This window comes from Acinetobacter sp. UBA6571 (genome assembly GCF_002434085.1).
Classification (GTDB): domain Bacteria; phylum Pseudomonadota; class Gammaproteobacteria; order Pseudomonadales; family Moraxellaceae; genus Acinetobacter; species Acinetobacter radioresistens.
The window spans coordinates 173,015-229,481 of sequence record NZ_DJJJ01000035.1 but is presented as its reverse complement, the minus strand read 5'-3'; the positions used below and the strand labels follow the sequence as shown (position 1 = coordinate 229,481).

The window sequence follows — 56,467 nt, the reverse complement described above, 5'->3', positions numbered from 1 at the left end:
AAAGGCAGTAGAGATAATCAACCGCCCCACAAAAATCTTGAGGGGCGGATATTAACCTAATTAGCCTACTGAAATCAACAGGTCTTGATCAGATTAACCTTGACGCTGCTTATGACGAGGTTCAGCGCTGCAAATCACGCGGATAACCCCATTACGACGGATAACTTTACAGCTACCACAAATTTTCTTTACAGAAGCTTGTACTTTCATGATGAAACCTCTAAGTGCGCTTATCCTTTAGGATGAGCAGTCGTTTTTCTCATTAAACTCTGGTTGTCATACTGATGCGAAGTCAGATGAGCCTGAAGCTGGGCCATAAAGTCCATGACAACCACTACCACGATGAGCAGGGAGGTTCCGCCTAAATAAAACGGAATACCAAATGAACTTTGCAATACCATCGGCATCAAGCAGATCACTGTAATATACATCGCACCGATGAAGGTCAGACGATTGAGAATATGATCTAAATAACGAGCAGTTTGCTCACCTGGGCGAATACCAGGCACGTAAGCTCCGCTGCGTTTTAAGTTTTCTGATACTTCTTTTGGACTAAAAACAAGTGCCGTATAAAAATAGCAGAAAAAGATAATTAACGCACCAAAGAGCACCAAATACAAAGGCTGTCCAGGCGATAATACAAGAGCCAAGTCTTGAAGACCACGTTTGATCATCCCTGCATTTGGATCAGCACTCCCTACCCACTGGCCCAAGCTTGCTGGAAACAGCAGCAAAGAGCTGGCAAAAATTGCCGGAATAACGCCTGCCATATTAATTTTTAATGGCAAGTGGGTTTGCTGAGCAGTAAATACACGACGGCCCTGCTGTTTTTGTGCATAGTTTACTGATATGCGGCGTTGGGCCTTTTCGATAAATACAATTGCCGCCAGCACCCCAAGTGATAACAAGCCAAAAATGACCAAGCCAATCAGGCTGGTCTGGCCGCTATCTACAGATGAAAGCGATTGCATAATCAGATTAGGTAAACCTGCTACAATACCTGCAAAAATAATCATGGAAATACCATTACCAACACCACGTTCGGTAATCTGTTCTCCAAGCCACATCAAAAACATGGTCCCTGCAACCAGAGAGGTTACAGCCGGTACATAAAAAGCCAAACCTGAAGTTAGGGTAATCCCCTGACCAATCAAGCCGGCACACATGCCGGTTGCTTGCACTAAAGCCAGCAACAGCGTACCTTGCCGTGTGTACTGATTAATCTTACGCTTACCTTGCTCGCCTTCTTTTTTCAAGGCTTCAAGACTTGGAATCACGGTTGACATCAACTGCACAATAATCGAGGCAGAAATGTAGGGCATGATTCCAAGCGCAAGGATAGACATTCGCTCTAATGCCCCACCTGAAAACATATTAAACAAACCAAGGATCGTACCTTGGTTTGCATTGAATAGGTTTTCGAGCGCAGCATTATTAATGCCTGGTACTGGAATATGCGCTCCTAGCCGAAAGACCAACAATGCGCCGATCAGAAACATCATTCGACGAATAATTTCACGGTATTTCACATGAAAAGGTTGACCTTTCATCATGTTAACATGACTTGAAGAACCAGGAGACATAGACACTAGCGATTACTCCTCGACTTTGCCACCAGCAGCTTCGATAGCTGCTTTAGCGCCGGCAGTCAATGCAACACCTTGTACAGTGAAAGCACGAGTAATTTCACCAGAAAGTACGACACGAGCACGCAACATATCTTTACGTACTACATTCGCTGCTTTTAAAGTTTCAAGTGAAACAATATCACCTTCAACTTTAGCAAGTTCAGACAAACGTACTTCAGCAGTTTTTAAAGCGATTTGGCTAGTGAAGCCGAATTTAGGCAAACGACGGTAAAGTGCAGTTTGACCACCTTCGAAACCTGGACGTACACCACCGCTCTTACGTGATTTTTGACCCTTGACACCACGGCCACCGGTCTTACCAACGCCAGAACCGATACCACGGCCCAGACGACGGTTTTCACGTTTAGCACCTTCCGCAGGTGCAAGTTCATTTAAACGCAGAGTCATGGCTTATTCCTCTACACTAACCATATAGTAGACTTGGTTGATCATACCACGGTTAGAAGGCGTATCTTGCACTTCTACAGTATGACCAATACGACGCAGACCTAAACCTTTCAGGCTCAGCTTGTGATTTTTCAAGCGGTGCGATGAAGATTTAGTCTGGGTAACTTTAATCGTTTTCATGACTGATTACCCTTGAATTTGTTCTACTGATAGACCACGTTTCGCAGCAACTTTCTCAGGAGTAGTCATGTCACGCAAACCGTTAAAGGTTGCATTTACGACGTTTGCAGCGTTAGTAGAACCATAGCATTTCGTCAATACATTACGCACGCCTGCTGCTTCAAGAACAGCACGCATAGAACCACCAGCAATTACGCCAGTACCTTCTGATGCAGGTTGCATAAATACACGGCTTGCGCCATGACGAGCACGAACTGGGTGTTGCAGAGTACCATCGTTAAGTTCGATAGTGATCATGTTGCGACGAGCAGCTTCAAGTGCTTTAGAGATAGCAGCTGGAACTTCACGTGCTTTACCACGACCAAAACCTACACGACCATTACCATCACCCACAACAGTTAATGCTGTGAAAGAGAAGATACGACCACCCTTAACAACCTTGGCTACACGATCAACGGCAACCAGCTTTTCAACGAGACCTTCGTTTTGTTCAACTTTCGCCATGATTAGAACTCCAAGCCGCCTTCACGGGCAGCATCAGCCAAGGCTTTGATACGACCATGATATTTAAAACCAGAACGGTCAAATGCAACTTTAGTAACGCCAGCTGCTTTAGCTCGTTCCGCGATTAAAGCACCCACTTTAGTAGCTGCTTCAACATTACCGGTAGTACCACTACGCAGAGAGGCATCTAAAGTAGAAGCTTGCGCTAAAACTTTGCCACCATCTGCTGAGATAACTTGAGCATAGATGTGACGCGGAGTGCGGTTTACACACAAACGAGTCGCACCCAATGCACGAATGTGCAAGCGTGTGCTTTTCGCACGACGCAAACGGGATTGTTTCTTTTCGTTCATCAGAACCTCGCGCCTTATTTCTTCTTAGCTTCTTTACGAAGTACAACTTCATCCGAATAACGAACACCTTTACCTTTATACGGCTCAGGTTGACGATATGAACGGATGTCAGCAGCTACCTGACCTAACAACTGTTTATTCGCAGATTTAAGTACGATTTCAGTTGCAGTAGGAGTTTCTGCAGTTACGCCTTCAGGAAGGGAATAATCGATTGGGTGAGAATAACCAAGGTTCAGGTTGACAACGTCACCTTTAACCGCAGCTTTATAACCAACACCGATCAGTTGCAACTTGCGTTCGAAGCCTTCGTTAACACCTTTTACAAGGTTATTTAACACAGCGCGAGCAGTACCAGCTTGCATCCAAGCGTCTTTCGACTCTTTAACTGGAGCAATATGAAGCTGACCTTCTTCCTGTTTTAGCTCGACCAGCGCATGCAGGTTGAAAGACAAGTTACCTTTTGTGCCTTTCACTTCGACCTGCCGGCCGTTCTGAGTAACTGTAACACCGTTAGGTACAGTTACTGGGGCTTTAGCCACACGAGACATGAGGAATCACCTATTAAGAAACAAAAGCAATAACTTCACCACCGATACCTGCAGCACGTGCAGCGCGATCAGTCATGAGGCCTTTGCTTGTAGAAACAATTGCAATACCCAAACCTTGCTTAACGCTTGGAAGTTTATCTTTACCGCGATACTGGCGAAGACCTGGACGGCTTACGCGTTTCACAGTTTCGATAACTGGCTTGCCTTCAAAATACTTTAAAGTGATAGTCAAAGTAGGTTTGCCTTCAACATCAGCAACTTCTACATTTGAAATATAACCTTCTTGTTGAAGTACGTTAGCAATCGCAACTTTCAACTTAGAATTCGGCATAGAAACAGTTTGTTTCTTCGCCATTTGTGCGTTACGAACACGTGTTAGCATGTCGGCAACGGTATCTTGCATACTCATTATAGTCGCTCCTTACCAGCTTGCCTTAACAACGCCTGGTACATCACCTTGCATTACTGTATCACGTAGTTTATTACGGCCCAGGCCAAACTTACGGAAGTAACCATGAGGACGACCAGTTAAACCACAACGGTTACGAAGACGGATTGGAGATGCATTACGCGGCAATGCTTGTAATTTCATCATCGCTTCAAAACGCTCTTCGTCGCTTGCATTTACGTTTGCAATTACGGCTTTCAACTCAGCACGTTTTGCAGCGTATTTAGCAACGGTTTTCTCGCGCTTTAATTCGCGATTAATCATACTTTTCTTAGCCATATCGACCTCTTATTTGAACGGGAAGCCGAATGCACGCATAAGCGCACGGCCTTCGTCATCGGTGCGAGCAGTCGTAGTGATGGTAATGTCCATACCACGAATACGATCAATCTTGTCAAAATCGATTTCAGGGAAAACGATTTGTTCTTTCAAGCCCATAGAATAGTTACCACGACCATCGAAAGATTTCGCTGAGAAACCACGGAAGTCACGGATACGAGGGATTGCGATCGAGATCAGACGGTCCAAGAATTCGTACATTTGGTCGCCACGTAAAGTTACTTTACAACCGATTGGCCAACCATCACGGATTTTGAAACCAGCGATTGATTTACGTGCAAGTGTTACCACTGGTTTTTGACCAGCAATTGCTTGCATATCAGATACAGCGCCATCTAATAATTTCTTATCAGTTGCAGCTGCACCTACACCCATGTTCAGGGTAATTTTAGTAATGCGAGGAGTTTCCATCACATTAGCAAGACCAAGTTCTTCTTTCAACTTAGTCTTGATTTCTTCATTGTAACGCGCTTTAAGTCTGGCCATTGCCCATTCAACCTATTACTTCGCTACCGCCACTGATTCACCGTTAGATTTATAAACGCGAGTTTTCACACCGTTTTCATCTACGCGGTAACCAACACGGTCAGCCTTTTGGGTTGTAGCATTAAAAACTGCCACGTTTGAGATATGAAGCGAAGCTTCCTGAGTAACAATACCGCCTTCAGCGCCAGTTACACGGTTTGGCTTCTGATGCTTCTTCACCAAGTTAAGGCCTTCAACCTTAACACGGTCACCAGAAACAGACAGAACAGTACCCTGTTTGCCTTTTTCTTTACCTGCGATCACGATTACCTGATCGCCTTTTTTAATCTTAGCCATGATTGCCTCTTATAGAACTTCAGGAGCCAGTGAAATAATTTTCATGAACTGTTCAGTACGAAGTTCACGAGTCACTGGTCCGAAAATACGAGTGGCAATCGGAGCTTTATTGTTGTTTAACAATACAGCAGCATTGTCATCAAAACGGATCAAAGAACCATCCGGACGACGGATACCGAACTTAGTACGTACCACAACTGCATTCATTACGTCGCCTTTTTTAACACGGCCACGTGGAATTGCTTCTTTTACAGTAACTTTAATAATGTCGCCAACAGAAGCATAACGACGATGTGAGCCACCAAGTACTTTAATACATTGTACGCGGCGTGCACCACTGTTGTCTGCTACGTCGAGCATCGTTTCGGTTTGAATCATTGCCCTACTCCAAAACCGAGCATCACCGGTCACAATTTCGAAAGGCTCAAAGAGTACTTGAAATTGTCCGATGATGCAACAAGAACGTCTAATTACTCAGCAGCTGCTTCAACAACTTCAACCAATGTCCATGACTTGGTTTTAGAAATTGGGCGGCTTTCTTTAATGGTCACAAGGTCGCCAAGTTTAGCAACGTTGTTCTCATCATGAGCGTGTAATTTAGTTGAACGGCGAATAAGTTTGCCATACAACGGGTGTTGAACGCGGCGTTCAATAAGCACAACAATAGACTTGTCCATTTTGTCACTTACGACTTTGCCGGTTAACGTGCGGACTGTATTTTCACTCATTGTCCGTTCCCCTGTTTTTCGGTAAGGAGTGTCTTGATGCGAGCAATCGCCTTGCGAGCAAGTTGCACTTCGTGCGATTTACCCAACTGACCAGTTGCTTTCGCCATACGAAGACGGAATTGGTTAAGCTGCTGCTCATCAAGCAAAGCTTTCAATTCTTCTACCGATTTTTCACGTAGATCTTTAGTTTTCATTACATTACCGTCCGAGTCACGATAGTGGTTTTAAACGGAAGCTTAGCAGCAGCAAGCGTAAATGCTTCACGTGCCAGTTCTTCGTTCACACCTTCCATTTCGTACAGGATCTTACCTGGTTTGATTTCGCAAACCCAATATTCCACGTTACCTTTACCGTTACCCATACGAACTTCTAATGGCTTTTCAGTAATTGGTTTGTCCGGGAATACACGGATAAAGATTTTACCACCACGTTTAACACGACGGCTAATGGTACGACGCGCAGCTTCGATTTGACGCGCAGTCATACGACCACGGCCAGTAGCTTTGAGTGCGATAGAACCAAATGATACTGTACTTCCACGATGTGCTAGACCAGTGTTACGGCCTTTTTGCACTTTACGGAATTTGGTACGTTTAGGTTGCAACATGGATTATTCTCCCTTGTCTGCAGCACGGTCCGAACGACGACCACGACGCTCTTGACCTTCACCACGCCCACGACCGCGTTTAGCTGGACGCTCTTCAGCTGGAGCAGGGTTCATGACTTGTTTCATGCCACCCAAGATCTCACCACGGAAGATCCAAACTTTAACACCGATTGTACCGTAAGTTGTTTCAGCACGCATGGTAGCGTAGTCGATGTCAGCACGAAGTGTATGTAAAGGTACACGACCTTCACGATACCACTCAGTACGAGCGATCTCTGCACCACCTAAACGGCCAGAAACTTCAACTTTGATACCTTTAGCACCAGCACGCATCGTATTTTGTACCGCACGCTTCATAGCACGACGGAACATAACGCGTTTTTCCAGTTGAGAAGCAATCGCTTCAGCAACTAAACGAGCATCCAAGTCTGGACGATCAATTTCATTGATGCTTACTTGCGCTGGAACACCCATGATGTTGGTAAGTTCGCGCTGTAATTTCTCAATATCTTCGCCTTTTTTACCGATTACGATACCTGGACGAGCAGTGCTAATAGTTACTTTAGCAGCGCCTGTAGGACGTTCGATAAGAATATTGCTGATCATCGCGCTTTTAAGTTTTTTAGTTAAAAACTCACGTACTTGAAGATCTTTAAGCAAATATTCAGCGTATTGTTTCGGATTCGCATACCAGTTAGCGTTATGACGTTTCACAACACCTAGGCGGATACCGATTGGATGAACCTTCTGACCCATATCAAACCCCTACCTTAACGGTGATGTGACAAGTACGCTTAGTAATACGATCTGCACGGCCTTTAGCACGTGGCATAATGCGTTTCAGGCTCATGCCCTCATCCACATAAATCGTAGAAACTTTAAGGTCGTCTACATCTAAACTGTTATTGTGTTCAGCGTTTGCAATTGCAGATTCCAAAGCTTTTTTCACCAGTACCGCAGCTTTTTTATTGCTGAAGTTCAAGATATTAAGCGCGTGAGCAACAGATTTGCCACGAATAAGGTCCGCAACCAAACGAGCTTTTTGTGCCGAGATAGCGGCACCGCGTAATTTAGCAGTAACTTCCATCATAGCACCTTAACGTTTAGACTTCTTGTCAACACCGTGACCACGATAGGTACGAGTTGGCGCGAATTCACCGAGTTTATGACCAACCATATGTTCAGTAATAATTACTGGAACATGGTTACGACCATTATGAACAGAAATTGTTAGACCAACAAAGTCTGGGAGGATCATCGAACGACGCGACCAAGTTTTGATCGGCTTACGGTTATTAGCCGCAACAGCCGCTTCAACCTTAGCGAACAAGTGCGCATCGACGAATGGGCCTTTTTTCAGAGAACGAGGCATTAGTCAGATTCCTTTACTTGTTACTTAACGCGACGGTCGCGAATAATCATCTTAGTCGTACGCTTGTTGGTACGTGTCTTGTACCCTTTAGCTTTTTGACCCCATGGGCTTACAGGTTGAATACCTTTGTTACGCCCTTCACCACCACCATGCGGGTGATCAACTGGGTTCATCGCCATACCACGTACGGTAGGACGAACACCACGCCAGCGTGCAGCACCAGCTTTACCCAGTGAGCGAAGGTTGCTTTCTTGGTTAGAAACTTCACCAATTACAGCACGGCATTCAACGTGAATTTTACGCATTTCGCCTGAACGCAGACGAACAATTGCGTAAGAACCGTCACGACCCAACAACTGAACAGAAGTACCAGCAGAACGTGCTAACTGCGCGCCTTTACCAATTTTCAGTTCGATGTTATGTAGTGTAGAACCAAGTGGCATATTGCGAAGTGGCAAGCAGTTACCGGTACGAATTGGAGCATCGTTACCAGACTGTACTTTATCGCCAGCACGCAGACCTTTAGGCGCGATGATATAACGACGTTCACCGTCAGCATACTTCAGCAATGCGATGTGTGCGGTACGGTTCGGATCGTATTCAATACGCTCTACAGTCGCAGGAATACCATCTTTGTTACGTTTGAAGTCTACGATACGATAGTGCTGTTTATGACCACCACCAACGTGACGAGTTGTAATGTGACCGTTGTTGTTACGACCACCAGTACGTTTTTTAGCTTCAACCAACGGAGCATAAGGAGCGCCTTTATGAAGATGGTCGTGAACGACTTTCTCTACAAAGCGACGTCCTGGAGACGTTGGCTTACATTTTTGAATAGGCATAATTTTCGTCCTTATTCCGCTGCGCTTTCAGCGGTATCGCCCAAGTCAGCCATTTCAACATCTTGGCCAGCTTTCAGGGTGACGTATGCTTTTTTAACATCAGAACGACGTCCCAATGTTTTACCAAAGCGTTTAGACTTACCTTTAGTAATAGTCGTGTTTACTTTAACCACTTCTACACCAAAGAGTTGTTCAACTGCTTTTTTGATTTCAAGCTTGTTTGCATCAATCGCAACCTTGAATACTTGAACACCAGCAGTTTCACCTAAAACTTGTGCTTTTTCTGAGAAGACTGGTCCTTTCAGAATCTGATAGATACGTTCGTTGTTCATCCGAGTTCTACCTCAATTTTCTTAGCAGCAGCTACAGACATTACAACTTTATCGAACGCGATCAGGCTTACAGGATCGATTGCAGTTGCATCTACCACATCAACGTGTGGAAGGTTGCGTGCTGCAAGATATAAGTTCTCATCTACCGCATCAGTAACGATCAATGCGCGAGGTGCGTTCAAGTCGTTCAGTTTTGCAAGCAATTCTTTAGTTTTAGGAGCAGAAACCTGAAGCTCTTCAACCAAAACCAAGCGATCTTGGCGAACAAGTTCCGCCTGGATACATTGCATTGCACCGCGGTACATTTTGCGGTTAACTTTTTGAGACCAGTCTTGTGGACGAGCAGCAAAAGTTTTACCGCCGCCAACCCAGATTGGGCTACGAATAGAACCAGCACGAGCGCGGCCAGTACCTTTTTGACGGAATGGTTTTTTACCACCGCCAGATACGTCAGCACGTGACTTTTGAGCTTTTGAGCCTTGACGACCACCAGCTAAGTAAGCTGTAACAACTTGGTGTACAAGTGCTTCGTTAAACTCACGTCCGAAGGCAACTTCAGACAACTCAACAGCAGAGCCGGAAACAGTATTTAAATTCACGTTATTTCCCCTCAGGCCTTGATGGTAGGACGAACGATCACGTCGCCACCAGTTGCACCAGGAATAGCACCCTTAACAACTAAAACAGAACGTTCAGCGTCAATAGATACAATTTCAAGACCTTGTACTGTTACGCGTTCATCACCTAGGTGACCGGCCATTTTTTTGCCTTTGAACACGCGACCAGGAGTCTGGTTTTGACCTGTAGAACCTAAAACACGGTGAGAAACAGAGTTACCGTGAGTAGCATCTTGCGTACGGAAGTTCCAACGCTTCACACCACCTTGGAAACCTTTACCTTTTGATTGACCAGTTACGTCAACGATCTGACCTACTGCGAACAAATCAACACCGATAGAAGCACCAACTTCACGACCTTCAAGCTCTGCTTCAGTAACACGAAACTCTTTAACCAGACGACCAGCTGCCACGCCTGCTTTCGCAAAGTGACCTTTTTGACCGTTAGTAACGCGAGATTCGCGACGTTCACCAGTAGTTACTTGAATTGCTTGATAACCATCAGTTTCAAGCGTTTTGATTTGCGTGATGCGGTTTGGATCAACTTCGATCACTGTAACTGGCACAGAGACGCCGGCTTCTGTGAAGATACGGGTCATACCGCACTTGCGACCGACTAAACCAATAGCCATGTGTGTAAACCTCTAAAAAAGCGGCTTAATTAACTTAGGAGCTAATTAACCGAAAGCCTTAACCCAATGCGATCTGAACGTCAACACCAGCCGCAAGATCCAATTTCATCAGCGCATCAACAGTTTTGTCTGTTGGCTGAACGATATCGATCAGACGTTTATAGGTGCGGATTTCGTACTGATCACGCGCATCTTTGTTTACATGCGGTGAAGTAAGAACGTTGAAGCGTTCGATGCGAGTAGGCATCGGAATTGGACCACACACTTGTGCGCCAGTACGCTTAGCGGTTTCTACGATCTCTTGAGCAGATTGATCAATCAGACGATGATCAAAAGACTTAAGACGGATACGGATTCTCTGGTTAGACATACCAGTAAACTCCAAGCCAAAATATATAAAGAATCACCCTTGACGCACCTCACCTATTGGTAAGTGTCAAAGGCAGTGAAAATCACTAAGGTCATGATCGATGCCACGACTGTCACGATCCTAACGACTTTATTCGCCGTTAGTGCCCCAAATTTAGGGGTTGCTCATTATAACGATTGTTTAACTCTTACGCAATTCTCTTTTTCAATTTTCCTGATTTTATCTGGGTGATTTGATATTTAAGGAGCACTGGCATGTTAACTACGCAATACGTATTGAATCGCTTCATTCAAAATAGAGTTCCCCACGACAAACTGTTCGGAAACCGATTTTTTTAAGTGTATGGTGGACTGTATGTAATCACCGTTGAATATGGATAACTCCTCATCATCATCCAGAAAAAGCCTCAAGGTATTTGGAGTGATTTCTGGATGGAACTGGAAACCAAGTACATTTTTTCCGACCTGGTACATCTGGTTGGCACACGCAGGATTTTCTGCTAACTGGATAGCCCCGTGAGGAATTTCAAATGTTTCCCGATGCCATTGCATTACTTCGAACTGGGCAGGTAGAGCAAAACAGTCTTTGGGAACAGTTCGGCTACGATAAACTGTAGTCCAGCCAAGTTCCTGATGATGATTAGGCTTAACTTTTGCACCCAGCGCATTGGCAATCAACTGTCCGCCCAGACACAGACCAATTGCCGGTTTTCCAGCTGAAATATAACGGCGAATCCACTGCTTTTCTACTTTTAACCATGGATAGAGTGCTTCATCATTTACACTCATTTTTCCACCCATGACAATTAGCAAGTCGACATCATCAATATCAGGCAGAGCCTCAAGATCTACGGGAAGGTTAAAAGGCAAGGCAAAAAATTCTGTTGCACTAATCTGGGCTTGATGCTGACGTAAAAAATCGTAACAACTTCCAAAACCCTCACCGGCAATATGTTGAAAATAATGGACCTTTAAATTTTTTTTCATAGTATTGACCAATCATTAATGTATTAGCCAAATATTTGCAAAAATGACGCCAATTTTGGATAAGTGGAAAATTGATTACGCATTTTCACAAATTCATTTGCAAAATCTGGAAAAATCACTTTATCTGTCATTTTAATCCACATTAGCGTTACCAGTTTATTATGTCTAAAATTCAGAATAAACAGACGTGCCTAGTTCACGCACCACGTAAAGCTCCTCAATATATTGAAACAGTGCAGCCTCCCCTCTTTCGTGCATCCACTATCATTTTTAAAAACACCGATGCCCTGTTTAACCGGCACTGGACTGATGCATATGATTATAGTTATGGCACACACGGTACACCGACAACTTTTACCCTGGCAGATAATATTGCCCAGATTGAGGGTGGGCAGCACAGTCTGCTTACCCCTAGTGGGCTATCAGCAATTAATCTGGTCAATTCCTGTTTCTTAAGTCACGGGGATGAGGTGTGGGTTCCAGACAATATTTATGGTCCAAACATGGAGCATTTGCGCAATCTGCATCAACGTTATGGTATTGAGGTTAAAATTTATAATGCGCTGGAGTATGAAAGTTTTCAGCCTACTTCAAAGGCCAAACTTTTATGGCTGGAAGCAGCAGGATCAGTCAGTCTGGAGTTTCCAGATTTAAAAAGACTGGTTAGAAAAGCCCGGCAGTCAGGAATACTTACTGCACTAGATAATACCTGGGGAGCCGGTCTTGCTTTTAATGCTTTTGATTTCTCTGATGAGCATTTGAGTGTAGATCTGACAGTCCATGCCCTGACCAAATACCCAAGTGGCGGTGCTGACATTCTAATGGGAAGTGTAGTTACACATGACCGGAAACTATATCAACAACTGTTTCGCATGCATGCCATTCAGGGAATCTCGATTTCTGGAGATGATGCAGCCCAGATACAACGCAGTCTGGCTCATATGCAACTTCGCTATCGGCAGCAGTCTGCCAATACCATTGTGCTCTTGAACTGGTTGAAGCAGCAGCCTGAGTTTGTACAGGTATTACATCCCGCAGATGAAAATTCACCCGGTCATCAATATTGGAAAGAAACCTGTATAGATAAACAAAGTGCCGGACTAGTCAGCGTTATTTTTAAACCTGAATATGATCTTGAGTCAGTACGAAAATTTTGTGACCAGCTCAGACTCTTTAAGCTAGGCTTTAGCTGGGGTGGACCGGTCAGTTTAGTTATGCTGTATCAGCTCAAAGAGATGCGGACGCTTGAATATACCCACCTAAAAGAGGGTGTTTTAGTCCGTTTTTGTATTGGTCTTGAAGCTGTAGATGACCTGATAACTGATATTCAACAAGCTTTACAGATTTTAAGATAATTTTAATTAAGGAGAGCTTACTCTCCTCTTTTTTTATTCATGTCATAAAAATTATATTCTTAATGGGCTGATTAAATTTAATTAACAGTAGATTGTTCAATATAACTACAATTTTTCGCTTTTATTTATGATTATTTCATATTTAATTATAACCACTTATCTTAAACCATAAAAAAAATATGGTTTTTGTATGAGCAATCTATTGCATAACAATTTTTAAAAATGTATTTTAAATATATCTTTTTAGATACCTTGAGATTCTCAACATGAATTCACAACAAATCGAACTGGTCCAATCTACTGTTCCTGTACTGCGTGAAAATGGTGTGGCATTAACCAGCTATTTCTACAAACGCATGCTAAACAACCATCCAGAATTAAAAAATGTCTTCAATCTGGACCATCAAAGTACAGGACGCCAGCCACGCGCACTGGCTGCTGCGGTACTAGCTTATGCAGAGCACATTGAGAATCCTGCTGTTTTAGCTAAGGCCATTGAACGCATCACTACCAAACATGTCAGCCTCGACATTCAACCTGATCAATATGCAATCGTGGGTGATAATTTATTGCATTCGATTAGTGAAGTACTGGATGTACCATTCGAATCGGAATTGATCGAAGCATGGAAACAGGCTTATTTACAATTGGCAGATATTTTAATTGGGGTGGAAAAACAGAAATACAGCAACTTGGCAGAGCATCAAGGTGGTTGGGCTGGCTGGCGTTCTTTCAAGATTACACAGGTTGAAGATGTAGAAGGTGGTAAACGCTTTACCATAGAGGCAGCAGATGGTCAGCCAATTTCTCCGGCTGATGCGGGCGCGTTTATTTCAGTCCGTGTCCATGTTCCTGGTCAGGAACTGTTACAACCACTCCAGTTCAGTTTTCAGGAAGCTCAAGAAAATAGTTATACATTTGTGGTCAAGCCTGAGCCAACCCCGACGGAATACTCTGTAGAAGACATTCTGCTTAACCACTATAAAGCAGGCGACCAAGTGGATGTGACTGCACCGGTAAGTTTTTGATGTTATGAATATAAAGATTTATATAATGTACTGAAAGTTTCTTTCGGGAAGCTTTCAGGCTAAGATAGTGTCCTATTTCCCTGTTTCCAAAGCTGGCTGGTCATGCAATTAAATAAATTCACTGATTATGCTTTGCGTAGCTTGATGTATATTTCACGTCCAAGAAATACGCCATATACCATTGCAGAAATTGCAGTAGATCTACAGATTTCTCATAATCACCTGGTCAAGATTGTACATTTTATGGGTAAACAGGGCTGGCTGATTACATTACGTGGCAAAGGGGGCGGTATTCAGCTGAATCCGCAGGCACTTGATTCACGTGTAGGTGATATTGTTCGGATACTGCAAGGTGACCAGCCAATTGTAGAATGCAATTCACCGCCTTGTGTGCTTCGTTCAGATTGTGGCCTTAAAGGTATTTTAGATACAGCAGTTGAACAGTTCTATCAGAGTCTGAACCAATATACATTGGGCCAGGTTCTAAATATTCAGCCTGTTCAACCACATCTCTCTACTCATTCAGCAATTACTTTACTCAATCTTTCCTGAATTTTTGCTAATCTGTATAACTTGATAGTACAAGATTCGCGAGAATCCTTTACTTCCTTTATACTAGGCGCTGTAATCTCAGTAACGCAAGTGAAGTGCTATGCATCGCAGCAGTGGTAAATCTAAAAACAGTAAAACGGCGCAGGCGCCTAAGCAGAAAATCAGCTATGAAAAAGCGCTGGACCCTGCTATTACCGAATACTCTGTACGAGCACTAAACTGGTTACGTAAAGCCGAGTTCCTGATGAGTGCACCCAAGCTTTCGCTTTGTGTTGAAGATACCGGTTACGAAATTGCATTTGCAGGTCGTTCAAATGCTGGAAAATCCAGTGCCATTAATGCATTAACCAACCAAAAACAACTAGCACGTGCCTCTAAAAAGCCTGGCCGTACCCAGATGATCAACTTTTTTAGTCTGGGTAACCCTAACCAGCGTCTGGTAGATTTACCTGGTTATGGTTATGCGGCCGTTCCAGAGACCATGAAAATTGTCTGGCAAAAAGAACTGGAAAATTATCTGATTCACCGTGAAAGCCTGCAAGGTTTAGTACTGCTCATGGATATCCGTCATCCGTTACAGCATTTCGATACCATGATGCTGGAATGGGCACATTCCCGGAAACTGTTTGTACATATCCTGTTGACGAAAGCAGACAAGTTAAACCGCGGTCCGGCTAATAAAACTTTGCTTGAGGTCAAGCAGGAATTGAAGAAGATGAAGCTCAATTTCTCGATCCAGCTATTTTCTTCATTGAACAAACAAGGGTTAGAAGAGCTGGCCAGTGTTATGGCGGGTCGTCTGAACTTTACGCTAGAACAGTCCACACAGTTTGATCTGGACAGTATTCCAGAAGCAGTTGAAGAAGATGAAGCGGATACTGTAGAAGAACTAGAAGACTTTTTACCAGAACAGCACGCTGAACAAAAACCAGAATAACCCGGTAAAGATACAGAAATTATCCTACCGGAATATATTCTTTCTCCGGTAGGAATACTTTGCAGTCCATGTTAAGGAAATACAGAACACAGTTCTTTTAAACTTCGGACTGGAGATCTTTAGCCGGCTGGCTATAACGGTCTACCACTACACTAATCATCATATCACCCTGCACATTCACTACAGTACGCACTGTATCAAGTAAACGGTCAATCGGCAGTAAAATAGCAATTGCTTCGGCAGGCAAACCTACTGACTGTAATACCATAATCATGGTAACCATTCCTGCACTTGGAATTCCCGGGGCCCCTAATGAAGCAATCATGGCGGTCAGGCAGACAATCACCTGTTGTCCCAAGCTTAAGTCCAGCCCGATCAGATTCGCAATAAACAAAGCCGCCGCAGCTTCATAAAGAGCCGTCCCATCCATATTAAGCTGTGTGCCCAAAGGAATTACAAAACCGGCAATATGAGGTCGTACTCCCAGATTCTCCTGTGCAGCCTTCAGGCTCAAAGGCATGACTGCTGAACTCGAACTGGTTGCAAAAGCTGTTACCAAGGGAATACGTGCACCACGGAAAAAGCGTATCGGTGACATCCGGCCAAAAATCCAGAGCAGTAGCGGCAAGACTACCAGTCCATGAAAAATTGTTGTGCCGGTTACTACTGCAGCAAATTCAGCCAGTCGACTCAAAATAGAAATATCTTCAGTCGCGACCAGTTTTGCCAGGAGTGCCAAAATACCCAAGGGAGCCAGTTTCATGACCCAGCCGACCAACATCATCATCAGATCAAAAAACTGCTGACTCAGTCCGCGAATCGAATTAAACCTCTCCCCGCCTTTCACCAGTGCAACCCCAAGAAACAATGCAAACACTACTACAGCCAGCACATTACCATCGCTAAAAGCTTTAAACGGGTTAATAAGAGTATTTTGAATAAAATTGGTAAAAAAAGCAGACGGCGTCATTGTATCTGGGGTCTGATGTGACTGCATGGCTTCCTGGAATAAATTAATATTCATCCCTTTACCCACTTCAAACAGATGGGCACAACCAATACCTAAAATTAGTGCCAGGGTTGTAGTGGTCACACAGCAAATTAAAGTGGTTTTCCAGACCCGGCCCAATTGCCCACCAGACTGTAGGTTAGAAACACCAACCACAATCGAGCTGAAAATGAGTGGAATGAGCAACATCTTGAGCAAACCAATAAATATACTGCTGGCAATGCCGAGCAGATAAATACTGCTGTCAAAAAAACTGAGGTCAGGGTTATATTTTAAGAAAAAACCGAAAGCCAGCCCGATAATGGCAGCAAATAGAATCTGTGTATTTAGGCTCATTAGAGTAAGTAGTAATCAAATAGTCCCTTTCAGGCACTATGCCATGAGCTCCCACAAGAATCGAGGCTATTTATAGGGACTTTTATTAATATTTAAAAGCCACTCCCTCAGGAGGGCTTTTAGAATGTACTTTTTAGCAGATATTACTGGGTTTCAATTTCACGTAAACGCATCAGGCCTTCTTGTACAGTACTGCACACTAGCTGGCCATTTTGCCACATGCGGCCAAAGTTTAAACCGCGTGAGCTGGCACTGACTGTTGCCTCCATGTCATATAACATCCATTCATCCGCGCGCAAAGGGCGATGGAAATAAATTGCATGATCCAGACTGGCACATTGCAGACTTGGTGAAAGATAGCTTAAGCCATGTGGACGTAGCGCTGTGGTCATCAAGGTGAAATCAGAATAGAACGCTACAATGGCCTGATGCAGGGAAATTTCATCGACTCCGGTTGCAATCTGGTCATGGGTCCGTAAATAGTGGGCATAATAAGGCGCTTCAGGTTGGGGCTGAAATGGGTTATCTACATTTACCGGACGGATTTCAATATGACGGTCCCGCATAAAGCTGGCACGTACATTTTCAGGGATAAAGCTGATTAAACCTTCTTTTAACTCCTGCTCGGCTTTTAGTGTTTCAGGTGCAGGATAACTTGGTTCCTGATGCTGGTAGTTCAAACCTTCTTCCGGTTCTGCAAAAGACACCATCGCAGAAAAAATGGTACGTCCATGCTGAATGGCTCGCACCTGACGGCTGATAAAGCTTTTTCCGTCACGCAGACGTTCAACCTCATAAATGATAGGCGCATTAACATCGCCACCAAACAGGAAATAGGCATGCATCGAGTGTGCGGGACGGTCCGCAGTATAAGATGCTGCACGTAAGGCCTGTCCAAGTACTTGGCCTCCAAACACCCGTTTACCGACCAGGTTGCGGCTTATTCCCCGATAGATATTATCTTCTAGCTTTTCCAGGGTTAAAAGCTCAACAAGTTCTTGAGTTAAAGTATTCATAAGATACCTTTAATGAATGGAAGACCGAAACAGCCCCATGAAATGATGAACGAAAACAAGATAGATAAACTATTTTGCCATATTTTCTGAGTAAAACGCTAAACTTTCCTGAGAGCTGCTGCCATATTTACTTTTGGGTTATAATCCCTAAAAATACGATTTTTAACGATAAAAGCTAGCCATTCTCTTCTGTTTTAGCAGAAAATGGCAGACCCGTTTTTCTGTTCGATTTAATACAAAATCAGTCGATGACCGGATACCGGTTTCAGTCGTCTAGCTAGGAGTTTTTATGTCCAAGAGTGGATTTGGTCAGTTGTATCGGCGGCTTTCAAGCAAGCTGCTTGACCTTGTCGTAACCCCCCATGTTATTGGCGAAGTTCCAGGCAAGTCACCGGCTGAAGAGCAGGAATTGGCTGAAGTTAATAAAAAAATTACCTGTTATGTCCTGCAAAACTATTCTCGCAGTAACGCCTTAATTGTAGATGCAGAAACCCGACGTTTACAGCTTGCTCCGGCATTGGACCCGCTGGTCATTGCCGAGCATAAAGAAAAAGCTTCGGTTCTTTTTCTGCAACATCATGATGAAAAAAATCTTTTAAATCCGCCAGCTCATAATTTTCCACCCCGTTTACTTCGTCTGATTGAGCTTCTCGACCAGTATCCACAGTACGATATTGAACTGGTGCCAGTTACTGTGCTTTGGGGCCGCTCGCCAGATAAAGAAGATTCCTGGTTTAAACTTTTATTTACAGATACCTGGGCGACGCCGGGTAAAGTCAAACAGCTGGTTAATATTGGTTTACATGGCCGTGAAACGTATCTGGAATTTCATGAAGGCCAGTCTTTACGTACACTGGTTGAATACGCCAAAGAAAATTATCCGAACCTCTCAGCAGCGACTTATATTATTAGTACCTTAAATGACTATCTGGATTGCCAGCGCGAAGTCGTACTCGGACCAGATTTATCTGACCGTCGCAATGTGATGCAGTCTTTGATCAAATCGCGTGATGTTCAAGAAGCCATTCGCCGTGAAAGCATCCGTGGCAAAATTAGCATGCTGGAAGCTGAACGCCGTGCAATTGGTTACTTGAATGAGATCGTATCGGATTATTCAGCTTCAGCAGTACGGTTTGCCGATATGGCACTGACCCGCCTCTGGACGCAGCTTTATGATGGTGTAGAAGTACATAACTTTAATACTGTTCGTGAACTGGCAAAAGACTATGAAATTATCTATACACCATGTCACCGTAGTCATATCGACTACCTGCTGCTTTCTTATGTGATTTATAAGCGTGGTTTGATGGTTCCGTATATTGCGGCAGGCGACAACCTGAATATGCCATTCGTGGGCCAGCTGTTACGTGGTGGGGGCGCATTTTTTATTCGTCGCTCTTTTCGTGGCAACGCACTGTATACTTCGGTATTTAAAGAATATCTATATAGCATTCTCTCACGTAATACACCGCTTGAGTACTTTATTGAAGGTGGCCGTTCACGTACCGGCCGTCTGCTGCCACCCAAAACCGGCATGCTGGCGATGACTGTGCATAGCCATCTACGTGGACGTGCTAAACCTATTGCCTTTGTACCCACCTACATTGGCTATGAACGTCTCATGGAAGGCGCAACGTATGTAGGTGAAATGCAGGGCAAACCAAAAGAAGCTGAATCTATTTTTGGAATCTTGCAGACCCTGCGTAAAATCGAACGGATTTTTGGTAAGGTCCACGTAAATTTCGGTGAACCTGTGTTTCTAGATGACTTGCTGAAACAGCACGGCGCCGAAAATATAGTCATCGAGAAAAATGATGATCCGGTTCCTGCAGCAGTTTCAGAAGCAATTAATAGCTCGGCTGTTGCTATTTTAGAAAATATCAACCGTGCGGTGGTAATTAATCCAGTATCGTTATTATCACTCATCTTACTGGCCACTCCGAAACATACACTTGATGAAGAAGTATGTATTAAACAGCTTGATGCTTACCGACGTCTGGCCTCTGCACTGCCTTATGATGAACGTACTCAGGTTACGCCTTTATCTGGTAAAGAAATAATTGCCTATGGCTTGAAACTAAAACTGATCAAACGGGTTCAGCATGTACTGGGGGATATTATTGCAATTGAAGATAATCAGGCAGTCTTACTGACCTATTTCCGCAATAATATTTTGCATTCGTTTGTTTTGCCTTCTCTGGTTGCATCACTGGTTGAGCACAATGGTAAAATCAGCCGCGGCGATCTGATCAGTGTTATCCGTACTTTATATCCATTCCTGAAGGCCGAGTTATTCCTGAAATGGAATACTGATGAATTGAAAGAGCAGATTTGCCAAAATGCAGATGCCCTGATTCAAGGTGGCCTGATGAGCCAGGATGAAGAAGGCAATCTGCTCAGTTCTGCCCCAAATACTGAAGAACATAATCAGCTGGTTGTATTAGCCGCCCCAGTAAAACAGAGCCTAGAGCGTTATTACATGACCTTGGCCCTAATTACGCAACGGGGTTCTGGCACCATTTCTGCAAAACAGGTTGAAGATTTAAGCCATCTGCTGGGTCAGCGCCTGTCTGTACTTTATGAATTTAACTCACCAGAATTCTTTGATAAGGCCCTGTTCCAGAGCTTTATTAAAGTCTTAACCCAGCAAGAATATATCCGTACCAATGAGAATGGCCTAATTGAATTCGATGCCGGTTTTAGCAATATGGCCGAAGGTGCCAAACTGGTACTGGATGAAGTGACCTTGCAAATGTTGCATCACATTACTGACTTTAGTGATGAAGAACTGCAAGAAGCTTTAAATGCAGTGGCTGCACAGCAAGCTAAACGCCGCTTGATGCGCAAGAGAAAGTAATTTAAAAAAAGCCGCTGACAGCGGCTTTTTTTAAACTGGTTAAGCTGATTGACTTAACAGGTCAGCATAGACCTGAAAACAGTCAGGATAATTAAGCTGGAAACCACTGTCCAGCATACGGCTGGCATATACCTGTTTACCACTGGCTTGCTGCGTCTCAAGGGCCAGTATGGGCAATCCTAGCTGCTGCTGAAACCACTGAATAATACCAGGCAAAGGCAAAGGCCGGTTATCCGTTACGATATAACTCGATTGCGGAGTTTCAATACAGATTAGAAGTGCCAGAAAACCTACCAGGTCATCAATATGAATGCGGTTGCTATAATGCAGGTCTGGATAAGTCTTTCGGCTCTGGGCCAACTTTTGCATTCGTGCAACCGATGTACCATAGATTCCGGTCGGCCTCACAACTACCACTTGTTCAGGGCAGGCTGCCTGCCATTTCAGCTCCATTAATTGTAATAGAAAGCCCTGTTCATCACATGGATAAACTGTAGTTTCATCATTAATTTCCTGTCCTGCCTGTTCACCATAGACCCGGGTAGATGACACTACTACAATACGTTTTACCGGATGGCCATTTAAAGCAGCTGCTAACGATTCAATTGGAGATACATAGGTCTGTTGATATGCCTCAGCTGTACTTTGGTCTGGACTTAGTAAAATATACACCCAATCAACAGGGGGAATCTGGCTGAAGTCAGCCTGCTGTACATCCTGAATCAGATGAGTGGCATAAGGATCAAATTTCGGACTTCGGCTGATTGTGGTAATTTGGTGGCCTTGCTCAAATAACTGTTTTGCAAGTCTTTGAGATGTTTTACCATAACCAATAAATAGAATATGCATGGTATGACCTAAGTTAGGGGGACATGGCTACAGTCCATCAATTACAGGGTGTCGGTACAGCGTCAGCTGCATTACTCGAGAAACTGAATATTTTTACTACTGATGATCTGCTATTTCATCTTCCGCGTGATTATGAAGATCGTAGCACTATTATTCCCATGAACCAACTTGTCGTGGGCCGTAGCTATTTGCTTGAAGGAACGGTAAGTTCTATCGATTTTCCGCCCGGCAAACGCAAATCTATGGCGGTATTGCTCGAAGATGATTTTGGTAAGGTTACATTGCGCTTTTATCATATCTACAAGGCCCTGATTGATAAAATGCGTAGTGGCAACCGGCTGCGGGTATTCGGTGAAGTCAGAGTAGGCGCACGCGGACTGGAACTTTACCATCCGGAAATTCAGCAAATCAGTGCACAAACTGCTCTGCCTAAAACCCGCTTAACTGCCATTTATCCTTCTACCGAGGGCCTAACTCAAGCCAAGCTACGTGAATACGTACGCCAAGCTCTCGAGCAGCACAGCGAAAATCTTCCTGAACTTTTACCAGAAAAATTCACCAACGGTTACGCCTTAAAAGAAGCGCTTGAATACATTCATGAGCCACCCATTGATGCCAATATGCAACAGTTAATGCAAGGTTCACATCCCGCACAGCAAAGACTTATTTTTGAAGAACTGGTCGCTCATCAGATCAGCCTGTTAACTCGGCGCGCTTATATCCGTGAAATTGAAGCACCCGCTTTTGAACCCAGCACAATACTGGCTAAAAAATTATTGGCTAATCTGCCTTTTAATATGACGGGCGCTCAAAGAAGAGTATCTAAAGAGATCATGATTGATCTCAAGCAGCATCAACCCATGTTACGGCTGGTCCAAGGTGATGTAGGTGCAGGTAAAACGCTAGTTGCAGCAGTGGCCGCCTGTCATGCCCTAGAAGCCGGCTGGCAGGTCGCACTCATGGCACCTACAGAAATTTTGGCTGAACAGCATTATTTAAATTTCAAACGCTGGTTCGAACCACTGGGCATTCAGGTGGCTTGGCTATCAGGCAAACAAAAAGGTAAAGCCCGGACACAGGCAGAAGCAATTATACGGGGTGGACTAGCTCAATTGGTTGTAGGCACTCATGCCCTGTTTCAGGAAAATGTCGAGTTTGCCCGTTTAGGTCTAGTTATTATCGATGAGCAACACCGCTTTGGTGTCGATCAGCGGTTGGCTTTACGTAACAAAGGGGCTGAACAGATGACTCCACACCAGCTGGTGATGACAGCTACACCAATTCCACGTACTCTAGCCATGAGTGCCTACGGTGACCTCGACACTTCGGTGATTGATGAGCTTCCTCCCGGACGTACACCGATTCAGACTGTGACTATACCACTTGACCGCCGTGAAGAAGTTTTGCAGCGAATTGCTACCAACTGTCAGGAGGGCAAACAGGCTTATTGGGTCTGCACCTTGGTAGAACAGTCCGAAACACTGGATGCCCAGGCTGCTGAAGCGACTTATGCAGAAATTAAGGAACGCTTTCCTAGCCTGAATATTGGACTGGTACACGGCAAAATGAAAGCTGATGAAAAGCAGTCAGTCATGCAAAAATTTAAAAACAATGAACTACAACTTCTGATTGCGACTACAGTAATTGAAGTCGGGGTCGATGTACCTAATGCCTCAATTATGGTGATAGAAAATGCCGAGCGCCTTGGGCTGTCACAACTGCATCAGTTACGAGGCCGAGTTGGGCGGGGAGCAAAAGCCAGCTTTTGTGCCCTACTTTATAAAACTCCTCTTTCACAAAATGGACAGGAGCGGCTTTCTATTTTAAGGGAAAGTAATGATGGCTTTGTGATTGCCGAAAAAGATCTAGAACTGCGGGGTCCGGGGGAACTACTTGGAACCAAGCAGACGGGCGATATGGGCTTTCGCGTGGCTAAACTGGAGCGGGACGATCATTTGTTGACTGAGGCACACTATGTAGCCGAACAAGTCCTCAAGGATTATCCTGTAAATGCAGAAGCTTTACTTAAGCGCTGGTTACCTGAGGCACCACGTTATGCCTATGTTTAACCCATCCTCTTTACTCAGACCTATCTCACGGCTGCTACCCTGCCCGCTTTGTAGCAGCAGTTTACAAATGCAGCATGGAGTTTGTCATGATTGCTGGGAACAGCTGCCTTGGTATCGGCAGACTGTAGAACGACAAGAATTAAACATTCATGTTGCCTGTGGCTATCAGTATCCAATAGATCGCATCATCCAGCAGTTTAAATATGAGCAGCAGTTAAACTATCAGCAGTTACTGACTGCATCGATACAAACCCTCAGGTTACCTAAAGTTCAGGCCATTGTGCCTATGCCCATATCAACCGAACGTTTAATTGAACGCGGCTATAATCAGTCACTGGTCATTGCAAAAATTCTAGCCCGTGAGCTGAATGTTCCGGTCTGGCAACCTGTAATTCGGCTGGCTCAGCATTCGCAAAAAGGCTTATCGCGACTCGAACGTCTGAACCAGATTGAAATGCAGTTTCAGCCGATCCTCACCGAATGCCGGCGTTACCGCCGGGTATTAATGCTAGACGATGTAGTGACTACAGGCAGCTCACTTTCGGCCTTGGCTCAAGCCCTGACTCGGCTGGGCTGCCAGCATATTTTTGCTGCGTGTATTGCAGTCGCAGAAACAGCCTAGGTTTTTTTCAGCAATTGCTGCTCGCACCAGGGTATAACAATCTCACGAGTCAGCGGAGCAAGCAAAGTGGTCTGATCATCCAGTCTGACCCACTTCATTTCAGCAATTTCTGCGGCAATCCGGGGTGACTGGCCTATAGCAACCAGATATAGGTAACTGATCAGCTCATGATCAGGCTCATTAGCTGCCTGTGTTTCGAAACGGCCAATGAACTGCTCTACTTGTGCCTCGCAACCAATTTCTTCCTGAATCTCGCGGATAATTGTCTGCTCTGGTGGCTCATCTATTTCCAGCTTGCCACCAACTTGCATAAAATATTGAGTATTTTGCTTACGTACTACTAGTAATTCATGCTCTTTATTTAGAATTACGGCAGCTGCCACAGTAATTTTTTTCATCAATTTGCCTTATGGATTTACGCCAGAAGTTCCCCACTTCGGTGCAGGCGGCTGATACTGGTCAAACTGCTGCAAGATTTGTTCGATATTGTCCGAGGCAATTAATTTTTCAACAAACCGGCTATGGGTAAAACCTTTATCGACTGTAAACTGAATCATTTTAAGCAGATCATTATAAAAGCCATCCATGTTTAAAAAAGCACAAGGCTTCTGGTGAATCCCTAATTGAGCCCATGTCCATTGTTCAAATATTTCTTCCAAGGTTCCAGCGCCACCCGGCAGTGCAATAAAACCGTCTGAAAGTTCTGACATTTTAGTTTTTCGCTCATGCATATTCTGAACGACATGCAATTCAGTCAGGTCTGGATGTGCCAATTCACGGTCAACTAAAGCATGGGGAATCACGCCAATCACTGCTCCCCCTGCCTGTAGGGCGCTATCTGCAATAACACCCATTAAGCCGGAACGTCCCCCACCATAAACCAAAGTCTGCCCACGCTGGGCAATTGCCTGTCCGACTGCTTGGGCCGTTTCTAAAAAAACAGGCTCAGTTCCAATGGCAGAACCACAAAAAACACCAATAGCTTTCATAATATGTTGACCATGTTGTAAATTTTTCATACTTTTCAAGTAAGCTTAAAGCAGAATTGCAAAGGAGACTAAAAAAATCTCTGTTGGGGTGTGTTTTTCCGGCAATCCTTGTCTAAAATACTCACCCATCTTGAACGCCAATACTGCGCAAGGGAGCCAAAGATATGCTTGAAGCCTTTTACGCCACAGAGCGCGGTAGTTTGGAAGATGCCACTATTAATGGTGGCTTTGATTTACATCCAGAACTTGTATGGATTGACCTGATTGCGCCCTCACAGGAGGAACAGCAATGGGTCGTAGATGCCTATAACCAAAATTTACCGACTTTAAAGTCTCTAGAAGACATTTCTTCATCAGCACGATTCTACCGCGATGACGATGGAATTTTGCATATCAGTACCTACTTTTTAACGAAAAATAAAAATTACCAAGTCGATAATGAGACTGAAGATGGAATGAGCCGACTGGCTACCGTACAGACTGTGGCTTTTATTTTACATAAAAATCATCTATTCACATTACGTGGCGAAAAACTGGTGGCATTTCGGGCATTCCGGGCACGTGCGCGCCGTAATGATTATGAAATGGATTATAAAGATCCGACTTGGATTTTATTAGGGTTATTAGAAGCCAAACTGGATGAACTTGCGGATATATTAGAAGATATCCATAGGGATCTGGAAAAATACTCTACTGAGGTCTTAAATAATCATCATCGCGAGCAGATTCTGGATCTGGACGACATGATTACGCGGCTAGCCCAGCAAGAAGATACTCTGGGTAAAGCCCAGCTCTGCCTGATTGACCTGCGTCGAGTACTAACTTTTTTATCGCGTCCGCGTGCTCTGAGCAGTCATATTTATGATGCAGATATTCGTGAATTAAGTGAAGATGTACGTTCTTTGGTTGAGCATGATGCCTTCCTCTTTCAAAAGGTTCGCTTCCTGCTGGATACAACTTCAGGATTTATTAATACTGAACAGAGCGATACGATCCGTCGCTTTTCGATTTTACCTAGTATGCTGGCGCCACCGATGCTGATTGCCAGTGTTTATGGTATGAATACTGATGTGCTTCCATTTGCTAAAGGCACCACCAGTTTCATGGTAGTCATCAGTATATTGATTGCCTTTTTTGTAGGTCCTTTAATTTACTTCCGCTGGAAAAAATGGATATAAAAAAAGCACATTATGGTGCTTTTTTAATTTCAGTTTAGCTAAGCAGTTGCAAGTCATTTTCCAGATGGCAGGCCTGAATGATTTTCATCATCTTGTCTGGCACACTCTTAAATTCCAAACCCTGAGCCTGTGGAGTTTGCCTTAACCAGCGGATCAGCACCGCTAAGGCCAGCGTACTCCCATGCTCTAGTCCAGCCAAGTTAACTGTAAGTGGGTAATGCTGCTGAGACTGAATAAGCTTGAGGCCCTGCTGATAATATTGTTCCGCATTAGCGTAATCAATTTTCCCAGTGACCTTAAGCTCCTGCCCAATTAATTCAACCACTCTGCACCTGCCCTAACTAAATCTTATTTTTTTGCCTGACTGACTGCAGCATCTGCATCCGGCTGGAAGTTTGCAATTGCTTTATCTAGATTACCACCATTACGTTTTACCGTAGCTGCAAACTGATTACGGAACTGCAAGCCCAAGTCGATACCAGAGACATTGATATTACGGATTTTCCATTGCGTACCTTTATCTACCAGCTGGAAAGAGACCGGAATTTTCTCGCCCTTATTGTTAAAGTCGACAGTAACTACAGGATTTTTGCTGTTAGTGGCTTTATAAGGGCGAATGCTGTAAGACTGGTTACTATATTTTGCAAAAGCACTGCCATAATTTTCAATCAGAGTTTCACGGAAATTTTTCTCAAATTGAGCACGCTGGGCAGCTGAACTGTATTGATTGGTTGCGTAAGTACCCATCACAATACGTGTAAATGCTTGGGAATCAATGTAAGGGTCCAGATTTTCACGTACAATGGTTTTGACTGCAGCCGGATTAGTTTGCAGCTTGTTATGATCAGCTTTTAAACGGCCAATCAACCCATCTGCTACACGTTTAATGAAAGCCGGAGGAGCTTCAGAAGGTGCAGCAAATGCTGTACCTGCCAATAAGCTGGTTAATATACTTACTGTCAGGGTTTGTTTAAATAAAGTTTTCACTCAATCACTCCTCTACATTACTCGACAAATGAAGTCTGAGCATTATTTGCTTCAGCCGTTTCAGTTGCCGAACTTTCTGATGATTTACCCGCACCACCTGTAATAAATTTACTGATTAAATCTTCCAGATCCATAGTGCCCTGCGTATTGGCAATTGTTTCACCACGTTTGACATAGTTCAGTCCACCGCCTGGAACAATTTTCAGATATTTCTCGCCTAACAATCCATTGGTAGCCACCATAATATAAGCATCTTCATCAATACTGGTGATGGATTTCATGTTACTGATCAGTTGCTGTTCCATAGCTTTTTGTTGTGCCGGTGCCGCAGCAGCATATTCACTACTGTAGCGTAATTCCTCTATGGCATTTTGCTGTACAGTTTTTAACTGCTCAGGATTAAAACCTGTAAGTTTACCATCAAGCTCAAAATCCACCTTGGCCAGACGCGACACTGGATCTAGGGTAATATCGGTTACACGTCCAATTGTGACGCCACTCATGGTAACCTTAGCTCTGGGTTTCAGTCCGTTTACGTTGTCGAACTGAGCACTCATTTCATAGCTGTCACGTAAGCTGGTACCCGCCAGACCACTGACTTTCATGGCAAGAAAAAATAGAGCGATGCCGAAAAGAATAACGAAAATACCTACGGCCAGCTCACTAATACGTGATCTCATCAAACCCCTCCGAACATGACCGCAGTCAACACAAAATCAAAACCTAAAACACATAATGAAGAAAAAACTACTGTGCGGGTGGTTGAAGTAGCGATGCCTTCTGAAGTCGGTTCACAGGCATAGCCCTGATAAACTGCAATCCAGGTACAGATTAATGCAAATACAATACTTTTGATGATGCCATTCACTACATCATGCCCGAACTGTACACTGCTTTGCATTCCACTCCAGAAAGAGCCTTCATCTACACCCAGAAAATCTACGCCGACCAGTTTGCCGCCCAGTATGCCTATTGCACCAAAAATTACGGTAAGCATGGGAAGACTTACTATACCTGCCCATAAACGTGGCGAAACGATCCGTTTAAGCGGGTCTACCCCAATCATTTCCATACTGGAAAGCTGTTCAGTGGCTTTCATGAGACCAATTTCTGCTGTCAGTGCAGAACCAGCCCGGCCAGCGAATAGTAGTGCCGCGACCACTGGAGCCAGTTCGCGCAGTAAGGTTAAGGCAACCATGGTACCCAGCATGGCTTCACTACCCACATTCACCAGAATTGAATAGCCCTGCAGCCCTAATACCAATCCAATAAAGAGTCCAGAGACCGTAATAATCAATAGCGACATCACCCCAACCCGGTACATCTGGTAAATAAATAGTTTTACCCCAAGCCAGGTCGGCAATGAAAATATAATCTGCAGCAACATCAAGGTTGCTACACCAATACCACGCACCCGTTCAATAACAAGTCGGCCTAACCAGGCAATGGCATTCATGAACCAACCTCATTTTTCAGATAAGCCTGATTGCTAAATTGGTAATCCACAGGCCCCTCCACAGCACCAGTTAAAAACTGGCGAACAAAGGGTGAAGCATCAGCCTGTAACTGTTCAGGTGTACCCTCACCCTGAATCTTGCCCTCTGCAATTACATAGATATAATCAGCAATTGAAAGAGTCTCAGCAACGTCATGTGAAACCACAATTGTCGTCAGATCTAGTGCTTCACGTAAAGAACGGATCAGGCGGGTAAGTACCCCCATGACAATCGGGTCCTGTCCTGCAAAGGGCTCATCATACATAATCAGTTCAGGATCAAGAGCAATCGCACGCGCCAGTGCAACACGACGGTTCATGCCACCTGAGAGTTCGGAAGGCATCATTTGTTCGGCACCACGCAAACCGACTGACTCGAGTTTAAGTGCAACAAGTTCAGTAATCAGGTGCTCGGGCAACTGCGTGTGAGCACGCAATGGAAATGCGACATTTTCATATACAGTCATATCTGTAAACAATGCACCGCTTTGAAACAGCATCCCCATACGAGCACGCGCTTTAAACAGCTCTGAACGCGACATTTTGGCAATGTTATGGCCATCAAGCAATATCTCGCCCTGATCAGGTGTAAGTTGACCACCAATCAGGCGTAGTAAGGTAGTTTTACCCGTACCGGAAGGGCCCATGATTGCAGTAATCTGACCACGACGGATGCTTAAACTAACATTGTCATAAATGATACGTTCCCCACGTTTAAAACTCAGGTTCCTGATTTCAATCAGGGGCCGAGTATCAAGAGAACTTGGGTAATTCATAACTGAGAATTTCCTGCCTTTTTCAGCTCGCCTACTATAGCATCGAACCATTAAAACTTGGTTGTATTTTAACAATTTGTCCTATGAGAGTGCCAAAGGATTAAGAAAAAATGCTAAGATCATTCTATTTGATTCAAATAATGAGATTTGAAAAGACTTAAACTTGAAAGCTATAACTTGATATTCAAGAAGTTTAAAGTGACATATACAAAATAAATCGTTTGATACTGCTTCTTTTTTATTGGTTCTTTATTTTTATAAAAATAAGATGTTGTCCCATTAAACTTAATTAAATTAAAAGTATAAAAAAGCCAGTTCAGGAACTGGCTTTTTTATTTTATTACAGCTTAGTCTTGAAATTTACGGCGACGTTCACTGCCAAAGTCGCGACGTGGACGGTCTTCACCACCAAAGCTACGCTCGCCACGCGGTTTGTCATCAAAACTGCGGCGTGGACGGTCTCCACCGGCTGGACGCTCACTACGGTCGCCCGCAGCACGGAATCCACCAGTGCGTGGTTTATAATCTACGCGGTTTCCACGGTTGTCATCATTTGAGTCAAAACGTGGTTTGTCATTAAAACCGCCTTCACGACGTGGACGATCGCCACCAAAATTACGCTCGCCACGTGGCTTGTCATCAAAGCTGCGACGTGGACGGTCTTCACCACCAAAACTGCGTGATTGCGGACGATCACCAAAGCTACGTTGTGGACGGTCTGAATTAAATTCACGACGTGGGCGTTCAGCACCACCAAAGCTACGCTCACCACGTGGCTTGTCATCAAAGCTGCGCTGTGGACGGTCGCCAAAATCACGGCGGGCTGGACGGTCACCAAAATCACGCTTAGGACGATCATCACCAAATGGACGTTCGCCACGCGGTTTATCATCAAAACTGCGACGAGGACGATCGTCACGACCGCCTTCACGACGTTTGAAGTTTGATTCACCTTCAAAGCGGCGACCACCACCAAAACCGCCACGACCACCATCACGGCCGCCCGGGCGTTTACCGCCACCACCTTCACGACGCGGACGAGCCGGTGGTGGGGATGGCTCTAGGCCTTCAATTTCTGAAACATTCAGACGAGTTTCCAGGTAATCTTCCAAAGCACGGATCTTGCCACGTTCACGGTAAGTTGCCAGTGTAATGGCTTTACCGGTACGGCCAGCACGACCAGTACGACCAATACGGTGTACATAATCTTCATGCTTCATCGGTAAACCGAAATTGATTACGTGCGAAATGGTTGGTACATCCAGACCACGCGCAGCTACATCAGTTGCCACTAGAATTTTAGCTCGGCCTTCACGAATACTGCGCAGACGACGGTTACGTACGGTTTGTGGCATCGCACCATGTAATGCAACAACAGAGTGACCCGCTTCAGCCAGTTCTTCAGCCAGCATGTCGGTATCTTCTTGAGTGCTTGCAAACACAACAGCCTGATCCAGAGTTTCGTCTTCTAACCAGTGAGTCAGCAGTTTTTTCTTGTGCTCAAAACCATCAGTCCAGTGTAATGTCTGGGTGATGTCAGTATTGGTTGAATGACCTGTTTCAATAGCAATACGCATTGGATCTTTCATCATGCATTCAGCAAGACGAATAATACGATCAGCAAAAGTTGCAGAGAACATTAAAGTCTGCTTGCGGTTTAGAGCAAGTTCGCTGATCGCTTCCAGGTCTTCAGAGAAGCCCAAGTCAAGCATACGGTCAGCTTCATCTACAATTAACGCATCAACTTTATCCAGTTTAATCTGGCGACGGTTTACCAAGTCAAGCAGACGGCCTGGAGTGGCCACTACAACCTGCGCACCTTTTAACTGCTGGATTTGTTTACCAAAAGGCATACCGCCCATGATCGCAGCAATACGTACACCTTTCATGTGACGTACCAGCGCGATTGCATCTTGACAAACCTGCTGGGCTAATTCACGAGTAGGCGAAATCACCAGAATATTTGGTTGAGTCACTGCACGCATACGTTCTTTAAACGGCAGGAAAGTATCTTGATCAGCAAGAGCATTTAATGTTGGCAGTAAGAATGCCGCAGTTTTACCAGAGCCAGTTTGGCTTGAAACAAGAAGGTCTTTACCTTCTAAGGCAGCAGGAATCGCCTGTTCTTGTACAGCAGTTGGCGCTGTAAAGCCCAAGTCTGTCAGTGCTTGGGTAAGAGATTCATGTAAAGAAAATTCAGCAAAAGTTTTGCTCATAGAGAGTGTTCACCCTGTTTTGGGTGCTCCATTTAATAAATACAAATATGGACATCGGCACAAAGCGGCACAGCGACTAGAAGCTGAAAAAATATAGAATTCAGCAGCGATCCGAATAACGACGATGTGGATTAAACGCACGCATGATTACGGCCGCAACCTGAAAGAATCGCTTAAGCGATTGGGGCGCGAGGAATAGTCCTCTCTATGGACAGTACGCGCATACACAATGATTAGAAGAGAATGTTCAGGTAATGAACGGAAATTTAAGTGCGTGACAGCATGATACCAGAAACATTTTAAAAAGTAATCATTTTTTTCGATTAAATCTAAAACAAAGAGCGATTTTAGCAGTAATTGACTCATTTTTAAGTAAATTTTGATTATTTTTTATACAATTAATTTTTAAAAACCTTAATTCAGCATTTGTGGAAACTTGTATAGAGAAACAAACCTTAATATATACATCGTACCAGTAAGTAAAAAGCCCTCAATTGAGGGCTTTTTAAACGTTATTGCAGAGTTTATTTAGCTGCATCGCCCCAAGCAGGAACTACAGTTTGCATCAACGGTTTTAACATTTTCATTGAAGATGCCAAGACCTGTCCATTTGACATGGATTCAGAACCACCACGCGCATCCACTACAGTACCACCCGCCTCTTTAACCAAGAGCTCACCTGCTGCAATATCCCAAGGCTTCAGGCCAACTTCAAAAAAGCCATCAAAGCGGCCAGCAGCCACATAAGCCAAGTCCAGCGCAGCAGAACCGCCACGGCGAATTTGTGCACCAGCTTTAGTCACAGCCAGCAAAGAAGCAAAATGCTGCTCGGCATAAGATACTACTTCACCAGCACGCTGAGTACGGTAAGGATGACCTACTGCCAGGAAGGTATTGTCCAGGCTGTCCTTAACATTTACACGAATGCGGCGCTGGTTCATCATTGCTCCGCGGCCACGGCTGGCAGAGAATAACTCATCTTTTACCGGATCGTAGATTACGCCATGCTGGGTAATCCCTTTATGCTGAACAGCAAGAGAAATACAGAAATGCGGAAAACCATGAATAAAGTTTAAAGTTCCATCCAGTGGATCAATCACCCAGCACCAGTCGGCATCGTGACCTTTTCCTTCCTGAAGACCGAACTCTTCACCCAAGAAACTGTGATTTTTGTAGCTTTTACGAAGTGTATCGATAGTTAACTGTTCCAGATAACGGTCTACACGCGTTACTGGACCATCAATTCCTTTTTCTTCCACTTGTAGATCGAGCTTATGACGATTTTGATGCGCTTTTAAAAGCTCTTGACCAACTGTTTGAGCCGCACGCGCAGCCATCACCACCATAGGTTCCATTGAACACCCACTACAGAATAGAAAAATTTTGACAAAGAATAGTGCATAAAAGCGCATTCATTTTATCAAATGAATGCGCTTTTAGGGAGAAAATGTTGTTAAATTTTAGAGCCTGTTTTAAGGATGTAAAGTCAGCTTAGCCCAGCACTGTGCAATTGAGCGCTGAATACCGAGTGCATCGAGGCCGCTTTCCTCTAACATTTGCGCATGAGAAGCCTGTGGCATAAAGCTGTCTGCCAGCCCTAGATTTAACACTGGCTTCACAAGAAGGGCCTTGGCCAGGAACTCATTAACAGCACTACCTGCGCCGCCCATCACTGCATGTTCTTCTACAGTTACAAATAATGTGGTCTGTCCGGCCAGCTGTTGAATAATTTCTTCATCTAGCGGTTTCACGAAACGCATATTGACTACACGAACACCAAGTTTGTGCGCAGCGGCCAGTTCCTGTCCTGCTTCGAATGCAGCCTGTACCCGGCTTCCAAACGCCAGAATACTGATCTGCTGCTCATAATGCGGATTAAACTCAGCCAGTAATTCAGCACGGCCAAGCTCCAGCAAACTCATTTCCTGCTGAACATTTACCCCTAAGCCTGAACCCCGTGGATAACGTACCGCAGCAGGTCCTGGATAGACATAGGCTGTATGTAGCATCTGACGACATTCATTCTCGTCTTTAGGCGCCATAATGATCATATTTGGAATAGTCCGCATATAAGCATAGTCATAAGCCCCTGCATGGGTTGGGCCATCTTCACCTACCAGACCGGCTCGGTCAATTCCAAAAGTAACATCCAGATTCTGTAATGCGACATCATGAATCAGCTGATCATAACCGCGTTGCAGAAAAGTAGAATAAATGGCCACGACAGGCTTGAGGCCTTCACAAGCCATACCGGCAGCCAGCGTGACGGCATGCTGCTCTGCAATTGCCACATCAAAGAAGCGTTCCGGATAGTCCCGAGCAAAATCAACCATACCCGAACCTTCACACATGGCAGGCGTGATTGCCATGAGACGCTTATCCTGCGCTGCCTGGTCGTATAACCACTGCCCAAAAATCTCCGAATATTTAGGTGGAGCCTTTTTAGTCGCCAAGGTTGGTTGGGCAGGCAACTTGCTAATAGCATGATAAGTAATCGGATCAGCTTCGGCAGGTGTAAACCCTTTTCCTTTCTTGGTATATATGTGAACCAGACGTGGGCCTTTGCGTTTTTTCAGGGCATTAAACACCTGAACCAGCTGGTCGATATTATGACCATCAAAAGGACCAAAATAGTTAAATCCGATAGCTTTGAACAGGTTATCAGCCGCACTGGTCGCTGATTGATGCAGACGTGAATTATAAATCCACTGTGGGTGCGGCTGTACATAAGCCTCACCATTTTCATCAACATTGACAAATTGTCCCTTTTCCCAGATTGCAGCCAGATGTTTTGCAAAACCGCCGGTACTTTGCGAGATTGACATGTCGTTGTCATTGAGCACTACGATCAGATCAGCATCATGAGCCACTGCGTCATTCATGGCTTCAAAAGCCATGCCCGCAGTCATGGCACCGTCGCCCACCACACATACCACTTCACACGGATTGTTTTGATAACGACGTGCAAGTGCCATACCCAGGCCGGCAGAAATTGCTGTGGATGAATGTCCCACACCAAAAGTATCGAATTCAGATTCATCTCGTGCAGGAAAGGCTGCCAGACCATCTTTGGCACGAATTGTAGTAATTTGTTCGCGCCGGCCAGTCAGTACTTTATGCGGATAGGCCTGATGACCTACATCCCAGATCAAGCGGTCATCTGGTGTATTAAAGCAGTAATGCAGGGCGACGGTCAGTTCAATTACACCCAGGTTTGCACCAAAGTGCCCGCCACTTTGTCCGGCCGCATATAAAATATATTGACGCAATTCATCTACAACCTGAGCCAGTTGTTCTTGGCGAAGCTCACGTAATTGTTGTGGATGATCAATACCCTCTAACAAGGAGATTACGGGGCGTTGAGTGGGAATTTCGGTATACAGCATATGTGGCAAAGCCTTCTAAAGCCGGGCAAATCTAAGCTAGGTAAACGGGTTAAATCGATAAATTATCGAAAGAAATCACCTTCCATCAGCCACATTTCTAGCGACGTAATTTCGAGCATTATCTCATAGGGCGTTGTTTAGTGCACAGGATTATCCTGAATAATCTTACTATTTATCAACTATTATTGTGTGCTTTCTACAAAAAAGAAAATCTTATCAATAATTTCAGTATCGCAATTCTACCAATAGCCGAGCATTAGGCTATACTTTAGCGATTTTCTATGACAAAGACGAGCTGAGCTGTGCCGATTGAATTTGTTGCCACATCCAAATTACCCACCAAGTTTGGTGAGTTCAAGATCAGTGTATTTCAGGATCCGGAGACCGGTGAGGAACATGTGGCACTTTCCAAAGGGCTGGAAACTCCGCCAAATGGCCCGGTGCTGGTCCGTATTCACTCTGAATGTCTTACTGGAGATGCCTTTGCATCACTTAAATGCGATTGCGGTCCACAATTACAGGCGACCCAGCAGTTAATCAATGAAGCAGGTCAAGGTGTGATCCTGTATTTGCGTCAGGAAGGACGCGGGATTGGCCTGACTAACAAGATCCGTGCCTATGCCCTGCAGGATCAGGGTCATGATACTGTCGATGCCAATTTAATGCTAAATCTGCCCGCAGATGCGCGTCATTATGATATGTGTCCAATTATGCTTAATCATCTTGGAGTTAAACAGGTACGTCTGATCACCAATAATCCATTAAAGATTAAAGCGCTGCAGGATCAGGGTATAAACGTGGTAGACCGTATTCCATTAACTGTGGGCTTAAATCCATTTAATGAAGAATATTTAAAAACTAAACATAAGCGCATGTCACATCTTTATAAAAAAGATGACTTCTGATTCACTTTCTTTAAACCAGATAAAATAAAAACTTAAGGGATTTTTTCAATATTATTAGAAAAAATCCCTTACTTTTTCTATGTCTTTATGCTTTGATGTGATTAACCTTTTTTATTTCTCCCTCGAGGGTCATCATGCAGAATCCAACTTCAGCTGATATTCAACGTGTTCGTGAATTTCTTCTTGATCTGCAGGCACGTATCTGTGCCGGGTTAGAGCAGCGGGAACAGGCCGGCGGCGGAACGGCGCAATTTGTAATTGATGACTGGGAGCGCCCTGAAGGTGGTGGTGGGCGCTCGCGCGTATTGCAAAATGGCGAAGTGATTGAAAAAGGTGGAGTGATGTTCTCTCACATCAATATCTCCAGACTTCCAGCATCAGCTACCGAACGTCATCCTCAAATTGCAGGTGCCAAAGCACAGGCTCTAGGCGTATCACTGGTCATTCATCCTAAAAATCCGAATGTCCCAACCTCACATGCAAATGTCCGTCTGTTTATTGCTGAACCAGAAGGCCAAGATCCGGTTTGGTGGTTTGGTGGGGGATTTGACCTTACTCCCTTTTATCCAGATGATGAAGATGTACGGGCTTGGCACCAGAAAGCCCATGATCTCTGCCATCCTTTTGGTGAAGAGGTATACACCGAACATAAACAATGGTGTGATGACTACTTTTACCTGAAGCACCGTGACGAACAACGCGGAGTAGGGGGCCTGTTTTTTGATGACTTAAACCAGTGGGATTTTGAAACCTGCTTTAAATATATACAAGCTGTAGGTAACGGTTACCTTGAGGCGATTTTACCAATTTTTCAAAAGAACCAAGAAAAACCTTATACTGAAGCACAGCGTGAATTCCAGCTGTACCGTCGTGGTCGCTATGTTGAATATAATCTAGTCTATGACCGTGGCACTCTGTTTGGCCTGCAAACTGGCGGACGAATTGAATCCATTCTGGTCAGTTTGCCAAATCTGGCCGCTTGGTCATATCGCCCTGAATGGGAACAGGATTCGCCAGAAAAACGCCTGACTGATTATTATTTAAAACCTCATGACTGGCTGAATGAACTGCAATAATATTCAGCATTTAAAGTATGGGAGCTGCTTTATTTAAAGCAGCTTTTTTATGCAATTTTAAATTACATCTTTGCACTTTGTTAAACAGCTTCACATAGTGTTTCATTCATTAGCATTTTAATACTTATAAATTAAAAAATATCAGGTACACTTTATGTACTTGGTCAGGCTATTGATCCTGATTATAGATCAGTTCTCTTGGTGCATATTTGCATGTTTATGAAGAGAATACATTAGCCTATTTCTTTAGGCCCGGTTGTCGCTCTTACCTATGAAAAGGTAATGATATGTCTGCCGAGTTATACCGCTACTATTAAACAGGTTATCTTGAGCAAAATAATGTTAAGAAAATCAAATAATCATACTGTGATTTTGTCATGGTGTATTTTCTCTATTCTTCTATGTTCCATCGCTGTAACAATTGTCTCTGATAATACGATCTCAGATGGCGTATCCATAACAGTCAGTGTGATTGCTGGTATTGCACTGGCTTTAAGTCTGGTTACGGTCCTCATTGATGTTATCCGCTCGATTTGTGACCCTTAAGTCAGATTAAAGATTTTATTTATTTTCAGCTTTCAGTTTTGATTGAAACCGTTTTTAACTTCAGTGGGCAAAAATTACTGATTGACGTATATTGTCTGCATTTCATTTAATGGATACTGTGAGATGAATCAGCAGTTTGCCGTCATTGGTAATCCGATTGAGCAGTCCCGCTCTCCTGAGCTTCACCAGACTTTTGCCCAGAAAACCGGCATTCACCTAAATTATGTTAAACGACTGGCAGCACCTGATGCATTTAAAACTTCGGTTGAAGCTTTTTTTGCACAAGGTGGCCGAGGCATGAATGTGACGGTCCCTTTTAAGGAAGAAGCATTTGCCTTATGTGATGTACTGACTGAACGTGCCAAGATTGCCAAAGCAGTCAATACATTATGGCGGGAAAATGACCAGCTATATGGAGACAATACCGATGGGCAGGGCTTAGTGGCTGCCATTACTGCTTTGGGCTGGCCATTAAAAAATAGTCAAATTCTGATTATTGGGGCAGGTGGCGCTACTCGCGGTGTGATATATCCTCTGGCTCAGGCAGGTGCCAGAAAGATTGTTATAGCTAACCGTACCTTAAGTCGTGCTGAACAGCTGGTTCAGGATTTGCAGCAAGCCGTACCACAAACCACGTTGCAGGCCATGGCATTAAACGAACTGAGTGGAAACTTTGACTTAGTGATTAATGCAACTTCAGCTAGTTTAACTGGTGAAGCACTGGTTCTACCTGAAAGTCTGAGCTTTCACTATGCCTATGAGATGGCTTATGGCAAAGCTTCAAGCTTTCTGGACCAAGCCAAAGCACGCGGAGTAAAGTATGCCGATGGGTATGGCATGCTCGTTGGACAAGCAATTGAATCATTTTCAATCTGGCACGGTGTTAAACCGGAATTGCAGGATTTTCTAGATTAAATATAAAAAGAACCTCAACTGAGGTTCTTTTTAGAATAGAGAATTAAACTGCCTTATTTAACATGCTGCTTTAATTTTTGATAAGTCTCTTGGTATAAATCGAAGTCAATATAATCGGCCTGATCTAAAGTCAGCTGCTGAATACTTCTTACCGAAAGATTATTCTGGGTAGTGTCTTTATATGCACGCGCCAGTACTGTTGCGGCTGCTTTCAGAAAGGGACGGCTAGCTGGCTCAACTTCATATTCCTCATTAAAACGCTGTATATAATACTGAATAAAGAGAGCTTGGGGCTGTTTGTACTGGGTTGCCAGCTTGTTCCAGTTTTGACGGTCTTCAGCACCTGCAATCACTTCCGAGACCATTTTGTCTACGCTTTTACCCAAGACCTCATCAAACTGGATACTTTCCTTGAGCTGATGTTTTTCCTGCAAGATTTTAATTTTTGCCAGTTCTTGTGTATCTGGTGTGTTCTGATCAACGTCCTGATAACGATACGCATAAACCTGAGAAATTTCTTGTAATGCCTGCGGACTGTAATTCTTCAGCAGTTCTGGCTGTTGAACTGCCAGTTCCATCAGGAAAACAGTCTGATAAGTTTGCTGGTAAGAATGAGTACGGGCGTAAGTCTTTTCTGCCAGCTTATGTACCTGCTGCTCAAAATCAGGCATTTCATTATGAGTATTGGTTCTGGATGACTCATCTTCACCCATAGAGCGCCCCACTCCTTTAATCAGGTTTTCAAACATTGAGCCTTTACTGACTTCCTCAATCGACTTGGCATTACGCAACTGGGCACGGTCAATTTTGGTAGCATTACCATAATTTAAAATATCCATGTCAGCTTTTACATCCAGTACACCATATTTTTGTGTTGTGTACTGCAAGCCATATTTAATCTGTACTACCCGGCCCTGCTGGTCTAGTCCAACATCCACCTGTAACGGTGTCTGCCGATGAAGTCCCCTCATTGCCTGCTGTATATCGGATTGGTGATTCTTCCATAAACCGGTAAATTCCTCAGCTGTAGTCAACTGCCGTTTTTCATAAGGGGTAAATACCTTCTGTAAATTCAGCAAAGCTTCATTGAGACTATAAAGTGTTCCCTTATCTTTTACATTTTTTTGAAAAACATCTAAACCATACTCATTTCGACAAGCATTCAGCTGCCCCATAGCAACCTGCTGAGGCTGTTGAAGCAATGCTTGACATTCCTCTTTGGTTAGGTAACCGCTCGCTTCCTCTTCAGCCGCTGTATACGTCTGCTCTTTAGCAGTATCTAAACGTCCAGAATCTTCTGTCAGTTGGGCTGCATCTCTGCAGTTCTTGTGGCTGTCCGTTATACAACTGGTTTCAACAGCACTGTCTGTTGCCATATCAGGATGTTGTAACTGGTTCAAGTGCTCATTAACCAACTGGGTTAATAATACACGTGACTGGTAAGCTTCTGTTTCGGCGCTACCACCTATTTCAGAAGATAAAACATCCAGTTCTACCTTGTGTGAAAAGTCATCCTTTTCTCTAGCAGCATCGGTTGCTATTTGATTGTCTTTAGACTGTACTGGCATACCTAAGACGGTATGAGATAAGTACCCTTTGTTGAGCTGACTAAACAGACTTGATTGTAAAGAAATAGCTTCAAGAGTGGTATCTAACCGGACTTTCTCAACCAGGCCTTGTTGACGGTCTTGAGCCGTTAGAGCGAGCGAATGTATCTGTTGCGGCTCTGCTAGCAAGTAAGCGACTGCATTCATCTGCTTAATGTACTCAGCCAGCTCTTGCAGGTTTACTTTATTGATATCACTTTTATATTTGGAAAAGTCAATATAGGCAAAGCTGCTCTGACTGTCTTGATTGACCAGATAAGGCATAAGCGCAAAATAATTGCTATAGAACTTATAGTCTTTAAAGTCCACGACCATTGGAATTTTGGCTTGTACCAGCAGAGTCGGTTTTTTATAGGTTGCCGTTAGATTAAGAGACGCCAGTTTCTGGCGATAATGTACCGAACCAGCATAATCAAACTGAATATTACTCAGCAGATTTAACGCCCAAACATCAAACTGGCGCCCGGAAGCTGTACTCGCTGCTCTATAACGATCAGCGTCCTTATACATTGCCTGATAAAGTTGCTGCTTTTGTTGTGTTGTAAGAGAAATATGCTGTTTCTTTAAAAACTGGTCAATCTGCTTTTGCAATGTGTGGTCGAACCGATCCGATTTCTTCTGTTCCTCCTGAGTTTTAGTTATATCTTGTAACGCAGATGCTTTTACTAAGAACTGGCCACGATAATCATAGCTCGAGGTTTCAAGCATGGAATTAAGACCATGTATCGCGCGCTGTCCAGCACTTTTAGCAGCATCTGGACTGGTTTTAATGACATGCTGTGTACACGCCCCCAGACTTAAACCTAACAGGCACAAGGTTAAATATTGTAATTTCATGAGGTTTTTCTAAACACCTTATTTATTTATAATTTAAACTAAAAAAACTGCAAATTAATCTGTACAGATAATCCGGCTTATTTTAACAAGCTCAAGTCCTTTTAAGATTGGCAATTGTGCTTAGATTAGCTTTTCTGACATTTTAATTTTGCTGTCATATCAATGTATTTTTATAGAATTTATGAATAATTGAATACATACACCAGATAATCCAAAACAATTTCTAGATTAGGATTAAGACCCATGCCAGCATATAAAGCTCCCCTTCGTGATACACGCTTCTTGATGAATGAAGTTTTTGATTATCCAGCCCATTACCAGACTTTATCCAATGGTGAACTGGCTGATAGTGATACCGTCGATATGATTCTAGAAGGTGCAGCAGATTACTGTGAAAATGTAATTTCCCCCCTGTATCAAACCGGCGATGATGAAGGCTGTCACTGGAACAACGGTGAAGTCACTACCCCTAAAGGCTATAAAGAAGCATATGACCAGTTTGTACAAAGCGGCTGGCAGGGATTGTCTTATCCGGAGCAGTATGGTGGACAGGGTCTCCCTATGTCACTCAATCTGATCAAGTCGGAAATGATGGGCACAGCCAACTGGGCGTTTACCATGTATCCAGGTTTAAGCATGGGTTGCATGAATACTATTTTGCAATTCGGGACTGAAGAGCAGAAAGATATTTATATGCCACCTCTGGTTGCAGGTACCTGGTCAGGGACCATGTGTTTGACTGAGCCCCAATGCGGTACTGATCTGGGTCAATTAAAGACTAAAGCTGAACCTCAGGCTGATGGTACCTATAAAATAACCGGTACCAAAATCTTTATTTCTGCGGGTGAACATGACCTGACTGAAAATATTGTACACATCGTGCTTGCTCGTCTGCCAGATGCACCTGCGGGTACAAAAGGTATTTCACTGTTCATCGTACCGAAGTTCCTCCCAACTGCTGAAGGAAATGTCGGTGAGCGCAATGCAGTGAACTGCGGTTCAATTGAGCACAAGATGGGTATCAAGGCCTCTGCAACAGCAGTACTCAACTTTGATAATGCTACCGGTTATCTGATTGGTGAACAAAATAAAGGGCTGCATGCCATGTTTACCTTTATGAATACTGCCCGGATCGGGACAGCGGTTCAGGGTATTGCACATGCTGAACTTTCATTCCAAGGCACACTGCCTTATGCCAAAGAGCGCATGTCAATGCGTGCCCTGTCCGGTAAAAAAGATCCGGAAAAAGTTGCTGATGCGATTATTCATCATGCTGATGTACGCCGTATGCTACTAACACAAAAAGCTATTGCCGAAGGTGGCCGTGCCATGATTTATCATGCTGCACAGCTTGCCGATAAAATGACAGATGCCCTTACCCGTGGTGACAATGCTGAATATGAAGAATACGATGATAAACTCGGTTTTTATACGCCTATTTTAAAAGGCTTTCTGACCGAACTTGGTCTTGAAGCAGCTAACCATGGTATGCAGGTCTTTGGTGGTCATGGTTATATCAAAGAATGGGGCATGGAGCAGATCGTTCGTGATGCACGGATTGCCACCTTGTATGAAGGTACAACCGGTGTGCAAGCACTGGATTTGATTGGCCGTAAAGTTTTGCTGTCTTCTAAAGGTAAAGTCGTTCGTGATTATACCGCTGAAATTTTAAAATTCAGTGGCCGTCATGCACGCAACAAATATATGCGCCGTTTTGCCTGGGACCTGACTAAAATCTGTGCTCAGTGGAATGCTCTTACTGTACGTATCATGCTGGCTGCACGTAAAGACCGGGATATTGTTTCAAGTGCCTCTTTTGATTATCTCATGTTCTCTGGATACGCCATGATGGCTTATTTCTGGGCCCAGCAGGCTGCAGTGGCTTCAGAAAAACTTGAATCGGGTGAAGGTAAAGAAACTCCTGAATTCTATAAAGCTAAAATCAAGGTTGCAGACTTCTATTTCGAGCGTATGCTGCCACGTGCACAAGGTCATGCTGAAGCTATGGTGAATCCTTCACGCACCATGACTTCTCTGGCAGCTGAACATTTCAGCTTTGACTACTAAGCTCATCATTTCAATATAAGTTATTCTTTAAAAAGAGCGCTTAGGCGCTCTTTTTAACTTCAGACTATTATTGATTCTAAATTATTCCAAGTCTTAAAACTCTACTGCATCTTTGACCAGTTTATAGGGCTGTTCAGGTAATGGATGCTGCTGTATAAAAGTCTGTATTACCCGCTGATCATTAGCATGCAAGGTCTTATAGAGATTCATGACCAGATTCTGCTTGGGATCAACACGATAATAAAAATTGATCCCTTCAGCGAGGTGCACAATAATTTCATTCTTAGCCTGATCAACAGACCAGTGATCTTTGCGATAAAAACGGCGCTGCGCTATATCAGGCCTGTCTACGCCAGGTTGCACCCGGCCAAATGTAGCGATCATACGGTGGGCACTGCCATCAGGCAGCAAATTTAAAATATATTCTGCCCTTCCTTTGCCACAATTTACAAAAGCATCCTGACAGGGAACTTGCGTATAGTAACGTCCTGCATACTGTAAATTTGTACTGCGTACTTCTTCATTCTGCTCATTTTGCAGTACTGGCAAAGACGCACGGCCTGCAACCTCAGTCAGTTTTCGGCCTGTCACCAAACTTTCATCAGTATAATTTATATTATTCAAAGAAGGGAGCTGACCCTGACTTAGAGGTGAGCTTTCCCGTGTTTCTGACTGTGAGAGATCACAGCCACCCATCAATGCGCCTAATAACACAATGGTACAGACTCTGGCTAGAACAGGCATTTTTCTATTCATCACTCACTTGTTGGTCCGACGACATTCGGCTTATACAGGCCAATAAATGTATTTTCAATACACTTTTATCATTAAAATCAGGCGTTTCAATACCATTGTCGCTCAAGTTAAATTAAATACTCAAAAGAGTAGAGAAGGCATACCAATAAAAATAAAGTCGACTTCCTGAGTTGGAAATAACTTTAAGGGTATTTTAGTGGTCAAATTATAGAAATTTGAACTCCTGCTTACATAACTTAACCAAGTTACTGAACATACGTCTTTAAAAGGTATTCATTCATCACTATATAAATATCGAGGGTAATGATTTTTTCGTTATCAGATTTATTTTTTACAGCGAGGAGACTTCGATGTCAGATTCTGGCTTATATCGTTCTAACCGACAAAACATGATTGCCGGCGTAATGGGCGGTATTGCAGAACGTTTTGGCTGGAATGCCAATCTGCTGCGCATCATTTTTGTCTTGATCTCGATTATGAGTGCAGCTTTTCCTGGAATTCTGGTTTATCTGATTTTATGGCTATTGATGCCTAAACGTGATTATCGTCTGGATGCACCGCCACGAAATTATCAGCAGCCAGTACGTACTGTTTATGATGAACATAAAGTAAAACGCTAAATCGCTCTCCTCTCTAAGTGGTTTGGTCGCTACGGTTGTGCCCCTAGACAGCCGTAGCCTTTTTATTTATCTATCTATAAATTATGGTTTCTGGCGCAAATGCAGAATTTCTTGCTGCATAGCTGCAATCATATCTGCCCGGCTAATAATTCCAATTAACTGTTCTGCTTCAACTACAGGTATATAGTTAAAAGATTTCTCTACAAAATAGGGCGCCAAATCTTGAATTGGCTGTTCAGGGTGAACTGTCACCACCTTACGGTTCATAATCTGTTTTACCAGATACTCCCATGATGCCCGGTAATCTGCACCGCGCTTAAACCACTCAACCACATCATATAACGCAAGTGTACCCACCAAATGCTCTGAGGCATTCACTACGGGCAGACTCATTAAATTGACCTGTTTGAACTTGTCTAAGGCTTTATGAATATCATCGTTTTCATGCAGTACAATGACGTCACGGCTCATAATATCACGACAGTGATAGTGTAAAACTATACGTTCATTTGCCCGTTCTTGGGCTTCTAGAATAATTTTTTCCAAGTCATACTGACTGATATCAAGAAGCTCGGTCTGATGCTCAAGTGCCTGCTGGATATCCTGTGGCTGAATGGTCACCTTCTGGGTAGGCGTCGGGTCTTTGGAACGCTCATTTACCTGCCGTGGATAAGGATAATGCCGCCCTAGCAGACGATTAAAAAAAATAGCAAAACCCAGCAATAAAACCGAATTTAGTAATACGGGATAAAATAAAAATTGATAACCCAGATGATGTACACCCTCGCCACCTAAAACTGCCGTAATTGCTACAGCTCCGCTAGGCGGATGTAATGAATCTGTAGTCATCATCAAGAAAATAGACAGACCAACGGCCAAGCTAAACGCAGAAGTAAGATCAGGAATCCATAAAGCACAACTGACACCAATTAATCCGGCAATGGTATTGCCCACCACCATGTTCCAGGGCTGCGCCAGTGGACTGGCCGGCACTGCAAATAATAAAACCGAGGAAGCACCCATGGGTGCAATATACCAGGCATTGATTCCGCCCAGTGTATACCAGCTAATAATTGATGAAATCGCCAGTCCCAGCAGAGCGCCACAACCACAGAGTAAGCGCTCTTTTAAAGGCAGCGTTTTAAAATTAGGTTTAAGGGTGTCTAGCCAAAACTGTGAATTACTCACTGCACAACCTGTTCTTGTTAGATAAAAAACAGGGCGAGTATACGCCTAAGCCTTATTAAGGTGCATTGATTTTATATCTTTACAATATTGGTTTTTTTGTAAAGCAGTCACAACGCTTCTTAGCGTTACTTAACTTTTCTCAGCTTTATACTTACTTGGCTCTGTTATTTACTCATAATTGATCAGGGATTAATCAAGACTGGATGATATGAACAATAAAATCTATAGCAATACAGCTTTAATACGCTCTTTGCTTCTGGCACCGATACCAAGCCTGCTGGTGATTTTAATTTTCTCGGCAGCCGCCAATGGTGCAGGCCAGTTATCCTCTGTAGTCAGTATTCTGTTTGTAGCTGTTATGATTTATGCAGTTTACTGTATTTTAGCATTACCGTTTGCTTACGGCTTATCTCAGCTTATACAGCTCAAATTTCATCTAAATCTGGGAATTATTTTAGTCGGCTCTATAAGTGTATGGTTAATTATGCTGACTTTGTTGCAGCTCATACTCAATCATAATATTTCAATGGGCTGGGAACTTTATTTGAGTGGTGGCTATTATATGATGGCTTTATTGACCGGATTCTTTTACTGGTTGCTGCTTAAATATTTTGATTCACAACCTGCCCCAGCAATTGCACATTTTAACAAGTTAAAAACCTACTGATGAATAGTTGAAGGACAGGAATTTCGCTATAGCTGAATCAGGTTTTATGCTGGTTTATTTTCTAGAATCCAGGTTTAAATACCTGTTTGGTGGAATTTTATCTGTATAAAAAAGCTGAACTGATTTTAATAATAAGCCTGGTCTGACTTGAAAATTCTGCTTTAACTCATGATTCGCACTCTTAAATAGAATTCTTTGCCACTCCCCTGCAAATTCCCTATACTTAGGGACAATTTTTTCTCATATTCTAGTGGATGCTACATGAGTCGCGCCATATCACATATTGATACATTTCAAGGCTTAATTCTTGCCTTACAAAATTACTGGGCCGAGCAAGGCTGCGTCGTATTACAACCTTACGACATGGAAATGGGTGCAGGTACTTTCCACACTGCGACTTTTCTGCGTGCATTAGGCCCTGAAACCTGGAATGCGGCTTATGTCCAGCCATCACGCCGTCCTAAAGATGGACGTTACGGTGAGAATCCAAACCGTCTACAGCATTATTACCAATTCCAGGTAGTGCTGAAGCCTAATCCGGATAATATCCAGCAGCTTTATCTGGATTCATTAAAAGCTATTGGTATTGATACGCTAACACATGATATCCGTTTTGTAGAAGACAACTGGGAATCTCCAACACTTGGCGCTTGGGGCTTGGGCTGGGAAGTCTGGCTGAACGGTATGGAAGTGACACAGTTTACCTATTTCCAGCAGGTTGGTGGCGTAGAGTGCTATCCGGTTACAGGTGAAATTACTTACGGTCTTGAGCGTCTGGCCATGTACCTGCAAGGTGTAGACTCGGTTTATGATCTGGTCTGGACCAAAGGCCAGTTTGGTACGGTCACTTACGGCGATGTGTTTCACCAGAATGAAGTAGAACAGTCTACTTATAACTTCGAATATGCGCCAGTTGAAAAACTATTTGAACTATTTGATTTTTACGAAACTGAAGCCAGCCGTTTAATGGAAGCAGAACTTCCACTACCGGCATACGAACAGGTGATCAAAGCTTCACATAACTTTAACCTGCTTGATGCACGTGGTGCGATTTCTGTGACTGAACGTCAGCGCTATATTTTGCGTGTACGTACACTGGCCCGTGCCATTGCACAAAGTTATGTACAGGCCCGTGCCAAACTAGGCTTCCCGATGGCCGAGCCTCATCTGCGTGATGAAGTCTTGGCCCAGCTTAAAGCTCAAGCGGAAAATGATGCTGCTCAGGCAGAAAAATCAGCGGAGAACAAATAATGTCTAAACATACAGTTTTATTTGAACTTGGCTGTGAAGAACTTCCTCCAAAAAGCCTGAAAACCCTACGAGATGCCTTACAGGCAGAAACAGTGAAAGGTTTAAAAGATGCTGGTCTAGCCTTTGATTCAATCGAAGCTTATGCTGCCCCACGTCGTTTAGCCCTTAAAATTGTGAATGTCGATGGTGCACAAGCAGATACACAGAAGCGTTTTGATGGTCCTGCGGTTCAAGCGGCTTATGACGCTGAAGGCAAACCAACCAAAGCTTTAGAAGGCTTTATGCGTGGTCAGGGTATCAGTATTGATCAAGTATCAACATTCCAGGCAGGTAAAGTTGAAAAGGTCTGCTACTTAAAAGATGTAAAAGGTCAGAGTCTGGATGTATTACTGCCACAAATCCTGCAAACTGCTTTAGATCATCTGCCTGTGGCAAAACGTATGCGCTCAGCAGCCAGCCGTACTGAATTTGTACGGCCAGTCAAATGGGTAGTATTACTAAAAGATGATCAGGTCATTGATGCTACTATTCAGGACCATACAGCCGCTAATGTAACCTATGGTCACCGGTTCCATGCACCAGACGCAATTACACTTGCAAATGCTGATGCCTACCTGGATGCACTGCGTGCAGCTAAAGTCGTAGCTTCATTTGAAGAACGTCAAGCCATTATTGACCAGCAGGTAAAAGCTCTCGCTGATGAAGTTAATGCAATTGCCATTGTACCGGCTGACTTGCGTGATGAAGTAACTGCACTGGTAGAATGGCCGGTAGCTCTGCGTGCCAGCTTTGAAGAGCGTTTTCTTGCCGTTCCACAAGAAGCACTAATCACGACCATGCAGGATAACCAGAAATACTTCTGTCTGGTCAACAGTGACCACAAGCTTCAGCCTTATTTTATTACCGTATCGAATATTGAGTCAAAAGACCCGAAGCAGATTATTGAAGGTAATGAAAAAGTTGTTCGCCCACGTCTGTCAGATGCCGAATTCTTCTTTTTGCAGGATCAGAAACAGCCGCTGGCTTCACGTTCAGAAAAACTGGCTAACATGGTATTTCAGGCACAGCTTGGCACCTTATGGGACAAGACTGTACGTATCGCAATGCTGGCTGTGGAACTGACCAAGTTTACAAGTGCACAGGTTGCCGACGCTGAAAGAGCCGCCATGCTGTCTAAATGCGACCTGACTTCCGAGCTGGTAGGTGAATTCCCTGAGCTTCAAGGGATTGCAGGGACATACTATGCCCGACTTGAGGGTGAAAACGATGAAGTCGCTGAAGCGCTTGGTGAGCAGTATCTGCCAAAATTTGCAGGTGATGTTTTACCAAAAACCAAAACTGGCACTACGATTGCACTGGCCGACCGTCTGGATACGCTGGTAGGTATTTTTGGAATTGGGCAGGCTCCTACAGGTTCAAAGGACCCGTTTGCACTTCGCCGTTCGGCAATTGGTATCTTGCGCCTGATTATTGAAAATAATCTCGATGTAACGATTGAAGCACTGGTGAACTCTGCCCTGCATGCCTATGGCGCGCTGATTACTGATCCGAATAAAACCCGTAGTGATGCAGTTGCCTTCCTTGAAGGCCGTTACCGGGCCAAATATGAAGACCAAGGTGTTCAGGTAGATGTCATTCAGGCAGTCCAGGCGATGTCACCTGCTTCTCCGCTTGACTTTGACAAGCGGGTTAATGCCGTTAACCATTTCCGCAATTTGCCTGAAGCTGCTGCATTGGCTGCTGCAAACAAGCGTGTTGCAAATATTCTGGCGAAAGAAGCTGCACCGGAAGGTTTAGTAGTTGAAGCGAACCTGGTTGAAGATGCTGAAAAAGCATTATTTGCTGAACTTGCGAAAATTACGCCTGTGGTTGAGCCATTATTTGCTGCTAAAGACTACACTGCTGCGTTGTCTGCACTTGCTGCTCTTCGTGCGCCAGTCGATGCGTTCTTTGACGGCGTAATGGTGATGGCAGATGATACTGACCTGAAAGCAAACCGTTTACGTATGCTGGCTCAGCTTCGTGATTTGTTTACCAAAGTTGCTGATATTTCGGTGTTGCAGCACTAAGTTGTGATTTATTAAAAAACCCGCTTTAGAGCGGGTTTTTTATTTCAAGAAGATCTTTATCTTGCTTGTTTAATTTATCATATAAATCAGGGAAAATTTCTAACATATTATTAATAGCTAATTTCAAATATCCTTCAGCTAAACCTAAAGCATATGCAGAATATATCTCCTCTATTGGTGTCTTTACTCCAGTTCCTCGGTCTGGTTCAAACATTTTATAGAACCCCATTGGAAAACTATGGGTATAAGTAGATAATAGTTGGTAATTTACTTTAAATGCTGATTTTGAATTTCCGATTTTGTGTTCAATTTCTTCTCGACTGAGAAAAAAAGCAGTAGCCCCCTTTAAAAAATGCCGTTGTTGTTTCTCTTCTAAGTTTTGAAAATATTTAGTACTAGTTAATTCTTTAATCAATTGGTCTTTTAAGTCTTTATCCGGTTCTTCTTTACCAATTTCTTTAAATAATTTTTCTCTAGATATAAAATCATGATAATTAAAAAGATTTTTTCTAGCTAATGCTTCATCTTCTGAGATTTTATCAATACAAAGATAAAAAAATGTTTGATAGCACTCCATTAAATTTCTAGCTAAAGTAAATGCTGAATTAAAATCCCAATGTGAATTATATTTCTTACCAGTATCCAAATCTGCTAATTTTTTTAAAGAGATCGAAATAACACAAATTTTTGTAAAAAGGATAGAGGCCCATCCTTTTCTATAATCTACGAATCTTCCAGCTACACTTTTTGAAATTTTGATTGCTAAACTTGTATACTTTACATACGTATTAAATTGTTTATGAAATTTTAATTCATCGATATTATTCATTCGCTATGCTCTTTATCCAATTTCTATAATTAAGAAATATACTTTAAGTGCTCATTTTCATATTTCAGAAAAATTCCAAAGATGAAAATAATAAAATTTCAAAAACTCGCTTTTAAGCTAAACCAGACAAATACTATAGGCATATCCCTATATATTTCATATACTCAACCTAACAACACTCTACAAGAAAGAATCATATGAAATTTAAAACACTCATGTTGATGGGTCTTGCGAGTATCGCAGTTACAGCCTGTAGCTCAGCCCCAAAAATTCCTCAGCTTGATCTTGGCGTCTTACAGGAAGTACAAAATCTTGAAGTTGTTCCGGCAACTACTAACAATAAGGCAAAACTGACCAAATTCCTTGATAAATGCGTGATTGAATTTACAGGTGATATTGGTGAAAACCGTGTTGTGGAGCAGTGGTCATTTAAAGGTATGGGATTAATGAATGCCGGTTCGGCCACATTCCAGCGTGATGGCACTAGCAAAGCTGAAAAATTTAATCTGCATGATGCGAATGTTCAAAAGAACTTTGTTACCCTGCGCGATCATTTTGCCAAAGAAGCGCTAGATCAATGTAACTAGCAAACTCGCCCTGTTTTTATAAAAGATAGGACGTCCTCTATGACGTTGCTGCATAAATCGCTGTATAACCCTCTATATCTTTTTTAAATTAAAATAATTATAAGATACTGCAATATTCTTCTTTAGCGATTCTTCACAGGATATTCATTGTTTTTAAAACATCATCCGCTACACTAAAAAATTCAGACCGCTCTTTAACAAATTCGAGGTCGATTCTTAATGAATATTAAAACTCCAATACTTTTGCTCATCGCTCTTATGGGCGCTGTACCACTCCTCGCCCAGGCGAATTCTACTCAGACCTCTTCACAGATTACTAAACCGGTCACACCTTATGGTGAGAACCCAAATCTTCTGCATGTATTTGCCTATAAAGCACAAGAAGGCGTAATCAATACTGCGGAGAAAGTGGGAAAGGTGACTGAAAAAAGTATCGCCAGAATTAAACCAGATGTCGACCGCGCCTGGAACAACACCAAATCTGTTGCCTCAGATACTATTCAAAAGGTGGATCAGGGAACACAGCAGGCAGCTCAACAAGCTAACCAGAGAATCCAGAGCTCCCGAGAAGTATGGGGTGGTACACCGCAACAAACGGCGCCTATTATTCAGCAACCTCTAAGCCAGTCATCGACAGCTTCCCAAACTACAGCGCCCTCACAACCCCATTCAGGCGCTACCAGCTATGCAATCACAGAACTTTAAACTTACATGGAGTTAAATAAATATATTGAGCTAACACTTTTCTTTAAATGCTTAACAGGCTTACACAATATTTGAGCAAAAATATTAAAAGAAATTAGCAGTATGCAGCGCCCATACTTTGGAATGAGCTGGCTGGTTAAAACTCTTTACTAATTGACCTGCCGGATAGGCTGGCCTCGTTTAAAGGCTTCAGTATTTTCAGCAAGCTGCTCTAGCATACGCTGTCGCGCCTGAACACTTCCCCAAGCAGAATGCGGTGTAATAATCAAATTTGGAATATCCTCATTCAGTAAAATATTGCCCTGTTTAGGTGGCTCAACGGTGAGTACATCGCTGGCAGCTCCGGCGATTTCACCATTTTTTAAGGCTTGGACCAATGCTGTCTCATTCACCAGTCCACCACGTGCACAGTTAATGAGAAAGGCGGTAGGTTTCATCTGTTGCAGCTCTGCTGCTCCAATCAGGTTTTGGGTCTGTTCGGTCAAAGGACAATGCAGACTCAGAAAATCAACTTGCGGCAGCAGCTCCTTTAATGGAATCCGATCAGTTCCCCCCGGACGACACGGTAAAGAGGCAATCTTGACCTGCATGCCAAATGCCTCTGCCAGCCGGGCTACAGCCTGTCCAAGTTCGCCATACCCTACAATTCCTAAAGTCTTTCCAGCCAGTTCAACAATCGGGAAGTCGAGCAAACAGAACTGCTCGGCCTTGTTCCATGCACCGGTCCGTACCGCACGGTCATATTTTAAAAAGGAGGTTGCCAGACTCAGCATAAGCAATAAGGTATGCTGAGCAACAGCCGGTGTGCCATAGCCCTGACAGTTACAGACCACGATGTTATGCTCACGGGCCGCACTCAGATCTACATTATTGGTGCCGGTAGCAGAAATCAGAATCAGTTTTAACTTGGGAAGCTGACGAATCAGTTCGGCATTTACTCTGACTTTATTGGTAATAATGACATCGGCATTCTGTACACGCTCCAGAATTTCATCTGGTGCAGTAACTGCATGTAAAATCAGCTGGTCAAACTGCTGTTGAAGACGACTGATCTCCAGATCATTTTGGTTCAGTGAATTAAAGTCTAGAAATACGGCTTTCATTGGATTCATCTCCTGCGACTCTACTCCATTTAAACAGCTCGTCCATGTTTATTCCAGAGCAGTGCAAGAGATGATCCTTAGCCTACAATTTTAGTGTTAAATTTCAGGTGCCAGAAATTTGCGTTTTTTAATCACTGGTTTGTGCTGATGGCTTTTATAAAATTGCCAGGCCTCTTTTAAGACATATAGCGCGAAAGTCAGCACTACCATGACTCCCAGACCAAAAACCAGATGCGGTGTATGTACTGCACCCGCATGAGCGAAGCCAGGGAATAAAAATATTAAGCTAAACAGCAAAGATGGATAAACATTCACATCTACACTCCTTATCTTTTTTCTTTAAATTTAGGTATTTACAAAAAACCTATTACTGAATCCCGACTATAGCCCACATACAGAATAAAGCAAGTTTGTAAGATCAGGTAACTTTCCTATTTAAATTCCAGCTATTTACAGAACCAAAAAAGCCGGGCTAAACCATGAAGGCTTAGACCGGCTAACAGATTAATCTGGCCTTTAGACCACCACAAATTTCTCTGTATTTTGAACGTGTTCTACAGAAAAATGGCAATTGCCATATTCATCACAGCTCAGGTTCAGGTTTTTATAACTGAGTACATAAAAATCCGGATATTTTTTTAGAACAATCGGACTCATGTCTGGAGAAAGTGCATCTTGCTCTTTTACCAGCCGCATAATACGGCGGTCATTCATTACCACCATATAGCGCTCATTGTTCAGATCAACACTGAGCAGACCAGTTTCTTTCGCCTGTAGAGAGATCAGATACTTGTTATTGAGACTAATCGCATCCTGACTATAGCTTTCCAGTTTCTGGGTAATCAGATTAAATACCAGATAGGCCTGATGGCAGTCCTGCAACAGGCTGCGCTGCTCCTGATCATGGGGCATGTTGACTTTAATACCCAGCTTCAACAGATCCTGCTCATTTACCTGCTTGTTGGTCAGCAAGGTTCGGGTAATCAGTTGCTTTAATTGAGCATCCAGATATTGCCCATCGAGCTGGAATTCACCATTTTTCAGGATTTTTCCAAGTTTGGCACTGTGTTTTGGCAGGAACTTGGCAATAACATTACGGTAATAGAATTTACTGTTCTTTTTAACCTCACGCACCTGTTTATAAAAATATTGCTGGTCCCATTCATGTGAAATAAAGTCATTTAGCAGGGTCGAGCTGGCCAGTACAGCCAAGGCATCATGGCCGGTAAACGGTAGATGAATAGTATACAGTTGCGGAATTAGGGGCTGAATCTTTGAATAATGTTCATGATCAGCTTCAAAATACGGGTCATAAACCAGAATATATTCACTATCTGGCGCAATATCAGAGCGTTCAATCCGCATATTGGCATTCAGGTCAGCATCAAAGAACTCGCTATAACGGCGGTCATTGACTTCATCTGGATTAATGGAGTATTGCGGAACAAAAGCAATGACCCGGTTCATGCCAAGCAAGCGAGAATATTTTATCGCAGCATAACCACCCATTGAGCCGCCATATCCAGCTACATAGTCGAACTGCGCTAAAATAGGCTGTATCTGTTCCAGCATGGCCTGCATACTGGCTGCCGGAAACCATGATTTCCGCTTGGGCATGACCCCAATAACGTTGTAGTCATATTTAGAAAGAGATTTCTCGGCATTAATTGACATACCATTAGCTTTGGTAATTAAATCACCAAAGGAAAAAATCAGTTCACGAGAATGTCCTTTTAGAAAAATTACCCGGATATCGTCGTCTTCAAAAACTATCTGCTTGTCCATTCGCCTATGAGGCACCGTAGCGCCTACACTTCTCCTATAAAAATGAAAACAATAAGGCCTTTGCCTGAGCCAATTTGCTCAGTATCTTATTTTATCGAGGTCACTCAAATTAAAAAGCGCAAAATATGACACATTCAATACATCCTGCCGCACAAAAAGGCTTTAGTCAGGCTGCCCGACTTTATCAGGAGGTACGGCCCAGCTATCCTAAACAGGTAATTGATTGGCTAAGGAATGACCTGAATTTAAGTCAATCGTCGTATGTCGTCGATCTGGGCGCAGGTACAGGCAAATTTTTACCATATTTACAGGCTTTAACTTCTCATATTACTGCGGTTGAACCTGTTGCAGAAATGCTCGCAGAACTGGAAAAACATTATCCGGGTGTTGTCGCATTACCGGGCACCGCACAGCATTTACCTTTAGGGAATGAGAGTCAGGATGCCGTACTTTGTGCACAATCTTTTCATTGGTTTTCTGATATTCAGAGCCTGAATGAAATTTATGAGGTGCTTAAACCGGCAGGTTATCTGGGACTGGTCTGGAACCAGCGTGATATTGAAGTTGAATGGGTGCATGCCTTAGCTGAGCTGATTGCGCCATTTGAAGGAACTACTCCACGCTATCATAGTGGTCACTGGAAAGAAGTTTTTGATAACCAGTTTCTGTTTCAGCTGGAAAAGGTCAAGGTTTTATCACAAGTACAAAAAGGTACGGTAGAACAGGTGGTATCTAAACGTTTACTGTCGACCAGCTTTATTGCAGCCATGTCAGAGTCTCAACAGCGGGCCCTAAAACAGCAGTTTGAAGAAACCGTCCGGCACTATACTAACAAGCAACCTCAGGATGAAATTGAATTTCCATATGTAACTTATGCTTATAGCTTTAAAAAAGTCAGTTATAAATAACTGAAAAAATCATGTTTAAAATGAGGGAGTAAATATGAATAAAACAGCCCGTCTCGCTTTACCTCTGATGTTCTGTTCAGGCCTCTTATTGGGCGGCTGCCAAAAGGAAAACCCGGAAACTGGTGATCTTTCGCAGCAACAGCAGGAAGATGCAGAAGTCATGAAACAGCTGGAAATGCCTCCAGTTAAACTATTTCCGGCTACTCCGAATGATGCTCACGATATTCAGCTACTGGAAGACTATGAAAGCCGTTTTTTAGCTATGAGTGACGAACTGGAGGAAGAACTTGGTAAAATGCGTCAGGAAGGCTCGCTCACTGAAGAATTTGAGCAGCAGCGCAAACGCGAGCATATACAGTCAGCACGTAATATGTTGCGTGAACTGGACTTAAAAACTGAGCAGGGTCGCTATATTCAGGGATTACATGCAGAATACTGGGATAATCAGGCCAAATTACTTGAACAGCAACCTGAACAGAAAGGTAATAACAATCAGGTACAGGGCTTAGGCGATTATTTACATGGGCAAGAGCAATTGAAGCACTGGAAAAACCAGCAGCAAACTGCTAGCAAACAATCACAGCCACCATTTTCTGAACCTGCAAAACAGCAGTAAAAGGCAGAGCTAAAATATATAATTCTTGGTAATTATACCTCTGAAACCCGAAAA

General features: G+C 43.5%; 65 protein-coding genes. 21 read left to right on the top strand and 44 right to left on the bottom strand.

Annotation, left to right across the window (positions count from 1 at the left end):
- Nucleotides 1–93: 93 nt before the first annotated feature.
- From rpmJ to B3X18_RS07325, 24 genes are all read right to left on the bottom strand, one after another.
- Nucleotides 94–210 (bottom strand): 50S ribosomal protein L36, encoded by a 117-nt coding sequence (gene rpmJ / locus B3X18_RS07440; RefSeq protein ID WP_000867907.1) that lies wholly within the window; start codon nt 208–210, stop codon nt 94–96.
- Between the two features lie 20 nt (nt 211–230).
- Nucleotides 231–1,550, bottom strand: coding sequence for a preprotein translocase subunit SecY (secY, locus tag B3X18_RS07435; protein WP_171053907.1), 1,320 nt, complete (start codon nt 1,548–1,550; stop codon nt 231–233).
- A 45-nt stretch (nt 1,551–1,595) separates the two neighbouring features.
- Nucleotides 1,596–2,036 (bottom strand): 50S ribosomal protein L15, encoded by a 441-nt coding sequence (gene rplO / locus B3X18_RS07430; RefSeq protein WP_005018359.1) that lies wholly within the window; start codon nt 2,034–2,036, stop codon nt 1,596–1,598.
- Nucleotides 2,037–2,039: 3 nt separating this feature from the next.
- Complete coding sequence (gene rpmD / locus B3X18_RS07425; protein ID WP_005012961.1) at nt 2,040–2,216, bottom strand: 50S ribosomal protein L30; 177 nt, start codon at nt 2,214–2,216, stop codon at nt 2,040–2,042.
- 6 nt (nt 2,217–2,222) lie between these two features.
- Nucleotides 2,223–2,720 (bottom strand): 30S ribosomal protein S5, encoded by a 498-nt coding sequence (rpsE, locus tag B3X18_RS07420; protein WP_005018357.1) that lies wholly within the window; start codon nt 2,718–2,720, stop codon nt 2,223–2,225.
- A 2-nt stretch (nt 2,721–2,722) separates the two neighbouring features.
- Nucleotides 2,723–3,073 (bottom strand): 50S ribosomal protein L18, encoded by a 351-nt coding sequence (gene rplR / locus B3X18_RS07415; RefSeq protein WP_005018355.1) that lies wholly within the window; start codon nt 3,071–3,073, stop codon nt 2,723–2,725.
- 14 nt (nt 3,074–3,087) lie between these two features.
- Nucleotides 3,088–3,621 carry a 50S ribosomal protein L6 gene (gene rplF, locus B3X18_RS07410; RefSeq protein ID WP_005018353.1) on the bottom strand — a complete coding sequence of 178 codons (534 nt, stop codon included), beginning with the start codon at nt 3,619–3,621 and terminating at the stop codon, nt 3,088–3,090.
- Nucleotides 3,622–3,634: 13 nt separating this feature from the next.
- Entirely contained in the window at nt 3,635–4,030 is a 396-nt protein-coding gene (gene rpsH, locus B3X18_RS07405) for a 30S ribosomal protein S8 (protein ID WP_005018351.1), read from the bottom strand.
- Nucleotides 4,031–4,042: 12 nt separating this feature from the next.
- Nucleotides 4,043–4,348 (bottom strand): 30S ribosomal protein S14, encoded by a 306-nt coding sequence (rpsN, locus tag B3X18_RS07400; protein WP_034429190.1) that lies wholly within the window; start codon nt 4,346–4,348, stop codon nt 4,043–4,045.
- 9 nt (nt 4,349–4,357) lie between these two features.
- Nucleotides 4,358–4,894: a 50S ribosomal protein L5 gene (gene rplE, locus B3X18_RS07395; RefSeq protein ID WP_005018347.1), complete on the bottom strand. Its 537-nt coding sequence runs from the start codon at nt 4,892–4,894 to the stop codon at nt 4,358–4,360.
- A gap of 15 nt (nt 4,895–4,909) precedes the next feature.
- Complete coding sequence (rplX, locus tag B3X18_RS07390; RefSeq protein WP_005018346.1) at nt 4,910–5,230, bottom strand: 50S ribosomal protein L24; 321 nt, start codon at nt 5,228–5,230, stop codon at nt 4,910–4,912.
- Nucleotides 5,231–5,239: 9 nt separating this feature from the next.
- Entirely contained in the window at nt 5,240–5,608 is a 369-nt protein-coding gene (gene rplN, locus B3X18_RS07385; protein WP_005018345.1) for a 50S ribosomal protein L14, read from the bottom strand.
- Nucleotides 5,609–5,700: 92 nt separating this feature from the next.
- Nucleotides 5,701–5,958 carry a 30S ribosomal protein S17 gene (gene rpsQ, locus B3X18_RS07380; protein WP_005018344.1) on the bottom strand — a complete coding sequence of 86 codons (258 nt, stop codon included), beginning with the start codon at nt 5,956–5,958 and terminating at the stop codon, nt 5,701–5,703.
- Nucleotides 5,955–6,152, bottom strand: coding sequence for a 50S ribosomal protein L29 (rpmC, locus tag B3X18_RS07375; protein ID WP_005018343.1), 198 nt, complete (start codon nt 6,150–6,152; stop codon nt 5,955–5,957). The genes rpsQ and rpmC overlap by 4 nt, the downstream gene beginning before the upstream one ends.
- Complete coding sequence (rplP, locus tag B3X18_RS07370; protein WP_005018339.1) at nt 6,152–6,565, bottom strand: 50S ribosomal protein L16; 414 nt, start codon at nt 6,563–6,565, stop codon at nt 6,152–6,154. Before rplP ends, rpmC begins: the two co-directional genes overlap by 1 nt.
- A gap of 3 nt (nt 6,566–6,568) precedes the next feature.
- Nucleotides 6,569–7,321 (bottom strand): 30S ribosomal protein S3, encoded by a 753-nt coding sequence (rpsC, locus tag B3X18_RS07365; RefSeq protein WP_005018336.1) that lies wholly within the window; start codon nt 7,319–7,321, stop codon nt 6,569–6,571.
- A gap of 1 nt (nt 7,322) precedes the next feature.
- Nucleotides 7,323–7,652, bottom strand: coding sequence for a 50S ribosomal protein L22 (gene rplV / locus B3X18_RS07360; protein ID WP_001982638.1), 330 nt, complete (start codon nt 7,650–7,652; stop codon nt 7,323–7,325).
- Between the two features lie 9 nt (nt 7,653–7,661).
- Nucleotides 7,662–7,937, bottom strand: coding sequence for a 30S ribosomal protein S19 (gene rpsS / locus B3X18_RS07355; protein WP_004985338.1), 276 nt, complete (start codon nt 7,935–7,937; stop codon nt 7,662–7,664).
- Between the two features lie 20 nt (nt 7,938–7,957).
- Nucleotides 7,958–8,782 carry a 50S ribosomal protein L2 gene (gene rplB / locus B3X18_RS07350; protein ID WP_005018335.1) on the bottom strand — a complete coding sequence of 275 codons (825 nt, stop codon included), beginning with the start codon at nt 8,780–8,782 and terminating at the stop codon, nt 7,958–7,960.
- A gap of 11 nt (nt 8,783–8,793) precedes the next feature.
- Nucleotides 8,794–9,114 (bottom strand): 50S ribosomal protein L23, encoded by a 321-nt coding sequence (rplW, locus tag B3X18_RS07345; protein WP_005018334.1) that lies wholly within the window; start codon nt 9,112–9,114, stop codon nt 8,794–8,796.
- Nucleotides 9,111–9,713 carry a 50S ribosomal protein L4 gene (gene rplD, locus B3X18_RS07340; protein ID WP_286935251.1) on the bottom strand — a complete coding sequence of 201 codons (603 nt, stop codon included), beginning with the start codon at nt 9,711–9,713 and terminating at the stop codon, nt 9,111–9,113. The genes rplW and rplD overlap by 4 nt, the downstream gene beginning before the upstream one ends.
- 11 nt (nt 9,714–9,724) lie before the next feature.
- On the bottom strand, nt 9,725–10,363 hold the full coding sequence (gene rplC, locus B3X18_RS07335) for a 50S ribosomal protein L3 (RefSeq protein WP_005018329.1): 639 nt from the start codon (nt 10,361–10,363) through the stop codon (nt 9,725–9,727).
- A 58-nt stretch (nt 10,364–10,421) separates the two neighbouring features.
- On the bottom strand, nt 10,422–10,733 hold the full coding sequence (gene rpsJ, locus B3X18_RS07330; protein WP_000070912.1) for a 30S ribosomal protein S10: 312 nt from the start codon (nt 10,731–10,733) through the stop codon (nt 10,422–10,424).
- Between the two features lie 257 nt (nt 10,734–10,990).
- Nucleotides 10,991–11,719: a type 1 glutamine amidotransferase gene (locus B3X18_RS07325; RefSeq protein WP_005407113.1), complete on the bottom strand. Its 729-nt coding sequence runs from the start codon at nt 11,717–11,719 to the stop codon at nt 10,991–10,993.
- A 161-nt stretch (nt 11,720–11,880) separates the two neighbouring features.
- On the opposite strand from B3X18_RS07325, the gene B3X18_RS07320 reads away from it, so the two are divergent.
- The 4 genes from B3X18_RS07320 (at nt 11,881) to yihA (ending at nt 15,591) form a co-directional block, all read left to right on the top strand.
- Complete coding sequence (locus B3X18_RS07320; protein WP_005024426.1) at nt 11,881–13,074, top strand: PLP-dependent transferase; 1,194 nt, start codon at nt 11,881–11,883, stop codon at nt 13,072–13,074.
- Nucleotides 13,075–13,340: 266 nt separating this feature from the next.
- On the top strand, nt 13,341–14,102 hold the full coding sequence (locus B3X18_RS07315; protein ID WP_034669903.1) for a globin domain-containing protein: 762 nt from the start codon (nt 13,341–13,343) through the stop codon (nt 14,100–14,102).
- Between the two features lie 102 nt (nt 14,103–14,204).
- On the top strand, nt 14,205–14,654 hold the full coding sequence (locus tag B3X18_RS07310) for an RrF2 family transcriptional regulator (protein ID WP_005024423.1): 450 nt from the start codon (nt 14,205–14,207) through the stop codon (nt 14,652–14,654).
- Between the two features lie 100 nt (nt 14,655–14,754).
- Nucleotides 14,755–15,591 carry a ribosome biogenesis GTP-binding protein YihA/YsxC gene (yihA, locus tag B3X18_RS07305; RefSeq protein WP_034675003.1) on the top strand — a complete coding sequence of 279 codons (837 nt, stop codon included), beginning with the start codon at nt 14,755–14,757 and terminating at the stop codon, nt 15,589–15,591.
- A 97-nt stretch (nt 15,592–15,688) separates the two neighbouring features.
- Here the strand turns inward: yihA and B3X18_RS07300 are convergent, their stop codons facing one another.
- Both B3X18_RS07300 and B3X18_RS07295 read right to left on the bottom strand, forming a co-directional pair.
- The gene (locus B3X18_RS07300) at nt 15,689–16,936 is read right to left on the bottom strand and encodes a dicarboxylate/amino acid:cation symporter (protein ID WP_005018321.1); all 1,248 of its coding nucleotides are present in this window, start codon (nt 16,934–16,936) and stop codon (nt 15,689–15,691) included.
- Nucleotides 16,937–17,079: 143 nt separating this feature from the next.
- On the bottom strand, nt 17,080–17,952 hold the full coding sequence (locus B3X18_RS07295; protein WP_034669901.1) for an acyl-CoA thioesterase: 873 nt from the start codon (nt 17,950–17,952) through the stop codon (nt 17,080–17,082).
- Nucleotides 17,953–18,241: 289 nt separating this feature from the next.
- On the opposite strand from B3X18_RS07295, the gene plsB reads away from it, so the two are divergent.
- Nucleotides 18,242–20,809, top strand: coding sequence for a glycerol-3-phosphate 1-O-acyltransferase PlsB (plsB, locus tag B3X18_RS07290; RefSeq protein ID WP_005024417.1), 2,568 nt, complete (start codon nt 18,242–18,244; stop codon nt 20,807–20,809).
- 39 nt (nt 20,810–20,848) lie between these two features.
- Here plsB and B3X18_RS07285 read toward each other — a convergent pair whose 3' ends face one another.
- Nucleotides 20,849–21,658 carry an NAD-dependent epimerase/dehydratase family protein gene (locus B3X18_RS07285; protein ID WP_005024414.1) on the bottom strand — a complete coding sequence of 270 codons (810 nt, stop codon included), beginning with the start codon at nt 21,656–21,658 and terminating at the stop codon, nt 20,849–20,851.
- Nucleotides 21,659–21,681: 23 nt separating this feature from the next.
- On the opposite strand from B3X18_RS07285, the gene recG reads away from it, so the two are divergent.
- Both recG and B3X18_RS07275 read left to right on the top strand, forming a co-directional pair.
- Nucleotides 21,682–23,727, top strand: coding sequence for an ATP-dependent DNA helicase RecG (gene recG, locus B3X18_RS07280; RefSeq protein ID WP_005024412.1), 2,046 nt, complete (start codon nt 21,682–21,684; stop codon nt 23,725–23,727).
- Complete coding sequence (locus tag B3X18_RS07275; RefSeq protein WP_286935241.1) at nt 23,714–24,349, top strand: ComF family protein; 636 nt, start codon at nt 23,714–23,716, stop codon at nt 24,347–24,349. Before recG ends, B3X18_RS07275 begins: the two co-directional genes overlap by 14 nt.
- On the opposite strand, the gene B3X18_RS07270 is transcribed toward B3X18_RS07275, so the two are convergent.
- On the bottom strand, nt 24,346–24,747 hold the full coding sequence (locus tag B3X18_RS07270) for an NUDIX hydrolase (protein ID WP_034669896.1): 402 nt from the start codon (nt 24,745–24,747) through the stop codon (nt 24,346–24,348). The two genes, B3X18_RS07275 and B3X18_RS07270, sit on opposite strands and share 4 nt — an antisense overlap.
- 9 nt (nt 24,748–24,756) lie before the next feature.
- Nucleotides 24,757–25,338, bottom strand: a complete 582-nt coding sequence (locus tag B3X18_RS07265; RefSeq protein WP_105919134.1) for a TIGR00730 family Rossman fold protein — start codon at nt 25,336–25,338, stop codon at nt 24,757–24,759.
- A gap of 164 nt (nt 25,339–25,502) precedes the next feature.
- On the opposite strand from B3X18_RS07265, the gene B3X18_RS07260 reads away from it, so the two are divergent.
- Nucleotides 25,503–26,516, top strand: coding sequence for a magnesium and cobalt transport protein CorA (locus B3X18_RS07260; RefSeq protein ID WP_005018301.1), 1,014 nt, complete (start codon nt 25,503–25,505; stop codon nt 26,514–26,516).
- A 34-nt stretch (nt 26,517–26,550) separates the two neighbouring features.
- On the opposite strand, the gene B3X18_RS07255 is transcribed toward B3X18_RS07260, so the two are convergent.
- From B3X18_RS07255 to dxs, 8 genes are all read right to left on the bottom strand, one after another.
- A complete protein-coding gene (locus tag B3X18_RS07255; RefSeq protein WP_034669893.1) occupies nt 26,551–26,841 on the bottom strand; it encodes an STAS domain-containing protein in 291 nt (96 codons plus the stop codon).
- Nucleotides 26,842–26,864: 23 nt separating this feature from the next.
- A complete protein-coding gene (locus B3X18_RS07250) occupies nt 26,865–27,503 on the bottom strand; it encodes an MlaC/ttg2D family ABC transporter substrate-binding protein (RefSeq protein WP_005024404.1) in 639 nt (212 codons plus the stop codon).
- 17 nt (nt 27,504–27,520) lie between these two features.
- Nucleotides 27,521–28,183, bottom strand: coding sequence for an outer membrane lipid asymmetry maintenance protein MlaD (locus tag B3X18_RS07245; protein ID WP_005024401.1), 663 nt, complete (start codon nt 28,181–28,183; stop codon nt 27,521–27,523).
- A complete protein-coding gene (gene mlaE / locus B3X18_RS07240) occupies nt 28,183–28,959 on the bottom strand; it encodes a lipid asymmetry maintenance ABC transporter permease subunit MlaE (RefSeq protein WP_005024399.1) in 777 nt (258 codons plus the stop codon). Before mlaE ends, B3X18_RS07245 begins: the two co-directional genes overlap by 1 nt.
- On the bottom strand, nt 28,956–29,774 hold the full coding sequence (locus B3X18_RS07235) for an ABC transporter ATP-binding protein (RefSeq protein ID WP_005024396.1): 819 nt from the start codon (nt 29,772–29,774) through the stop codon (nt 28,956–28,958). Before B3X18_RS07235 ends, mlaE begins: the two co-directional genes overlap by 4 nt.
- 347 nt (nt 29,775–30,121) lie before the next feature.
- On the bottom strand, nt 30,122–31,990 hold the full coding sequence (locus B3X18_RS07230; protein ID WP_005024394.1) for a DEAD/DEAH box helicase: 1,869 nt from the start codon (nt 31,988–31,990) through the stop codon (nt 30,122–30,124).
- A 524-nt stretch (nt 31,991–32,514) separates the two neighbouring features.
- Entirely contained in the window at nt 32,515–33,345 is an 831-nt protein-coding gene (locus B3X18_RS07225; protein WP_005024392.1) for an inositol monophosphatase family protein, read from the bottom strand.
- 117 nt (nt 33,346–33,462) lie between these two features.
- Nucleotides 33,463–35,376: a 1-deoxy-D-xylulose-5-phosphate synthase gene (gene dxs / locus B3X18_RS07220; protein ID WP_105919094.1), complete on the bottom strand. Its 1,914-nt coding sequence runs from the start codon at nt 35,374–35,376 to the stop codon at nt 33,463–33,465.
- 302 nt (nt 35,377–35,678) lie between these two features.
- Here dxs and ribA point away from each other — a divergent pair, with 302 nt between their 5' ends.
- The 4 genes from ribA (at nt 35,679) to aroE (ending at nt 38,818) form a co-directional block, all read left to right on the top strand.
- A complete protein-coding gene (ribA, locus tag B3X18_RS07215; RefSeq protein WP_005024388.1) occupies nt 35,679–36,281 on the top strand; it encodes a GTP cyclohydrolase II in 603 nt (200 codons plus the stop codon).
- A 134-nt stretch (nt 36,282–36,415) separates the two neighbouring features.
- Nucleotides 36,416–37,357: an oxygen-dependent coproporphyrinogen oxidase gene (hemF, locus tag B3X18_RS07210; protein ID WP_034688078.1), complete on the top strand. Its 942-nt coding sequence runs from the start codon at nt 36,416–36,418 to the stop codon at nt 37,355–37,357.
- Between the two features lie 339 nt (nt 37,358–37,696).
- Complete coding sequence (locus tag B3X18_RS07205; RefSeq protein WP_005018267.1) at nt 37,697–37,903, top strand: hypothetical protein; 207 nt, start codon at nt 37,697–37,699, stop codon at nt 37,901–37,903.
- Nucleotides 37,904–38,026: 123 nt separating this feature from the next.
- Nucleotides 38,027–38,818, top strand: coding sequence for a shikimate dehydrogenase (gene aroE, locus B3X18_RS07200; RefSeq protein ID WP_034688082.1), 792 nt, complete (start codon nt 38,027–38,029; stop codon nt 38,816–38,818).
- Nucleotides 38,819–38,871: 53 nt separating this feature from the next.
- On the opposite strand, the gene B3X18_RS07195 is transcribed toward aroE, so the two are convergent.
- Nucleotides 38,872–41,262 carry a hypothetical protein gene (locus B3X18_RS07195; RefSeq protein WP_005024382.1) on the bottom strand — a complete coding sequence of 797 codons (2,391 nt, stop codon included), beginning with the start codon at nt 41,260–41,262 and terminating at the stop codon, nt 38,872–38,874.
- Nucleotides 41,263–41,505: 243 nt separating this feature from the next.
- On the opposite strand from B3X18_RS07195, the gene B3X18_RS07190 reads away from it, so the two are divergent.
- Nucleotides 41,506–43,329 (top strand): acyl-CoA dehydrogenase C-terminal domain-containing protein, encoded by a 1,824-nt coding sequence (locus B3X18_RS07190; protein ID WP_034669890.1) that lies wholly within the window; start codon nt 41,506–41,508, stop codon nt 43,327–43,329.
- A gap of 93 nt (nt 43,330–43,422) precedes the next feature.
- Here the strand turns inward: B3X18_RS07190 and B3X18_RS07185 are convergent, their stop codons facing one another.
- On the bottom strand, nt 43,423–44,085 hold the full coding sequence (locus B3X18_RS07185) for a hypothetical protein (RefSeq protein WP_228133614.1): 663 nt from the start codon (nt 44,083–44,085) through the stop codon (nt 43,423–43,425).
- 350 nt (nt 44,086–44,435) lie between these two features.
- Between B3X18_RS07185 and B3X18_RS07180 the strand changes: the two genes are divergently transcribed.
- On the top strand, nt 44,436–44,705 hold the full coding sequence (locus B3X18_RS07180; protein WP_005018251.1) for a PspC domain-containing protein: 270 nt from the start codon (nt 44,436–44,438) through the stop codon (nt 44,703–44,705).
- Nucleotides 44,706–44,786: 81 nt separating this feature from the next.
- Here B3X18_RS07180 and B3X18_RS07175 read toward each other — a convergent pair whose 3' ends face one another.
- On the bottom strand, nt 44,787–45,893 hold the full coding sequence (locus tag B3X18_RS07175; protein WP_005018243.1) for an HPP family protein: 1,107 nt from the start codon (nt 45,891–45,893) through the stop codon (nt 44,787–44,789).
- Nucleotides 45,894–46,101: 208 nt separating this feature from the next.
- Between B3X18_RS07175 and B3X18_RS07170 the strand changes: the two genes are divergently transcribed.
- The 3 genes from B3X18_RS07170 (at nt 46,102) to glyS (ending at nt 49,880) form a co-directional block, all read left to right on the top strand.
- Nucleotides 46,102–46,560 carry a hypothetical protein gene (locus B3X18_RS07170; RefSeq protein WP_005018242.1) on the top strand — a complete coding sequence of 153 codons (459 nt, stop codon included), beginning with the start codon at nt 46,102–46,104 and terminating at the stop codon, nt 46,558–46,560.
- Between the two features lie 261 nt (nt 46,561–46,821).
- Nucleotides 46,822–47,811 carry a glycine--tRNA ligase subunit alpha gene (gene glyQ / locus B3X18_RS07165; RefSeq protein WP_034669888.1) on the top strand — a complete coding sequence of 330 codons (990 nt, stop codon included), beginning with the start codon at nt 46,822–46,824 and terminating at the stop codon, nt 47,809–47,811.
- Entirely contained in the window at nt 47,811–49,880 is a 2,070-nt protein-coding gene (gene glyS / locus B3X18_RS07160) for a glycine--tRNA ligase subunit beta (protein WP_034669887.1), read from the top strand. Before glyQ ends, glyS begins: the two co-directional genes overlap by 1 nt.
- Nucleotides 49,881–49,905: 25 nt before the next feature.
- Here the strand turns inward: glyS and B3X18_RS07155 are convergent, their stop codons facing one another.
- Complete coding sequence (locus B3X18_RS07155; RefSeq protein ID WP_005407241.1) at nt 49,906–50,709, bottom strand: DUF5677 domain-containing protein; 804 nt, start codon at nt 50,707–50,709, stop codon at nt 49,906–49,908.
- Nucleotides 50,710–50,906: 197 nt separating this feature from the next.
- Between B3X18_RS07155 and B3X18_RS07150 the strand changes: the two genes are divergently transcribed.
- The gene (locus B3X18_RS07150; RefSeq protein ID WP_034669885.1) at nt 50,907–51,296 is read left to right on the top strand and encodes a hypothetical protein; all 390 of its coding nucleotides are present in this window, start codon (nt 50,907–50,909) and stop codon (nt 51,294–51,296) included.
- A gap of 219 nt (nt 51,297–51,515) precedes the next feature.
- A complete protein-coding gene (locus B3X18_RS07145) occupies nt 51,516–52,001 on the top strand; it encodes a hypothetical protein (protein WP_034669883.1) in 486 nt (161 codons plus the stop codon).
- A 149-nt stretch (nt 52,002–52,150) separates the two neighbouring features.
- On the opposite strand, the gene B3X18_RS07140 is transcribed toward B3X18_RS07145, so the two are convergent.
- From B3X18_RS07140 to B3X18_RS07130, 3 genes are all read right to left on the bottom strand, one after another.
- Nucleotides 52,151–53,104 (bottom strand): 2-hydroxyacid dehydrogenase, encoded by a 954-nt coding sequence (locus B3X18_RS07140; protein WP_034669880.1) that lies wholly within the window; start codon nt 53,102–53,104, stop codon nt 52,151–52,153.
- Between the two features lie 96 nt (nt 53,105–53,200).
- Nucleotides 53,201–53,419 carry a hypothetical protein gene (locus tag B3X18_RS07135; protein WP_005018228.1) on the bottom strand — a complete coding sequence of 73 codons (219 nt, stop codon included), beginning with the start codon at nt 53,417–53,419 and terminating at the stop codon, nt 53,201–53,203.
- A gap of 201 nt (nt 53,420–53,620) precedes the next feature.
- The gene (locus B3X18_RS07130; RefSeq protein WP_005404601.1) at nt 53,621–54,889 is read right to left on the bottom strand and encodes a hypothetical protein; all 1,269 of its coding nucleotides are present in this window, start codon (nt 54,887–54,889) and stop codon (nt 53,621–53,623) included.
- A 125-nt stretch (nt 54,890–55,014) separates the two neighbouring features.
- Between B3X18_RS07130 and B3X18_RS07125 the strand changes: the two genes are divergently transcribed.
- Complete coding sequence (locus tag B3X18_RS07125) at nt 55,015–55,797, top strand: class I SAM-dependent methyltransferase (RefSeq protein WP_034669874.1); 783 nt, start codon at nt 55,015–55,017, stop codon at nt 55,795–55,797.
- A 34-nt stretch (nt 55,798–55,831) separates the two neighbouring features.
- Nucleotides 55,832–56,413, top strand: a complete 582-nt coding sequence (locus tag B3X18_RS07120; RefSeq protein WP_034669872.1) for a hypothetical protein — start codon at nt 55,832–55,834, stop codon at nt 56,411–56,413.
- The last annotated feature ends 54 nt before the right edge of the window (nt 56,414–56,467 follow it).

Bases quoted from the DNA above. Each gene is read 5' to 3' on its own strand.
- rpmJ (WP_000867907.1), bottom strand. From the start codon at position 210: ATGAAAGTACAAGCTTCTGTAAAGAAAATTTGTGGTAGCTGTAAAGTT.
- secY (WP_171053907.1), bottom strand. From the start codon at position 1,550: ATGAAAGGTCAACCTTTTCATGTGAAATACCGTGAAATTATTCGTCGA.
- rplO (WP_005018359.1), bottom strand. From the start codon at position 2,036: ATGACTCTGCGTTTAAATGAACTTGCACCTGCGGAAGGTGCTAAACGT.
- rpmD (WP_005012961.1), bottom strand. From the start codon at position 2,216: ATGAAAACGATTAAAGTTACCCAGACTAAATCTTCATCGCACCGCTTG.
- rpsE (WP_005018357.1), bottom strand. From the start codon at position 2,720: ATGGCGAAAGTTGAACAAAACGAAGGTCTCGTTGAAAAGCTGGTTGCC.
- rplR (WP_005018355.1), bottom strand. From the start codon at position 3,073: ATGAACGAAAAGAAACAATCCCGTTTGCGTCGTGCGAAAAGCACACGC.
- rplF (WP_005018353.1), bottom strand. From the start codon at position 3,621: ATGTCTCGTGTGGCTAAAGCCCCAGTAACTGTACCTAACGGTGTTACA.
- rpsH (WP_005018351.1), bottom strand. From the start codon at position 4,030: ATGAGTATGCAAGATACCGTTGCCGACATGCTAACACGTGTTCGTAAC.
- rpsN (WP_034429190.1), bottom strand. From the start codon at position 4,348: ATGGCTAAGAAAAGTATGATTAATCGCGAATTAAAGCGCGAGAAAACC.
- rplE (WP_005018347.1), bottom strand. From the start codon at position 4,894: ATGGCCAGACTTAAAGCGCGTTACAATGAAGAAATCAAGACTAAGTTG.
- rplX (WP_005018346.1), bottom strand. From the start codon at position 5,230: ATGGCTAAGATTAAAAAAGGCGATCAGGTAATCGTGATCGCAGGTAAA.
- rplN (WP_005018345.1), bottom strand. From the start codon at position 5,608: ATGATTCAAACCGAAACGATGCTCGACGTAGCAGACAACAGTGGTGCA.
- rpsQ (WP_005018344.1), bottom strand. From the start codon at position 5,958: ATGAGTGAAAATACAGTCCGCACGTTAACCGGCAAAGTCGTAAGTGAC.
- rpmC (WP_005018343.1), bottom strand. From the start codon at position 6,152: ATGAAAACTAAAGATCTACGTGAAAAATCGGTAGAAGAATTGAAAGCT.
- rplP (WP_005018339.1), bottom strand. From the start codon at position 6,565: ATGTTGCAACCTAAACGTACCAAATTCCGTAAAGTGCAAAAAGGCCGT.
- rpsC (WP_005018336.1), bottom strand. From the start codon at position 7,321: ATGGGTCAGAAGGTTCATCCAATCGGTATCCGCCTAGGTGTTGTGAAA.
- rplV (WP_001982638.1), bottom strand. From the start codon at position 7,652: ATGGAAGTTACTGCTAAATTACGCGGTGCCGCTATCTCGGCACAAAAA.
- rpsS (WP_004985338.1), bottom strand. From the start codon at position 7,937: ATGCCTCGTTCTCTGAAAAAAGGCCCATTCGTCGATGCGCACTTGTTC.
- rplB (WP_005018335.1), bottom strand. From the start codon at position 8,782: ATGCCTATTCAAAAATGTAAGCCAACGTCTCCAGGACGTCGCTTTGTA.
- rplW (WP_005018334.1), bottom strand. From the start codon at position 9,114: ATGAACAACGAACGTATCTATCAGATTCTGAAAGGACCAGTCTTCTCA.
- rplC (WP_005018329.1), bottom strand. From the start codon at position 10,363: ATGGCTATTGGTTTAGTCGGTCGCAAGTGCGGTATGACCCGTATCTTC.
- rpsJ (WP_000070912.1), bottom strand. From the start codon at position 10,733: ATGTCTAACCAGAGAATCCGTATCCGTCTTAAGTCTTTTGATCATCGT.
- B3X18_RS07325 (WP_005407113.1), bottom strand. From the start codon at position 11,719: ATGAAAAAAAATTTAAAGGTCCATTATTTTCAACATATTGCCGGTGAG.
- B3X18_RS07320 (WP_005024426.1), top strand. From the start codon at position 11,881: ATGTCTAAAATTCAGAATAAACAGACGTGCCTAGTTCACGCACCACGT.
- B3X18_RS07315 (WP_034669903.1), top strand. From the start codon at position 13,341: ATGAATTCACAACAAATCGAACTGGTCCAATCTACTGTTCCTGTACTG.
- B3X18_RS07310 (WP_005024423.1), top strand. From the start codon at position 14,205: ATGCAATTAAATAAATTCACTGATTATGCTTTGCGTAGCTTGATGTAT.
- yihA (WP_034675003.1), top strand. From the start codon at position 14,755: ATGCATCGCAGCAGTGGTAAATCTAAAAACAGTAAAACGGCGCAGGCG.
- B3X18_RS07300 (WP_005018321.1), bottom strand. From the start codon at position 16,936: ATGAGCCTAAATACACAGATTCTATTTGCTGCCATTATCGGGCTGGCT.
- B3X18_RS07295 (WP_034669901.1), bottom strand. From the start codon at position 17,952: ATGAATACTTTAACTCAAGAACTTGTTGAGCTTTTAACCCTGGAAAAG.
- plsB (WP_005024417.1), top strand. From the start codon at position 18,242: ATGTCCAAGAGTGGATTTGGTCAGTTGTATCGGCGGCTTTCAAGCAAG.
- B3X18_RS07285 (WP_005024414.1), bottom strand. From the start codon at position 21,658: ATGCATATTCTATTTATTGGTTATGGTAAAACATCTCAAAGACTTGCA.
- recG (WP_005024412.1), top strand. From the start codon at position 21,682: ATGGCTACAGTCCATCAATTACAGGGTGTCGGTACAGCGTCAGCTGCA.
- B3X18_RS07275 (WP_286935241.1), top strand. From the start codon at position 23,714: ATGCCTATGTTTAACCCATCCTCTTTACTCAGACCTATCTCACGGCTG.
- B3X18_RS07270 (WP_034669896.1), bottom strand. From the start codon at position 24,747: ATGAAAAAAATTACTGTGGCAGCTGCCGTAATTCTAAATAAAGAGCAT.
- B3X18_RS07265 (WP_105919134.1), bottom strand. From the start codon at position 25,338: ATGAAAGCTATTGGTGTTTTTTGTGGTTCTGCCATTGGAACTGAGCCT.
- B3X18_RS07260 (WP_005018301.1), top strand. From the start codon at position 25,503: ATGCTTGAAGCCTTTTACGCCACAGAGCGCGGTAGTTTGGAAGATGCC.
- B3X18_RS07245 (WP_005024401.1), bottom strand. From the start codon at position 28,183: ATGAGATCACGTATTAGTGAGCTGGCCGTAGGTATTTTCGTTATTCTT.
- mlaE (WP_005024399.1), bottom strand. From the start codon at position 28,959: ATGAATGCCATTGCCTGGTTAGGCCGACTTGTTATTGAACGGGTGCGT.
- B3X18_RS07235 (WP_005024396.1), bottom strand. From the start codon at position 29,774: ATGAATTACCCAAGTTCTCTTGATACTCGGCCCCTGATTGAAATCAGG.
- B3X18_RS07230 (WP_005024394.1), bottom strand. From the start codon at position 31,990: ATGAGCAAAACTTTTGCTGAATTTTCTTTACATGAATCTCTTACCCAA.
- B3X18_RS07225 (WP_005024392.1), bottom strand. From the start codon at position 33,345: ATGGAACCTATGGTGGTGATGGCTGCGCGTGCGGCTCAAACAGTTGGT.
- dxs (WP_105919094.1), bottom strand. From the start codon at position 35,376: ATGCTGTATACCGAAATTCCCACTCAACGCCCCGTAATCTCCTTGTTA.
- hemF (WP_034688078.1), top strand. From the start codon at position 36,416: ATGCAGAATCCAACTTCAGCTGATATTCAACGTGTTCGTGAATTTCTT.
- B3X18_RS07205 (WP_005018267.1), top strand. From the start codon at position 37,697: ATGTTAAGAAAATCAAATAATCATACTGTGATTTTGTCATGGTGTATT.
- aroE (WP_034688082.1), top strand. From the start codon at position 38,027: ATGAATCAGCAGTTTGCCGTCATTGGTAATCCGATTGAGCAGTCCCGC.
- B3X18_RS07195 (WP_005024382.1), bottom strand. From the start codon at position 41,262: ATGAAATTACAATATTTAACCTTGTGCCTGTTAGGTTTAAGTCTGGGG.
- B3X18_RS07190 (WP_034669890.1), top strand. From the start codon at position 41,506: ATGCCAGCATATAAAGCTCCCCTTCGTGATACACGCTTCTTGATGAAT.
- B3X18_RS07185 (WP_228133614.1), bottom strand. From the start codon at position 44,085: ATGAATAGAAAAATGCCTGTTCTAGCCAGAGTCTGTACCATTGTGTTA.
- B3X18_RS07180 (WP_005018251.1), top strand. From the start codon at position 44,436: ATGTCAGATTCTGGCTTATATCGTTCTAACCGACAAAACATGATTGCC.
- B3X18_RS07170 (WP_005018242.1), top strand. From the start codon at position 46,102: ATGAACAATAAAATCTATAGCAATACAGCTTTAATACGCTCTTTGCTT.
- glyQ (WP_034669888.1), top strand. From the start codon at position 46,822: ATGAGTCGCGCCATATCACATATTGATACATTTCAAGGCTTAATTCTT.
- glyS (WP_034669887.1), top strand. From the start codon at position 47,811: ATGTCTAAACATACAGTTTTATTTGAACTTGGCTGTGAAGAACTTCCT.
- B3X18_RS07155 (WP_005407241.1), bottom strand. From the start codon at position 50,709: ATGAATAATATCGATGAATTAAAATTTCATAAACAATTTAATACGTAT.
- B3X18_RS07150 (WP_034669885.1), top strand. From the start codon at position 50,907: ATGAAATTTAAAACACTCATGTTGATGGGTCTTGCGAGTATCGCAGTT.
- B3X18_RS07145 (WP_034669883.1), top strand. From the start codon at position 51,516: ATGAATATTAAAACTCCAATACTTTTGCTCATCGCTCTTATGGGCGCT.
- B3X18_RS07140 (WP_034669880.1), bottom strand. From the start codon at position 53,104: ATGAAAGCCGTATTTCTAGACTTTAATTCACTGAACCAAAATGATCTG.
- B3X18_RS07130 (WP_005404601.1), bottom strand. From the start codon at position 54,889: ATGGACAAGCAGATAGTTTTTGAAGACGACGATATCCGGGTAATTTTT.
- B3X18_RS07125 (WP_034669874.1), top strand. From the start codon at position 55,015: ATGACACATTCAATACATCCTGCCGCACAAAAAGGCTTTAGTCAGGCT.
- B3X18_RS07120 (WP_034669872.1), top strand. From the start codon at position 55,832: ATGAATAAAACAGCCCGTCTCGCTTTACCTCTGATGTTCTGTTCAGGC.